At 72.3% G+C, this 56262-nt stretch carries 49 protein-coding genes and 3 pseudogenes (2 of these 52 only partly in view); 33 read left to right on the forward strand and 19 right to left on the reverse strand.

Annotation, left to right across the window (positions count from 1 at the left end; translation table 11 throughout):
* A protein-coding gene (locus ACIG87_RS14300; RefSeq protein ID WP_396850943.1) for an ATP-binding protein crosses the window boundary here: on the forward strand, positions 1 to 61 show its end. 1292 nt of this gene lie to the left of the window's left edge; the window shows 61 of its 1353 coding nt (coding positions 1293-1353); the start codon falls outside the window, past its left edge; it ends in the stop codon at positions 59 to 61.
* A 1-nt stretch (position 62) separates the two neighbouring features.
* Positions 63 to 1601 (forward strand): SpoIIE family protein phosphatase, encoded by a 1539-nt coding sequence (locus tag ACIG87_RS14305; protein WP_396850944.1) that lies wholly within the window; start codon positions 63 to 65, stop codon positions 1599 to 1601.
* Positions 1602 to 2121: 520 nt separating this feature from the next.
* Here ACIG87_RS14305 and ACIG87_RS14310 read toward each other — a convergent pair.
* Positions 2122 to 2934 carry a DUF6597 domain-containing transcriptional factor gene (locus ACIG87_RS14310; RefSeq protein ID WP_396850945.1) on the reverse strand — a complete coding sequence of 271 codons (813 nt, stop codon included), beginning with the start codon at positions 2932 to 2934 and terminating at the stop codon, positions 2122 to 2124.
* A 31-nt stretch (positions 2935 to 2965) separates the two neighbouring features.
* On the opposite strand from ACIG87_RS14310, the gene ACIG87_RS14315 reads away from it, so the two are divergent.
* Positions 2966 to 3535, forward strand: coding sequence for a TIGR03086 family metal-binding protein (locus ACIG87_RS14315; RefSeq protein WP_396850946.1), 570 nt, complete (start codon positions 2966 to 2968; stop codon positions 3533 to 3535).
* A 33-nt stretch (positions 3536 to 3568) separates the two neighbouring features.
* Here the strand turns inward: ACIG87_RS14315 and ACIG87_RS14320 are convergent, their stop codons facing one another.
* Positions 3569 to 3769, reverse strand: coding sequence for a hypothetical protein (locus ACIG87_RS14320; protein ID WP_396850947.1), 201 nt, complete (start codon positions 3767 to 3769; stop codon positions 3569 to 3571).
* Positions 3770 to 3780: 11 nt separating this feature from the next.
* A complete protein-coding gene (locus tag ACIG87_RS14325) occupies positions 3781 to 5877 on the reverse strand; it encodes a S9 family peptidase (protein WP_396850948.1) in 2097 nt (698 codons plus the stop codon).
* Between the two features lie 92 nt (positions 5878 to 5969).
* Here ACIG87_RS14325 and ACIG87_RS14330 point away from each other — a divergent pair, with 92 nt between their 5' ends.
* Positions 5970 to 7391, forward strand: coding sequence for an FAD-binding oxidoreductase (locus ACIG87_RS14330; protein ID WP_396850949.1), 1422 nt, complete (start codon positions 5970 to 5972; stop codon positions 7389 to 7391).
* Between the two features lie 129 nt (positions 7392 to 7520).
* On the opposite strand, the gene ACIG87_RS14335 is transcribed toward ACIG87_RS14330, so the two are convergent.
* On the reverse strand, positions 7521 to 9593 hold the full coding sequence (locus ACIG87_RS14335; protein ID WP_396850950.1) for a SpoIIE family protein phosphatase: 2073 nt from the start codon (positions 9591 to 9593) through the stop codon (positions 7521 to 7523).
* A gap of 279 nt (positions 9594 to 9872) precedes the next feature.
* On the opposite strand from ACIG87_RS14335, the gene ACIG87_RS14340 reads away from it, so the two are divergent.
* Positions 9873 to 14240, forward strand: coding sequence for a HAMP domain-containing protein (locus ACIG87_RS14340; protein ID WP_396850951.1), 4368 nt, complete (start codon positions 9873 to 9875; stop codon positions 14238 to 14240).
* Positions 14237 to 14794: a two-component system response regulator gene (locus ACIG87_RS14345; protein ID WP_396850952.1), complete on the forward strand. Its 558-nt coding sequence runs from the start codon at positions 14237 to 14239 to the stop codon at positions 14792 to 14794. Before ACIG87_RS14340 ends, ACIG87_RS14345 begins: the two co-directional genes overlap by 4 nt.
* Positions 14795 to 14840: 46 nt before the next feature.
* On the opposite strand, the gene ACIG87_RS14350 is transcribed toward ACIG87_RS14345, so the two are convergent.
* On the reverse strand, positions 14841 to 15362 hold the full coding sequence (locus ACIG87_RS14350) for a GbsR/MarR family transcriptional regulator (protein ID WP_396850953.1): 522 nt from the start codon (positions 15360 to 15362) through the stop codon (positions 14841 to 14843).
* A 94-nt stretch (positions 15363 to 15456) separates the two neighbouring features.
* Between ACIG87_RS14350 and ACIG87_RS14355 the strand changes: the two genes are divergently transcribed.
* Both ACIG87_RS14355 and ACIG87_RS14360 read left to right on the forward strand, forming a co-directional pair.
* Positions 15457 to 16407 (forward strand): ATP-binding cassette domain-containing protein, encoded by a 951-nt coding sequence (locus tag ACIG87_RS14355; RefSeq protein WP_396850954.1) that lies wholly within the window; start codon positions 15457 to 15459, stop codon positions 16405 to 16407.
* A complete protein-coding gene (locus ACIG87_RS14360; RefSeq protein ID WP_396850955.1) occupies positions 16407 to 17999 on the forward strand; it encodes an ABC transporter permease in 1593 nt (530 codons plus the stop codon). The genes ACIG87_RS14355 and ACIG87_RS14360 overlap by 1 nt, the downstream gene beginning before the upstream one ends.
* Before the next feature lie 7 nt (positions 18000 to 18006).
* Here ACIG87_RS14360 and ACIG87_RS14365 read toward each other — a convergent pair whose 3' ends face one another.
* Positions 18007 to 18342 (reverse strand): STAS domain-containing protein, encoded by a 336-nt coding sequence (locus tag ACIG87_RS14365; protein WP_396850956.1) that lies wholly within the window; start codon positions 18340 to 18342, stop codon positions 18007 to 18009.
* Between the two features lie 167 nt (positions 18343 to 18509).
* On the opposite strand from ACIG87_RS14365, the gene hemL reads away from it, so the two are divergent.
* The 7 genes and pseudogenes from hemL to ccsB form a co-directional block, all read left to right on the forward strand.
* Positions 18510 to 19868 carry a glutamate-1-semialdehyde 2,1-aminomutase gene (hemL, locus tag ACIG87_RS14370; RefSeq protein WP_396850957.1) on the forward strand — a complete coding sequence of 453 codons (1359 nt, stop codon included), beginning with the start codon at positions 18510 to 18512 and terminating at the stop codon, positions 19866 to 19868.
* Between the two features lie 45 nt (positions 19869 to 19913).
* Entirely contained in the window at positions 19914 to 20561 is a 648-nt protein-coding gene (locus ACIG87_RS14375) for a histidine phosphatase family protein (RefSeq protein WP_396850958.1), read from the forward strand.
* Position 20562: 1 nt separating this feature from the next.
* Positions 20563 to 21138: a TlpA family protein disulfide reductase gene (locus tag ACIG87_RS14380; RefSeq protein WP_396850959.1), complete on the forward strand. Its 576-nt coding sequence runs from the start codon at positions 20563 to 20565 to the stop codon at positions 21136 to 21138.
* Positions 21138 to 22049 (forward strand): cytochrome c biogenesis CcdA family protein, encoded by a 912-nt coding sequence (locus tag ACIG87_RS14385; protein WP_396850960.1) that lies wholly within the window; start codon positions 21138 to 21140, stop codon positions 22047 to 22049. The genes ACIG87_RS14380 and ACIG87_RS14385 overlap by 1 nt, the downstream gene beginning before the upstream one ends.
* Complete coding sequence (locus tag ACIG87_RS14390; protein ID WP_396850961.1) at positions 22049 to 23665, forward strand: cytochrome c biogenesis protein ResB; 1617 nt, start codon at positions 22049 to 22051, stop codon at positions 23663 to 23665. The genes ACIG87_RS14385 and ACIG87_RS14390 overlap by 1 nt, the downstream gene beginning before the upstream one ends.
* A pseudogene (locus tag ACIG87_RS14395) lies at positions 23665 to 23826 on the forward strand (c-type cytochrome biogenesis protein CcsB); the annotation flags it as partial. The gene ACIG87_RS14390 and the pseudogene ACIG87_RS14395, both read left to right, overlap by 1 nt.
* 93 nt (positions 23827 to 23919) lie before the next feature.
* Positions 23920 to 24690, forward strand: a pseudogene (gene ccsB, locus ACIG87_RS14400) (c-type cytochrome biogenesis protein CcsB); the annotation flags it as partial.
* Here ccsB and ACIG87_RS14405 read toward each other — a convergent pair.
* On the reverse strand, positions 24656 to 24877 hold the full coding sequence (locus tag ACIG87_RS14405) for a hypothetical protein (RefSeq protein WP_396850962.1): 222 nt from the start codon (positions 24875 to 24877) through the stop codon (positions 24656 to 24658). The pseudogene ccsB and the gene ACIG87_RS14405 overlap by 35 nt on opposite strands.
* Positions 24878 to 25556: 679 nt before the next feature.
* Here ACIG87_RS14405 and ACIG87_RS14410 point away from each other — a divergent pair.
* A complete protein-coding gene (locus ACIG87_RS14410) occupies positions 25557 to 27011 on the forward strand; it encodes a ricin-type beta-trefoil lectin domain protein (protein WP_396850963.1) in 1455 nt (484 codons plus the stop codon).
* A gap of 63 nt (positions 27012 to 27074) precedes the next feature.
* On the forward strand, positions 27075 to 28220 hold the full coding sequence (locus ACIG87_RS14415; RefSeq protein WP_396850964.1) for a LacI family DNA-binding transcriptional regulator: 1146 nt from the start codon (positions 27075 to 27077) through the stop codon (positions 28218 to 28220).
* A 106-nt stretch (positions 28221 to 28326) separates the two neighbouring features.
* Here the strand turns inward: ACIG87_RS14415 and ACIG87_RS14420 are convergent, their stop codons facing one another.
* Complete coding sequence (locus tag ACIG87_RS14420; RefSeq protein WP_396850965.1) at positions 28327 to 28803, reverse strand: MarR family winged helix-turn-helix transcriptional regulator; 477 nt, start codon at positions 28801 to 28803, stop codon at positions 28327 to 28329.
* A 63-nt stretch (positions 28804 to 28866) separates the two neighbouring features.
* Here ACIG87_RS14420 and ACIG87_RS14425 point away from each other — a divergent pair, with 63 nt between their 5' ends.
* Positions 28867 to 29427 carry a carboxymuconolactone decarboxylase family protein gene (locus ACIG87_RS14425; protein WP_396850966.1) on the forward strand — a complete coding sequence of 187 codons (561 nt, stop codon included), beginning with the start codon at positions 28867 to 28869 and terminating at the stop codon, positions 29425 to 29427.
* A 129-nt stretch (positions 29428 to 29556) separates the two neighbouring features.
* Here ACIG87_RS14425 and ACIG87_RS14430 read toward each other — a convergent pair whose 3' ends face one another.
* On the reverse strand, positions 29557 to 29823 hold the full coding sequence (locus ACIG87_RS14430; RefSeq protein ID WP_396850967.1) for a hypothetical protein: 267 nt from the start codon (positions 29821 to 29823) through the stop codon (positions 29557 to 29559).
* Positions 29824 to 30140: 317 nt separating this feature from the next.
* Here ACIG87_RS14430 and ACIG87_RS14435 point away from each other — a divergent pair, with 317 nt between their 5' ends.
* Positions 30141 to 30929 (forward strand): helix-turn-helix transcriptional regulator, encoded by a 789-nt coding sequence (locus ACIG87_RS14435; protein WP_396850968.1) that lies wholly within the window; start codon positions 30141 to 30143, stop codon positions 30927 to 30929.
* Positions 30920 to 31108, forward strand: a complete 189-nt coding sequence (locus ACIG87_RS14440) for a DUF397 domain-containing protein (protein WP_396850969.1) — start codon at positions 30920 to 30922, stop codon at positions 31106 to 31108. Before ACIG87_RS14435 ends, ACIG87_RS14440 begins: the two co-directional genes overlap by 10 nt.
* A gap of 101 nt (positions 31109 to 31209) precedes the next feature.
* Here ACIG87_RS14440 and ACIG87_RS14445 read toward each other — a convergent pair whose 3' ends face one another.
* Positions 31210 to 32082 (reverse strand): alpha/beta fold hydrolase, encoded by an 873-nt coding sequence (locus ACIG87_RS14445; RefSeq protein WP_396850970.1) that lies wholly within the window; start codon positions 32080 to 32082, stop codon positions 31210 to 31212.
* Between the two features lie 257 nt (positions 32083 to 32339).
* Here ACIG87_RS14445 and ACIG87_RS14450 point away from each other — a divergent pair, with 257 nt between their 5' ends.
* Together ACIG87_RS14450 and mqnP are read left to right on the forward strand one after the other, a co-directional pair.
* Entirely contained in the window at positions 32340 to 33800 is a 1461-nt protein-coding gene (locus ACIG87_RS14450) for a menaquinone biosynthesis decarboxylase (protein WP_396850971.1), read from the forward strand.
* Positions 33800 to 34711 carry a menaquinone biosynthesis prenyltransferase MqnP gene (mqnP, locus tag ACIG87_RS14455; RefSeq protein ID WP_396850972.1) on the forward strand — a complete coding sequence of 304 codons (912 nt, stop codon included), beginning with the start codon at positions 33800 to 33802 and terminating at the stop codon, positions 34709 to 34711. Before ACIG87_RS14450 ends, mqnP begins: the two co-directional genes overlap by 1 nt.
* 171 nt (positions 34712 to 34882) lie before the next feature.
* Here mqnP and ACIG87_RS14460 read toward each other — a convergent pair whose 3' ends face one another.
* On the reverse strand, positions 34883 to 35848 hold the full coding sequence (locus ACIG87_RS14460; RefSeq protein ID WP_396850973.1) for a terpene synthase: 966 nt from the start codon (positions 35846 to 35848) through the stop codon (positions 34883 to 34885).
* 212 nt (positions 35849 to 36060) lie between these two features.
* On the opposite strand from ACIG87_RS14460, the gene ACIG87_RS14465 reads away from it, so the two are divergent.
* On the forward strand, positions 36061 to 36687 hold the full coding sequence (locus ACIG87_RS14465; protein WP_396850974.1) for a UbiX family flavin prenyltransferase: 627 nt from the start codon (positions 36061 to 36063) through the stop codon (positions 36685 to 36687).
* A 68-nt stretch (positions 36688 to 36755) separates the two neighbouring features.
* Here the strand turns inward: ACIG87_RS14465 and ACIG87_RS14470 are convergent, their stop codons facing one another.
* On the reverse strand, positions 36756 to 37022 hold the full coding sequence (locus ACIG87_RS14470; protein ID WP_084261470.1) for a BldC family transcriptional regulator: 267 nt from the start codon (positions 37020 to 37022) through the stop codon (positions 36756 to 36758).
* Between the two features lie 268 nt (positions 37023 to 37290).
* Between ACIG87_RS14470 and ACIG87_RS14475 the strand changes: the two genes are divergently transcribed.
* Positions 37291 to 37749, forward strand: coding sequence for an Lrp/AsnC family transcriptional regulator (locus tag ACIG87_RS14475; protein ID WP_396850975.1), 459 nt, complete (start codon positions 37291 to 37293; stop codon positions 37747 to 37749).
* A 102-nt stretch (positions 37750 to 37851) separates the two neighbouring features.
* On the forward strand, positions 37852 to 38943 hold the full coding sequence (locus ACIG87_RS14480; RefSeq protein ID WP_396850976.1) for a PLP-dependent cysteine synthase family protein: 1092 nt from the start codon (positions 37852 to 37854) through the stop codon (positions 38941 to 38943).
* A gap of 158 nt (positions 38944 to 39101) precedes the next feature.
* Here ACIG87_RS14480 and ACIG87_RS14485 read toward each other — a convergent pair whose 3' ends face one another.
* From ACIG87_RS14485 to ACIG87_RS14495, 3 genes are all read right to left on the reverse strand, one after another.
* Entirely contained in the window at positions 39102 to 39722 is a 621-nt protein-coding gene (locus ACIG87_RS14485) for a putative glycolipid-binding domain-containing protein (protein ID WP_396850977.1), read from the reverse strand.
* A gap of 96 nt (positions 39723 to 39818) precedes the next feature.
* The gene (locus tag ACIG87_RS14490; protein ID WP_396850978.1) at positions 39819 to 41723 is read right to left on the reverse strand and encodes a DEAD/DEAH box helicase; all 1905 of its coding nucleotides are present in this window, start codon (positions 41721 to 41723) and stop codon (positions 39819 to 39821) included.
* 245 nt (positions 41724 to 41968) lie between these two features.
* Entirely contained in the window at positions 41969 to 42478 is a 510-nt protein-coding gene (locus tag ACIG87_RS14495) for a hypothetical protein (RefSeq protein WP_396850979.1), read from the reverse strand.
* Positions 42479 to 42539: 61 nt separating this feature from the next.
* Between ACIG87_RS14495 and ACIG87_RS14500 the strand changes: the two genes are divergently transcribed.
* Positions 42540 to 43544, forward strand: a complete 1005-nt coding sequence (locus ACIG87_RS14500) for a hypothetical protein (RefSeq protein WP_396850980.1) — start codon at positions 42540 to 42542, stop codon at positions 43542 to 43544.
* Positions 43545 to 43904: 360 nt separating this feature from the next.
* Here ACIG87_RS14500 and ACIG87_RS14505 read toward each other — a convergent pair whose 3' ends face one another.
* Positions 43905 to 45473, reverse strand: coding sequence for an NlpC/P60 family protein (locus ACIG87_RS14505; protein WP_396850981.1), 1569 nt, complete (start codon positions 45471 to 45473; stop codon positions 43905 to 43907).
* A gap of 243 nt (positions 45474 to 45716) precedes the next feature.
* On the opposite strand from ACIG87_RS14505, the gene mqnE reads away from it, so the two are divergent.
* From mqnE to ACIG87_RS14520, 3 genes are all read left to right on the forward strand, one after another.
* Positions 45717 to 46886, forward strand: coding sequence for an aminofutalosine synthase MqnE (mqnE, locus tag ACIG87_RS14510; protein WP_396850982.1), 1170 nt, complete (start codon positions 45717 to 45719; stop codon positions 46884 to 46886).
* A gap of 23 nt (positions 46887 to 46909) precedes the next feature.
* A complete protein-coding gene (locus tag ACIG87_RS14515; protein WP_396850983.1) occupies positions 46910 to 47350 on the forward strand; it encodes a hypothetical protein in 441 nt (146 codons plus the stop codon).
* A 164-nt stretch (positions 47351 to 47514) separates the two neighbouring features.
* Positions 47515 to 47805 (forward strand): DUF4229 domain-containing protein, encoded by a 291-nt coding sequence (locus ACIG87_RS14520; protein ID WP_396850984.1) that lies wholly within the window; start codon positions 47515 to 47517, stop codon positions 47803 to 47805.
* A gap of 267 nt (positions 47806 to 48072) precedes the next feature.
* Here ACIG87_RS14520 and ACIG87_RS14525 read toward each other — a convergent pair whose 3' ends face one another.
* Positions 48073 to 49431: a C39 family peptidase gene (locus ACIG87_RS14525; protein ID WP_396850985.1), complete on the reverse strand. Its 1359-nt coding sequence runs from the start codon at positions 49429 to 49431 to the stop codon at positions 48073 to 48075.
* A 204-nt stretch (positions 49432 to 49635) separates the two neighbouring features.
* Here ACIG87_RS14525 and ACIG87_RS14530 point away from each other — a divergent pair.
* The 4 genes and pseudogenes from ACIG87_RS14530 to ACIG87_RS14545 form a co-directional block, all read left to right on the forward strand.
* A pseudogene (locus tag ACIG87_RS14530) lies at positions 49636 to 50943 on the forward strand (M14 family metallopeptidase); the annotation flags it as partial.
* A gap of 360 nt (positions 50944 to 51303) precedes the next feature.
* Entirely contained in the window at positions 51304 to 52242 is a 939-nt protein-coding gene (locus ACIG87_RS14535; protein WP_396850986.1) for an ABC transporter substrate-binding protein, read from the forward strand.
* Between the two features lie 232 nt (positions 52243 to 52474).
* On the forward strand, positions 52475 to 53509 hold the full coding sequence (locus ACIG87_RS14540; RefSeq protein WP_396851101.1) for a FecCD family ABC transporter permease: 1035 nt from the start codon (positions 52475 to 52477) through the stop codon (positions 53507 to 53509).
* A gap of 173 nt (positions 53510 to 53682) precedes the next feature.
* Positions 53683 to 54495: an ABC transporter ATP-binding protein gene (locus ACIG87_RS14545; protein WP_396850987.1), complete on the forward strand. Its 813-nt coding sequence runs from the start codon at positions 53683 to 53685 to the stop codon at positions 54493 to 54495.
* A gap of 65 nt (positions 54496 to 54560) precedes the next feature.
* Here the strand turns inward: ACIG87_RS14545 and ACIG87_RS14550 are convergent, their stop codons facing one another.
* Together ACIG87_RS14550 and ACIG87_RS14555 are read right to left on the reverse strand one after the other, a co-directional pair.
* Positions 54561 to 55421 (reverse strand): VOC family protein, encoded by an 861-nt coding sequence (locus ACIG87_RS14550; RefSeq protein ID WP_396850988.1) that lies wholly within the window; start codon positions 55419 to 55421, stop codon positions 54561 to 54563.
* 259 nt (positions 55422 to 55680) lie between these two features.
* Positions 55681 to 56262, reverse strand: the end of a protein-coding gene (locus tag ACIG87_RS14555) for a HelD family protein (RefSeq protein WP_396850989.1). The gene runs 1470 nt beyond the window's last position; the window shows 582 of its 2052 coding nt (coding positions 1471-2052); its start codon lies off the right edge, out of view — the gene reads right to left on this strand; its stop codon occupies positions 55681 to 55683.

The raw sequence follows: 56262 nt of genomic DNA on the forward strand, positions 1-56262 counted from the left end.
GGCCAGCGAGCCGGGGCGGGGCAGCACCTTCACGGTCGACCTGCCCGTGGCGGGGGTGTGAGATGGTCGGCGGCCCGGCGACGATCCTGGTGGTCGACGACAGCCCCACCAAGCGTTACCTGCTGGTCAGCTGGTTGACCCGGGCGGGTTTCGCGGTCCGGGAGGCGGAGAGCGGCACCGAGGCGTTGGCCCGGGTCGGCGTAGACCCGATCGATCTGGTGGTCCTCGACGTACGGCTGCCGGACCTGAGCGGGTTCGAGGTCTGCGAACGGATCAAGGCGGACCACCCGGCGATTCCGGTGATCCACGTGTCCGCGCACGCGGTCGACGTGGTGGACCGTACCCAGGGGTTGACCCGGGGCGCGGACGCGTACCTGGCCGAGCCGATCGAGCCGGAGGAACTGGTCGCCACCGCGCACGCGGTGCTGCGCTACTACCATGCGCGGCAGCGGGCCGAGCTGCTCGCCGAGCGGCTCACCGGGCTGGCCGACACCACTGTGGCGGTGCATGCCGCGTCGACCTTCGTCCGCCTGTTGCAGGAGGCGGCGGCCGGTGCGGCACAGATCTTCCGGAGCCCGGCGGCGGTGGTCGCGGAGACCTTCGACGGGGAGTGCCTGGCCGGGATCTCCGCCGGCCCGGGTGCCGAGCCGGAGATCGTGCCGTGGGTGGTCGACGACACCGGCGTGCCGACCGGCGCGACGGTGCGGGTGGACGCTCCCGAGAGCTGGGGGCTGGTGCGGTGGCCGGCTGACGACACGGTGACCGTGGCCGCCGCCAAGCTGCGGGAGGACCGCGCCCCGCTCTACGTGGTGGTGCCCACCGCCACCCAGACCGCGCGGACGCCGGTGCTGGTGCAGCTCGCCCAGGCGGTCGCCTCGGCGGTGGAGGCACAGCGCTCCTTCGACGAGGAGCACCGGATCGCGGTCACCCTCCAGCGGAGCCTGCTGCCCCGACGGTTGCCCGAGGTGGCCGGTCTCGACCTGGCGGTGCGGTACGAGCCGGCCAGCGCGCAGACCGAGGTGGGCGGGGACTTCTACGAGCTGGTGATGCTCGACGGGCACCTGTTGGTGGCGATCGGCGACGTCGCCGGCCACTCGCTGCACGCGGCGACGGTGATGGCCGAACTGCGGCACGCCATGCGGGCGTACGCGGTGGAGGGGCACCAGCCCGGGGTGATCCTGGAGCGGCTCAACGTCCTGATGCGCACGTTGCTCCGCAACGAGTTGGCGACCCTGTGCATCCTGCTGCTGCACCCGCCGACCGGCCGGATCAGGCTGGCCAGCGCCGGGCACCTGCCGGCGCTGGTGACCGTGGACGGTCGGGTGGAGTTCGTCCGGCAGTCGGCCCCGCTGCTCGGGGTGCGCGCGGACCGGCCCGACGACCTGGAGTTCACCCTGCCGCCCGGGGCCACGCTGGTGCTCTACACCGACGGGCTGATCGAGCGCCGGGACACCACCATCGACGACGGCCTGGCCGCCCTGGCCGCCTGCGCGACAGTGGTGGACGACGACCTGGACGCCTTCTGCCAACGGCTGCTGGTCGAGCTGGCCCCGCCGGAGATCCACGACGACGTCGCGGTGGTGGCGGTCCGCCGCCGCTGAGCTGCGCTCCCTGGTTTCCGGCGTCCGAAGGTGCCGCACCGGGTGTCACCAGGGCCGGCGGTCGCCCCGCCACGCGGAGCGGCGTCCTCGTGCGCGGGGCCCGCCCCGGCCCGTCGAGGGTGGTGCCGGGTGGGTCGTCTGCCGGTTCGGAGACGTCGGCCGGGCACGGGCGGTCCACCTTCCCCACCGTTTCGGTAACGCTGAGTATTCGCGTTCAGAAGGGGCTCCCGATGTTGCTCACCGTGACCGTGGTCTCGCTACCGACCATTCCGCTCCGCATCCTTTGCTCTGCTGCCCTATCCGCGCCAGCTTATTGAGCTGTGTATCTGAGACTTCTCGGGAAGTGCGCCGCCTCCTATATCCACCACGGAGAGTAGCTGTTGCCTGGAGGGCAGCAGAGCAAAGGATGCGGGGGTGCGAGGTGGTAGGGCGGCTTCCATTACCCGCTGTTACGGCGGCGGGTGGGGTGGCTGGCTGCTTCTCCGGCGGCTGGAGAGGTCTGCGACGCGTGCGGGTGGGGTCAGCGCAGCGAGCGGGCATAGCCGGTGGGGGTGCGGCCGGTGACGGCGGTGAAGTCGCGGGCCAGGTGGGCCTGGTCGCTGTAGCCGAGGTCGGCGGCGAGGGCGGCCCAGTCGGGCAGCCCGGAGGCGACCTGTTCGATCGCCTCCAGGAGGCGGTACCGGCGGATCACCCACTTGGGGCCGACGCCGACGTGGTCCAGGAAGAGCCGCTGCAACCGCCGGACGGAGAGGCCGTGCCGGCGGGCGAGGTCGTCCACCCGCAGCACACTGCGGTCGGTGCGGATCGTCTCGGCCAGGGCGATCGCCTCGATCGCCGCCGGGTCGGGCTGCGGTGCCCAGGCGAGCAGGAAGGCGTCCAGCGCGTGGCGGCGCTCGTCGTCCGTACCCTCGCAGCGGGCCGGCGCGACGGCGGACCTGGCGGCGCGGGCGGCGGTCGGGTCGGTGCTGAGCGGGACGTGCCGGTCGGTGAGTTCGGCGACCGGGCGACGCCAGAACGGGCGGAAGCCGCCGGGGCGGAACTGGACGCCGCTGACCGTTCCGGTGCCGGTCAGGGTGACCGTGAAGAGCGTCCGACCGACCCCCGCCACCTCGGCGGTCTCCGGGCCGCCGGCATCCTGACGGAAGACCACGTTGACCGCCGGGTGCGGCACCACCTGCTGCCCGAACGGCGCGGTCAGCGCCCAGTCGACCAGCCAGTAGTGCTCCACCCAGGGGTGCAGCGCGGGGGCCGGCAGGTGCCGCCGGAACCGCAGCTCCCGGCGGAGCCGGGCCGGATCGAGGATGCCCCGGTCATCCCCGCGAGGCTGTCGCATTCGTTCAAGACCACCTTCATACGCTGGCCATATGGCAACGAAGACTAGTGAGCTGCTGGCCGTCGCCGCGCCGCGGACCGTCGCGTTGGTCCGGGCGATCGGCGACGACCAGCTCGACCTGCCCACGCCGTGCGCGGAATACACCGTCCGGGGGCTGCTCAACCACGTGTACGACGTGACGGTCAACTTCCAGCGTCTGGCCGCCGGGCAGGAGACGGACTGGTCCGTCAAGACCGATCACCTGGCCGAGCCGGGGTGGCGGGACCGGTTCGCGGCCGAGACCGAACGGCTCGTCACGGCCTGGGACGACCCGGCCAGCGAGGAGGGCGTCGCGCCCGGCATGGGGCTGCCCCGGTCGACGCTCGGGCTGATGGGGGTCGTGGACCTGGTGGTGCACGGCTGGGACCTGGCGCGGGTGACCGGCCACCCGTACGAGCCCGCGCCGGAGACCATCGCCGCGCTGCACGGCTTCATGGACGAGATGGGGCCGATGGGCCGGCAGATGGGCGCGTTCGGCCCGGAGGTGCCGGTCGGTGTCGACGCCACCGAACTGGACCGGTTGCTCGGTCGTACCGGCCGCGACCCGAGCTGGGCTGGCTGAGCAGTCGGGCCCCGACCTGGGCCGGCTGACCGGTCAGCGTAGGTGGAACAGGCCCGTCGACCAGGCCAGCGCCAGGCCGACCAGGGCGGAGCAGCAGCAGACCAGCAGGGCGGCGGCGACCACGCCGAGGATCAGCCAGGTCGGCCCCCGCCGGGCCGCCGAGGGTTCCGGCTCCGGTGGTACGTCGGGGCCGGGCGGCTCCTCGTCCGCCCGGCCGTCGTCGGTGCTGGTCATCGTGTCCAGGCTCAGGCCCGGCCCAGCCGGTCGAGGATCCAGGCGTTGATGAACGCCTCCTCGCGCCAGGCGTCGTACCGGCCGCTGGGGCCACCGTGGCCGGCGCCCATCTCGGTCTTGAGCAGGTAGTCGCCCTGCGGGGCCACCGCCCGCAGCCGGGCGATCCACTTGGCCGGCTCGTGATAGAGCACCCGGGTGTCGTTGAGGCTGGTCACCGCGAGGATCGCCGGGTAGTCGACGGCGGTGACGTTCTCGTACGGGGTGTACGACTTCATGTAGGCGTACACCTCGGGGTCGGCGAGCGGGTTGCCCCACTCCTCCCACTCGGTGACGGTCAGCGGCAGCGACGGGTCGAGGATCGAGGTGAGCGCGTCCACGAACGGCACCTGCGCGACGATCCCGCTGAACGCGTCCGGGGCGAGATTGGCGACCGCGCCCATCAGCAGGCCACCGGCCGAGGCACCCCGGGCGACCAGCCGGTCGCTGGCCGTCCAGCCGGCCTTGACCAGGTGCCGGGCGCAGGCCACGAAGTCGGTGAAGGTGTTCTTCTTGGCCAGCAGCTTGCCCTCGTCGTACCAGCGGCGGCCCAGTTCGCCGCCGCCCCGGATGTGCGCCACGGCGAAGACGACGCCCCGGTCGAGCAGGCTGAGCCGGGCGATGGAGAACCACGGGTCCATGCTGGCCTCGTACGAGCCGTACCCGTAGATGACCGCCGGGGCGGAGCCGTCGCGCGGGGTGCCCTTCCGGCAGACCAGCGAGATCGGCACCCGGGTGCCGTCGTCGGCGAGCGCCCACTCGCGGTGCTGCTCGTAGTCGGTCGGGTCGTACTCGCGGCCGTCCGGCCCGGGGAGCACCGGCTTGCTGCGGCGCAGCGTCATCTCCCGGGTGACCAGGTCGTAGTCGTAGACCGAGTCGGGGGTGACCAGCGAGGTGTACCGGAACCGGAGCTGCCGGGTGCGGTACTCCGGGTTGGCGTCCAACCCGACGCTGTGGATCGGCTCGGGGAACTCGATGTCGTGCCCGTCGCCGCCGCCGACGGGCAGCACCCGCAGGCCGGTCAGCCCGTTGCTGCGCAGCGAGACGACCAGGTGGTCGGCGAACGCGTCGACCGACTCCAGCCGGGTGCCGGGGGAGTGCTCGATCAGCGGCACCCAGTCGCCGGGGGCGTCCGCCGAGGTGTACGCCAGCGCAAAGTCCTCCGCGCCGTCGTTGTGCAGGATCAGGAAGCGGTGGCCGTGGTGCTCGACGCTGTACTCCACGCCCTGCCGGCGGCCGGCGATCACGGCCGGCTCGCCGGTCGGGTTGTCGGCCGGGATCACCCGTACCTCGCTGGTGACCTTGCTGGTGCTGTCGATGAGCACGAACCGCTCGGAGCGGGTCAGCTCGACGCCCACCCAGAACCGCTCGTCGTCCTCGACGTGCACCACCACGTCCTCGCCCGACGGGGTGCCGACGACGTGCCGCCACACCCGGTTCGGCCGCCACGCCTCGTCGACGGTGATGTAGAACAGCACGGTGGCGTCGGCCGACCAGGCGGTGCCGTAGAAGGTGTCGGGCACCTCGTCGCCGAGCAGCTCGCCGGTGCTCAGGTCCTTGATCTTCAGGGTGAAGCGCTCGTCGCCGGAGAAGTCCGTCGAGTAGGCCAGGAAGCGCCCGTCGGGGCTGACGTCGAACGCGCCGAGGGAAAAGAAGTCGTGCCCCTCGGCGAGCTGGTTGCCGTCGAGCAGCACCTCCTCGCCGTCGAGCGGGGCACCGTCCACGCTGACCGGTGGGGTGGTCTCGCCATCGTGGACGGCGCGGCGGCAGTGCACGCCGTACTGCTGGCCCTCGACGGTGCGGGTGTAGTACCAGTGGCCGCCCTTGCGGGTGGGCACCGAAAGGTCGGTCTCCTGGGTGCGCTGCCGGGTCTCGGCGAACAGCGTGCCGCGCAACGCTTCCAGGTGCGCGGTGCGCGCCTCGGTCCAGGCGTTCTCGGCGGTGAGGTGGGCGATGGTCGCCGGGTCGTCCTTGGCGGCCAACCAGGCGTACTCGTCGACGACGGTGTCGCCGTGGTAGGTGCGCTCCGCGCGGACCTGTCGGGCGACGGGCGGGGTGGTCTCGTTGGTCACGGCGCCACGTTACCGGCCCGTCGCGGTCCGCGGCGCGGCCTCCACGCCCGAACCGCCGACCGACCCTTTAGAACACGTGTACGATGACTGGTATGTCCACGGGAGCGGGTTCGACCGGTGCAGCGGAGATCACCCGGCGGTTGGCCGAGATCTGCGGTCCCTCCTTCGCCCGGTTCGCGGGCGCGGCCGACGAGGTCGCCGGCCGGCTCGCCCGGTGGGTGGCCGTCCCGGGCGGGCCGGCGGCGGCGGCCGACGTGCTGCGGCTCGCCGCCCGACACGATCTGACGGTGGTGCCCCGGGGCGCCGGCACGAAGATCGACTGGGGTGCCGCCCCGACGCGGGTCGACATCATGCTCGACACCGGCCGGCTCGCCGGGGTCGGCCACCAGCCGGCCGACTCCTCGGTGGTCGAGGTGGGCGCGGGCACGCCGTTGCGGTCCGTGCAGGCCACGTTGGCGCGCACCGGCCAGCGGCTGGCCCTCGATCCGCCGTCCCCCGGGGCCACCCTCGGTGGGGTGCTCGCCGCCGACGAGTCCGGTCCGCTGCGGCACCGCCACGGCACCACCTCCGCGCAGCTCGTCGGCCTGCGCTGGCTGGACGCCGACGGCGAGCTGGTCAGCGCCGGGCGCAGCGCGGCGCAGGGGACCGGGGTGGCCACACCGGTCGGCCTCGACCTGGGCCGGTTGCTCTGCGGCTCGCAGGGCGGGCTGGGCGTGCTCGTCTCGGCGACGCTGCGGGCGCAGGCCGTGCCGGCGAGCCGGGTCTGGGTGTCCCGGCCGGTGCGGACGCCGGCGGAGGCGGGCGATCTGGCCCGGGCGGTGCGCGACGCCGACCTCGCCCCGGCGGCCGTCGAACTGGACCTGCCAGACGCCGGGTTCCCGCCGCGTCCGGTCGGTTCCTCCTCGGCGGCGGGCACCACGTCGGGGCCGGTCGACCGGCAGATGTCCGCCGCCGAGGCGGCGGCCCGCGCCAACCATCCCGCGATGGCCGGCCGGCGGACCGATCCGCCGCCCGTCGGCGAGCTGGTGATCCTGCTGGAGGGCGGCCCGTCCGAGGTGGCCGAGCGGGCCGATCGCCTGCTGGCCCTGCTCGGCGGCGCGGTGAGCGTCGCCCATCGACCCCCGCCGTGGTGGCGGTGCTACCCGTTCGCCCCGGGCGACACCGCCCTGCGGGTCGAGGCCCCGGTCGACCACCTGCACGCCGCCCTGTACGCGCTGCGTGACGCCGCCGGTCCCCGCACCCCCCTGGCGGTGCGCGGCTCCGCCGGTCAGGGCGTGGTGCACGCCGCGCTGCCCGGGGCGCTCCCGGTCGACCGGGTGGCCGGCATCCTCGCCGCCGTCCGAGGGGTGCTGCTCGCCCGCCGGGGCCGGTGCGTGGTGGTCGCCGCGCCCCCGCCGGTGCGCCGGGCGGTCGACGTGTGGGGTGAGGCGGTGATCCCCCGGATGCGGGAGGCGAAGGACCGCTTCGACCCGCACCGCCGGCTCGCCCCCGGCCGGCTCCCCGGCGGGCTCTGAGCACTCCCGCCACCGTGCACTCCCGCCACCGTGCACTCCCGCCACCGTGCACTCCCGCCACCGTGCACCGACTGCGGGCGGCAGGGCAGGTCGGCCTGGGAGCGCCGCCCGGCTGCGGCCCGCCCAGGCTCAGAGGGCGTCGTTGCGCAGGACCAGGATGGCGATGTCGTCGCGGGGCGACTCGACGGAGAAGTTGATCGCGGTGGCCCGCAGCCGGGCCGCGATCACGTCGGCGGAGTAGCCAGCCAGGGGCGCGGCGGCCTCCCGGAGCCGCTCGGTGCCGAACAGTTCCCGGCCGCGCCGCCGCTCGGTCACCCCGTCGGTATAGAAGATCAGCGCATCGCCCGGCGCGAGCGGGATCTCCGCCGACGGCGAGGTGATCGAGTCGAGCAGACCGAGCGCCGTACCCCCGGTGCCGACGAAGTTCGCCCCACCGGCCCCGTGCAGCAGGACCGGTCGGTCGTGCCCGGCCAGGTGCAGCGAGACGTCGAGCCGGTCGCCGTCGCCCGGCCCCACCGCCGCCAGGGCCAGCGTGCAGTACCGTCCACCGCCCCGCTCGACCAGCGTGTCGTTGAGCCGGGCCAGCGCCTCGGGCAGCGGCTTGCCGTCCCCGACCAGCACCCGGATCACGTCCCGGACCAGCCCGGTCACCGCCGCCGCCTGCACCCCCTTGCCGGACACGTCGCCGACCACCACCAGCCAGCGCCCGTCCGGCAACGGCACCACGTCGTAGAAGTCGCCGCCGACCTCGGCCTCGTCGCCGGTCGGGACGTACTCGGCCCCGAAGCCGACGCCCTCGACGACCGGGAGCACGGGCGGCAGCAGCGACTGCTGGAGGGTCTGCGCCACCCGACGTCGTTCGGCGTGGATGCGGGCGTTCTCGATGGCGAGGCCGGCCCGCCGCGCCACGTCCTCCAGCACCGCCACCTCGTCCGGGTCGTGCCGGTGCCGCTGGTGCCGCCCCACGGCCAGGGTGCCGAGGCGTTGGCTGCGGGCGACCAGCGGAAGGGCGAAGCCCTCCATCGGCCCGCCGAGCGGCACCTGGGATCCGGTACGCGACGCCTCACGCAGTCGGGTCTGGACCGAGTCCGGCCCGGTCTCCTGGAGCACCTTGTGCAGTTGGGGCAGGACCGACTCGTCGGCGTGGCTGGACGCGGCCAGCTTGAGCCGGCCCCATTCGTCGGTGGTGTGCACCGCGCACCACTGGCCGAGTCGGGGTACCACCAGCTGCGGGATCAACGCCATGGTCAGGTCGACGTCGAGCGACTGGGCGAGCAGCTCGCTCGCCTCGGCGAGGAAGGTCAGCCAGGCCGAGCGGCGGACGTCAGCCCGCCGCAGCCGGTCGTTCTCCAGGTGCAGCGAGAGCCGTTCGGCGGCGAGCACGGCCAGCGGTCGGGCGTACGCCGAGGGTGCCGCATCCAGCTCCAGCTCCCCGGCGTACGGCCGGTGCACCGACAGCGGCACCCGTAACAGCTCGTTGCCGGGGCGTGGCTGACGGCCGTAGCGGGCCAGCGCCTGCGGGCCCTCTCCCTCGCCCCGGTCCAGCCGGATCACCCCGCCGGCCGCGCCCACCATCTCGGCGACCCGGGTGAGCAGATCGGCGGCGAACTCGGGCAGCGGTTCGTCGGCGTACGGGTCGGGTCTGGTCTGGGTCAGTTCGCTCATCGCGGCGGCGCTCGGGGCGGAGATCGCCGGTTCGCAGTCGCCCTGGCCGGGGTGCTGGTGCGGGGACGGTGGCCCGACGCCGTGGTCGCCGGGCCGGTCCAGCCGGAACCACACCCCCTTGCCGGTGGGCAGGTAGGTGGTGCCCCAGCGGCTGGCGAAGTGGTCGACCAGCAGCAGCCCGCGCCCCCGCGCGGAGACCTCGCCGATCTGGTCGGTGTCGTTGCGGATGCCGACCACCAGTTCGTCCACCGGCCCGACGGCGAAGTCGGAGACCGTGACGGTCAGGCCGATCCGGTCGGCGACGACCTCGATGTCCAGTTCGGTGCGCGCGTGCTCGACGGCGTTGGTGGAGAGTTCGGTGGTGAGCAGCAGCGCCTCGTTGAGCAGTTCGTCGAGGTCGGCCTCGGCGAGCACCGAGCGGACCACCGCGCGGGCGGCGGCCGGGGTACGCCGGTCGGCGGGCAGCCGGACGCGCCGGACGCGCCGGACGTGGTCGTCCCGCCCCCCGTCCGTCCCGGGCCCCGACTCCGCTGGCACCCTCGTATCCTCTACCGCCGCCGGCCGGGTGCCAAGCCGCACCGCACACCGTCACACCCGCCGCACCGGTCGACCCGCCGATGTCACACCCCGCCACCCGCGAGGGATGGGCCCCGGCCGGACGCTCGCCGGCGGGCGTGGCGGCGGGCGTGGCGGCGGGGCTGGGGATACGCCGCGTCGTCGCCGGGCACGTCGCCTCCGCGGCCTCGGCGGGGACGCGGGCACAATGAGGGGAAGCCGGCGTGTCGGCACGCCGGGAGCCCTCCGAGTGAGCGAGGAATGATGACCGCGAAACAGTCGGTGACGGCGGACGTGTCCGCTTCCGAGCATGACGCGCTCCTCGGTGAGCTGTCGGAGGCGCTGCGGCGGGTCGGGCGGGGAGACTTCAAGGTACGGCTGCCCCGGCGCGCGGGCGCGGCCGGTGAGGTGGCGGACGCCTTCAACGAGGTGGTGTCGCTCCAGGAGCGGCAGCACCTGGACCTGCGCCGGATCAGCCGGGTGGTGGGCCGGGACGGCCGGCTGACCGAGCGTCTCGACGAGGAGGGCCTGGACGGCTCCTGGGCGGAGGGCCAGCGGGCGGTCAACTCGCTCATCGACGACCTGGGCCGACCGACCACCGAGATCGCCCGGGTGATCATGGCGGTGGCCGACGGTGACCTCTCCCAGCACATGGCGTTGGAGATCGACGATCGCCCGTTGCGCGGTGAGTACCTGCGGATCGGCCGGACGGTCAACACGATGGTCGGCCAGCTGTCGTCGTTCTCCAACGAGGTGACCCGGGTGGCCCGTGAGGTGGGCACCGAGGGCAAGCTGGGCGGTCAGGCGGATGTCCGGGGTGTGGCCGGCACCTGGAAGGACCTCACCGACTCGGTGAACACCATGGCGTCGAACCTGACCGGCCAGGTGCGGTCGATCTCCCAGGTGGCGACGGCGGTGGCCCGGGGAGACCTGTCCCAGAAGATCACGGTCGGCGCACGCGGTGAGGTCGCCGAGCTGGCCGACACGATGAACTCGCTCACCGACACGCTGCGGCTCTTCGCCGAGCAGGTGACCCGGGTGGCCCGTGAGGTGGGCACCGAGGGCAAGCTCGGCGGGCAGGCCGAGGTGCCGAACGTCGCGGGCACCTGGAAGGACCTCACCGACAGCGTCAACTCGATGGCGTCCAACCTGACCTCTCAGGTGCGCAACATCGCGCAGGTCTCCACGGCGGTGGCCCGGGGCGACCTGAGCCAGAAGATCACCGTGGCGGCCCAGGGCGAGATCCTGGAGCTGAAGGACACCGTGAACACGATGGTGGACCAGCTCAGCTCGTTCGCCGACGAGGTGACCCGGGTTGCCCGTGAGGTGGGCATCGAGGGCAAGCTCGGCGGCCAGGCGCAGGTACGCGGCGTCTCCGGCACCTGGCGGGACCTGACGGAGAACGTCAACCAGCTCGCCGGCAACCTGACCAGTCAGGTCCGCAACATCTCCCAGGTCTCCACGGCGGTGGCGAAGGGTGACCTGTCGCAGAAGATCACGGTGGACGCGCAGGGCGAGATCCTGGAGCTGAAGAACACCGTGAACACGATGGTGGATCAGCTGTCGTCGTTCGCGGACGAGGTGACCCGGGTGGCCCGTGAGGTGGGCACCGAGGGGAAGTTGGGCGGTCAGGCGCAGGTCAAGGGTGTCTCCGGCACCTGGCGGGATCTGACCGACAACGTGAACTCGATGGCGTCGAACCTGACCTCTCAGGTGCGTAACATCGCCTCGGTGACCACGGCGGTGGCCAAGGGTGACCTGAGCCAGAAGATCACCGTCGACGCCCGGGGCGAGATCCTGGAGCTCAAGTCCACGGTCAACACGATGGTGGATCAGCTGTCGTCGTTCGCGGACGAGGTGACCCGGGTGGCCCGTGAGGTGGGCACCGAGGGCAAGCTCGGCGGGCAGGCCCAGGTGCGCGGGGTCGCCGGCACCTGGCGGGACCTGACCGACAACGTGAACTCGATGGCGTCGAACCTGACCTCTCAGGTGCGCAACATCGCGCAGGTCTCCACCGCGGTGGCCAAGGGTGACCTGAGCCAGAAGATCACCGTCGACGCGCAGGGCGAGATCCTGGAGCTGAAGAACACGGTCAACACGATGGTGGATCAGCTGTCGTCGTTCGCCGACGAGGTGACCCGGGTGGCCCGTGAGGTGGGCACCGAGGGCAAGTTGGGCGGTCAGGCGCAGGTCAAGGGCGTCAGCGGCACCTGGCGGGACCTGACCGACAACGTGAACTCGATGGCGTCCAACCTGACCAGTCAGGTGCGCAACATCGCCTCGGTGACCACGGCGGTGGCCAAGGGCGACCTCGGCCAGAAGATCACGGTGGACGCGCAGGGCGAGATCCTGGAGCTGAAGAACACTGTGAACACGATGGTGGATCAGCTGTCGTCGTTCGCCGACGAGGTGACCCGGGTGGGCCGCGAGGTCGGCATCGAGGGCAAGCTCGGCGGTCAGGCCCAGGTGAAGGGGGTCAGCGGCACCTGGCGGGACCTCACCGAGAACGTCAACCAGCTCGCCTCGACCCTGACCACCCAGCTTCGGGCGATCTCCCAGGTCTCCACCTCGGTGACCCGGGGCGACCTGACCCAGCGGATCGCGGTCAAGGCGCAGGGCGAGGTCGCCGAGCTGAAGGACAACATCAACCAGATGATCGTCACCCTCCGGGAGACGACCAAGAAGAACGCCGAGCAGGGCTGGTTGGACTCCAACCTGGCCCGGATCGGTGGCCTGCTCCAGGGCCAGCGGGACCTGGGCGAGGTCTGCCGCATGATCATGATGGAGGTGACCCCGCTGGTCGACGCGCAGCTCGGCGCGTTCTTCCTCGCGGACACCTCCGAGGGGGTGATGCGGCTGCGGCTGACCGCCTCGTACGGCTATGTGGCCCGGGGGCACGACGTCACCTTCGGGCCCGGCGAGGGGCTGGTCGGCCAGGCCGCGCTCTCCCGAAGGACGATCCGGCTCAACGCGCTGCCCGACGGGCGGATCACCCTGCGGTCGGGGCTGGCCGAGACGCTCCCGGCCGACCTGGTGGTGCTGCCGATCCTGTTCGAGGGCGAACTGCTCGGGGTGATCGAGTTCGCCAGCGTGGCCCGCTTCTCGGAGCTGCACCTGGCGTTCCTGGAGCGGCTGGTGCTCACCATCGGCGTCGCGGTCAACACCATCCAGGCCAACCGGCGTACGGAGGAACTGCTGGCCCAGTCGCAGCGGCTGGCGCTGGAGTTGCAGGACCAGTCGGCGGAGCTGCAGCGCACCAACGCCGAGTTGGAGGACAAGGCGAAGCTGCTGAGTGAGCAGAAGGGCAACATCGAGACGAAGAACCGGGAGATCGAGCTGGCCCGGCTCGGTCTGGAGGAGAAGGCGCAGCAGCTCACCCGGGCGTCGGCGTACAAGTCGGAGTTCCTGGCGAACATGAGCCACGAACTGCGGACACCGCTGAACTCGCTGCTGCTGCTGGCCCGGCTGCTGGTGGAGAACTCGGAGCGCAACCTCACCCCGAAGCAGATCGAGTTCGCCCGGACGATCCACGGCTCCGGCTCGGACCTGCTGCGCTTGATCGACGACATCCTGGACCTGTCCAAGATCGAGGCCGGCCGGATGGACGTCGAGCCGACCGAGATCCGGTTCGCCGAGATCCGCAGCTACGTGGAGCAGGCGTTCGCCCCGCAGGCCGAGGAGAAGAACCTGGACTTCCAGGTCCGGGTGGCCAAGGAGTTGCCCCCGGCGCTGGTGACCGACGCCCAACGGTTGCAGCAGATCCTGCGCAACATGCTCTCCAACGCGGTGAAGTTCACCGACAACGGCGCGGTCACCCTGCGGATCGCCCCGGCGGCGGAGAACGTGGTCTTCGACGTGCCGGCGTTGACCAACGCCCGGCAGGTGATCGCCTTCACCGTGATCGACACCGGAATCGGCATCTCGGACGACAAGCTGAGCATCATCTTCGAGGCGTTCCAGCAGGCCGACGGCACCACCAGCCGGCGCTACGGCGGCACCGGGCTGGGGCTGTCGATCAGTCGGGACCTGGCGCGGCTGATCGGCGGCACGATCACCGTGACCTCCGCGCCGGGGCAGGGCTCGACGTTCACCCTCTTCGTACCGGATGTGCTGGCGCCGGACGCGGTGGTGGCGCCGCAGTCGCCGTCGCCGCAGCGCGCGGGCCTGCCGGCGTCGCTGCTGATGCCGCCGATGGAGCTGCTGGCCACGCCGGAGGCCCCGGCCACCCGGCAGCTGGACGGTGCCACCGTGCTGATCGTGGACGACGACGTACGCAACGTGTTCGCGTTGACCAGCGCGTTGGAACTGCACGGGATGACCGTGCTGTACTCGGACAACGGCGCGGACGGCGTTCGCGTGCTGGCCGAGCATCCGGAGGTGGACATCGTGCTGATGGACGCCATGATGCCCGACCAGGACGGTTACGAGACGACCCGGCAGATCCGCCGTAACCACCGCTTCGCCGACCTGCCGATCGTCTTCCTCACCGCGAAGGCGATGCCGGGTGACCGGGAGTCGGCGCTGGCGGCCGGGGGTAGTGACTACATCACCAAGCCGGTGGACCTGGACGGGCTGATCGAGCGGATGGCGTCCTGGATCAGCGGCAGCCGAGACAAGGAGAATCCGTGACGCAGACTGCCAAGGCGCTGCTGGTCGACGACCGTCGGGAGAACCTGATGGCCCTGGAGGCGATCCTCCAGGGGCTCCCGGTGCAGTCGGTGGCCGTGGAGAGCGGTGAGGCGGCGCTGAAGCAACTGCTGGTCGACGATTTCGCGGTCATCCTGCTGGACGCCCAGATGCCGGACATGGACGGCTTCGAGACGGCCAGCCACATCAAGCGCCGGGAGCGGACCCGGCACGTGCCGATCATCTTCCTCACCGCCGCCGACAAGGATGCCCAGCTGGCGCTGCGCGGCTACGCGGTCGGGGCGGTGGACTACCTGACCAAGCCGTTCGACCCGTGGGTGCTGCGGGCGAAGGTGTCGGTGTTCGTGGAGCTGTGGGTGAAGACCCGGCAGTTGGCGGCGCAGTCCGACGTGGTGCGGGAGCGCGACGCCCAGTGGCGGGTGCTCACCGACGCGGTGGACGAGGCGACCACCCTGTTGCGCGCGGAGGACGACCAGGAGGCCCGGCGCCGCGCACTGGACATCCTGGAGCAGGCCCGCTGGGGCAACACCGCCTGACCGGCGGACACCTGGTTCGGCCGCGCCGGCCAGCCGGGAGTCGGCCTCAGCCGTGGTCGGCCTCAGCCGGCGGCGGGCCGGCGTGGCCGGTGGCGGCCCGGCGGAGCCGCCAGCGTTCGCCGAGCGAGTCGATCTCCTCCTGGACGAAGAGGAAGAAGTCCCGCATCTCGGCCACCCGCTCGCCGCCCGGGGTGGCCGGACCGCCCAGCGCGTCGAGGCCCGAGTCGGCGATGTCGATGAAGTTCTTGTAGAGGCCGGTCTTGGTGATGGTCCCCTCGTACCAGGGGTTGTCCGGCACCCGGTAGCGGTCCCGGCGGGAGCGGGGGACCGGCTCCCGGAGCAGCATGCCGAACTGGGTCAGGTAGCGCACCGCGCCGGAGACGGCTGCCGCGCTGACCCCCAACCGCTCGCCGATCTCGGCGGCGGTCAGCGGCCCGTCGGCGCTCATCACGGCGAACAGGACCCGGGCGGCCATCCGGGGGAAGCCGACGTCCGCGAAGGCCATCGCCATCCGTTCGACGAAGAGGTGGACCTCGTCGTCCTGGCTGGGGCGGTGGTCGTCAGGCATCGGTTCGCTGCTCCTCCGGGGTGTGGTTGCAGGCGATGGTGCCTCACCCGACACATGCTTCACAACTTCGTGAAACGAGTGTAGCTTCCGAAGTATGGAAACCCCGATTTCGGTGACCGGCCTGGTGAAGACCTTCGGCCGCACCCGGGCCCTCGACGGGCTCGACCTCACCGTCCGGGCCGGTGAGGTGCACGGCTTCCTCGGCCCGAACGGCTCCGGCAAGTCGACCACCATCCGGGTGCTGCTCGGGCTGCTGCGGGCGGACGCGGGGGCCGTCCGACTGCTCGACGGCGATCCGTGGCGCGATGCCGTCGCGCTGCACCGCCGCCTGGCGTACGTGCCGGGTGACGTCACGCTCTGGCCCCAGCTCTCCGGCGGCGAGGTGATCGACCTGCTCGGGCGGATGCGCGGCGGGCTCGACCCGGTGCGCCGGGCCGAGCTGCTGGAGTCGTTCGAGCTGGACCCCCGCAATAAGGGGCGCACCTACTCGAAGGGCAACCGGCAGAAAGTCGGTCTCGTCGCCGCGCTCGCCTCCGACGTCGAACTGCTCATCCTCGACGAACCCACCTCCGGGCTGGACCCGCTGATGGAGGAGGTGTTCCAGCACTGGGTCGGCCGGGCCAAGCGGGACGGCCGCACGGTCCTGCTCTCCAGCCACATCCTCGCCGAGGTGGAGGCGCTCTGCGACCGGGTGACGATCATCCGCAACGGCCGCGACGTCGAGACCGGCACCCTGACCGAGCTGCGCCACCTGCACCGCACCTCGATCGACGCCGAGCTGGCCGGTCCACTGGACGGCCTGGGCAGCCTGCCCGGCGTGCACGACCTGCGGGTCGACGGCGACCGGGTCCGCTTCGACGTCGACACCGCCGCGCTGGACGCCGCGCTGCGCCGGCTCACCGAGATCGGCGTACGCAGCCTGGTCAGCCAGCCGCCCACACTGGAGGAACTGTTCCTGCGCCACTACGAGTCGACCGCCGACCCGTCGACCGCCGCCGCGTCGCCCGGCCCGTCGACCGGCGACGTCCCGACCGGGGTGCGGTGATGAGCACCCTCACCGGCACCGGTCACCTGGCCCGGCTGATCCTGCGCCGGGACCGGGTCGTCCTCCCGATCTGGGTGCTGCTGCTGGCCGTCCTGCCGATGTCGTACGCGACCAGCTTCTTCGCGTTGTTCCCGACCGTCGCCGAGCGGGCCGCGTACGCCACCGGCACCGCCCGCAACCCGTCGATCGTGGCCCTGCTCGGCCCGGTCTACGGCGACAGCGTCGGCGCGCTCACCGCCCAGCGCGGCGGCTTCCTCCAGCTCATCGTCGGGCTGGCCGCCCTGCTCACCGTCATCCGGCACACCCGCACCGAGGAGGAGGCCGGCCGCCGGGAGTTGCTCGGCGCGACAGTCCTCGGCCGGTACGCCGGTCTCACCGCCGCGCTGCTGGTGACGTACGCCGCCAGCCTGCTGCTCGGCCTGCTCGCCGCCGCCGGGTTGGCGTCCACCGGGCTGCCGGTGGCCGGTTCGCTGGCGTACGGGCTCTCGGGGACGCTGGTGGGGGTGGTCTTCGCCACGGTGGGCGGGCTGGCCGCCCAGCTCACCGAGACCGCCGGTGGGGCGCGGGGGATCGCGCTCGGGGCGCTCGGGGTGGCCTTCGCGCTCCGGCTGGCCGGGGACACCGCCAGCAACGACTGGCCGAGCTGGCTCTCGCCGCTGGGCTGGGCGCCGCGCATCCGCGCCTACGAGGGAGAACGCTGGTGGGTGCTGGCCCTGCCGGTCGCGCTGACCGTGCTGCTCGCCGTGGTGGCGTACCCGGTCTCGGTGCGGCGGGATCTGGGTGCCGGCGTGCTGCCGTCCCGGCTGGGCCCGGTCCGGGCCGGGCGGGCGCTGTCCGGGCCGTTCGGGTTGGCCTGGCGGCTGCACCGGGGGCAACTGCTGGGCTGGTCGGTCGGCTTCGGCCTGCTCGGGTTGATCCTCGGCGGGGCGGCCGAGGCGGCGGGGCGGTCGGTCGCCGGCAACGCCACGCTGGAGCAGGTGATGGCCCGGTTGGGCGGCGCGTCCGGGCTGGCCGAGGCGTACCTGGGGGCGACGTTGAGCGTGGCCGGGCTCGCCGCCACCGGTTACGGCATCCAGGCGGCGCTGCGGATGCGGTCGGAGGAGGCCGCCGGGCGGGTCGAGCCGCTGCTGGCGACCGGGGTGCCCCGGTCGGTCTGGCTCGCCTCGCACCTGGTGTTCGCCCTGGTCGGGCCGGTGGTGGTGCTGGCGGTGATCGGCCTGGCGACCGGGCTGACCTACGGGCTCAGCGTCGACGACGTGCCCGGCCAACTGCCCCGGATGCTCGGTGCCGGCCTGGCGCAGGTGCCGGCGGCCTGGGTGTTGGCCGGCCTGGCGGTGCTGCTGCACGGGCTGCTGCCCCGGTACGCCTCGACGGCCTGGGCGGTGCTCGCGGTGGTAGTGCTGCTCGGCCAGCTCGGCGCGGTGCTGGAGCTGAACCAGTGGCTGCTGGACCTGTCGCCGTTCACGCACACCCCGCAGGTGTTGCGCCCCGGTTGGAGCGCCGTCCCGCTGCTGACCCTGACCGCTCTCGCCGGGCTGCTCTGCGTGGCCGGCCTCGCCACCTTCCGCCGCCGCGACGTGCCCTCGACCTGACCGCCGGTCAGGTGGAGGTGTTCTCGTTGCGGATCATGAGGGCGGAGCGGAGGCCGGTGATGTCGAGGACGCGGAGCAGGAAGTCGCCCACGTTGCTCAGGATCAGCAGGCACTGTGAGTGGCTGGCCTTGCGGCTGAGCACCACCAGGGTGCCCAGGCCCTGCGAGTCGCAGAAGGTCACCCCGGCCAGGTCGAGCACGATGCGCGGCGGAGGATCGGCGAGCACCTCGTTCACGACGGTCGACAGCTGGGCGGCGGTGAGCATGTCGATCTCACCGGCCAGGCGCAACACCACTTCGTCGCCCGTCCGGTGTACCGTGATGGACAGTTCGGCACGATCCACCCGGTCAGCCTATCGCGGTCTCGGCGACCCGGCCCGGTGAGGCGATCCGCCGTGCTGTCCGCCGCACCGACGACCGGCCCTCCGGCCCGGTGAGCGGGGTGAGCCGGCTAACCCTGCCCCGGGGTGCCTGCGGATTCCCCGTCCGGCGCTGACACAATGGCCGCATCGTGACCGATACCTTTTCCGCCGGGACCGGCCGCTACCCAGCCGACGCCCCGGCCTCCGAGGCCCTGTTCGACCGCGCCAAGGCCATCGTGCCCGGCGGGGTGAACTCCCCCGTGCGCGCGTTCCATGCCGTCGGTGGCACCCCGCGCTTCATGGTCCGGGGGGAGGGCCCCTGGATGTACGACGCCGACGGGCGGCGCTACGTCGACCTGGTCTGCTCCTGGGGGCCGCTGATCCTGGGGCACGCCCACCCCGAGGTGGTCGAGGCGGTCCGCGCCGCAGCCACCCTCGGCACCAGCTTCGGCACCCCCACCCCGGGTGAGGTGGAGCTGGCCGCCGAGATCGTCGACCGCACCCCGGTCGAGCAGGTCCGGCTGGTCAACTCGGGCACCGAGGCGACCATGTCGGCGATCCGGCTGGCCCGGGGCTTCACCGGTCGCTCCAAGATCATCAAGTTCGCCGGCTGCTACCACGGTCACTCCGACGGGCTGCTCGCCGCCGCCGGCTCCGGCGTCGCCACCCTCGGCCTGCCCGACTCGCCCGGCGTCACCGGCGCGGCGGCCGGCGACACCATCGTGCTGCCGTACAACGACCTCACCGCCGTCGAGGCGGCCTTCGCCGCGCAGGGGCCGCACATCGCGGCGATCATCACCGAGGCCGCCGCCGGCAACATGGGCGTGGTCGCCCCGCGCGACGGCTTCAACCAGCAGCTCGCGGCGATCGCCCACGCCCACGGCGCGTTGCTCATCGTCGACGAGGTGATGACCGGGTTCCGGGTCTCCCGGGCCGGCTGGCACGGGCTCGACCCGTCCGACGCCGACCTGTGGACGTACGGGAAGGTGATGGGTGGCGGGCTGCCCGCCGCGGCCTTCGGCGGGCGCGCGGAGATCATGACCCGGCTCGCCCCGGCCGGCCCGGTCTACCAGGCCGGCACCCTCTCCGGTAACCCGCTGGCCTGCGCCGCCGGTTTGGCCACCCTGCGGCTCGCCGACGACGCCCTCTACCGCCGGCTCGACGACACGGCCGCCGTCGTGGGCCGGCTGGTCACCGAGGCGCTTGCCGCCGCCGGGGTTCCACACCGACTGTCGTACGCGGGCAGCATGTTCTCGATCTTCTTCACCGACGCCGACGTGGTCGACTACGACAGTGCCCGCACCCAGCAGGTGCCCGCGTTCAAGGCGTTCTTCCACGCGATGCTCGCCGCCGGCGTCTACCTGCCGCCGAGCGCGTTCGAGTCGTGGTTCGTGTCGGCGGCGATCGACGACACCGCCCTGGAGCACATCGCCGCCGCCCTGCCGGCTGCGGCAACGGCAGCAGCAGCGGCAGGTCACGGGGGGGTAAACGGTGAGCGCGAGGAGTGAGCCGGGTTTGCGAGCCCCGCAGTCGCGAACGAAGGGGATGCTGGCGTGAGTAAGACCGTCGTCCACGTGCTGCGGCACGGCGAGGTGTACAACCCGGACCAGATCCTCTACGGCCGACTGCCCGGCTTCCGGCTCTCCGAGCTGGGCGTGCAGATGGCCAAGGCCGCCGCCCAGGCGGTCGCCGAGCGTGAGGTCGTGCACGTGGTGGCCAGCCCGCTGGAACGCGCCCAGCAGACCGCCGAGCCGATCGCCGGCCAGTTCGGGCTCCCGGTCGGGGTGGACGAGCGGCTGATCGAGAGCGCCAACTGGTTCGAGGGCAAGAAGGTCTCTCCCGGTGACGGCTCGTTCCGCGACCCGCGTAACTGGTGGGTGCTGCGCGACCCGGTGACCCCGAGCTGGGGTGAGGCGTACCGGGCCATCGCCGAGCGGATGTTCGCCGGGCTGCACGCCGCCCGGGTCGCCGCCGAGGGGCGCGAGGCGGTCATCGTCTCCCACCAGCTCCCCATCTGGACGCTGCGCCGTTACGTCGAGCGCAAGCGGCTGTGGCACGACCCGCGCCGCCGGCAGTGCGGGCTGGCCAGCCTCACCTCCTTCCACTTCGACGGGGCCAAGGTGGTCGGGATCGGCTACTCCGAGCCGGCCGCCCACCTGATCGCCATGTCGTCGACAGCCCGGACGGCCAAGGGGGCCTGACATGCGTCTCCGGAGGCCGATCGCCGTCCTGCTCGCCGCCGTCACCGCCGGGGCGGCGCTGGTCGGCTGCTCCTCCGGTACCGAGGAGAGTCGGTGCGCCAACAACGACGGCATCGTCGAGTGCGCTCCCGACCAACGCTCCGCCGCCCCGAAGATCGCCGGTGACCTGCTCACCGGCGGCCGGTACGACGTCTCCCAGGCCCGGGGACAGGTGGTGGTGCTCAACTTCTGGGGTTCCTGGTGCGCCCCCTGCCGTGCCGAGGCCGACGACCTGGAGGCCAGCTACCAGGCCACCAAGGGTTCCGGGGTGGCCTTCCTCGGCATCAACGTGCAGGACAGCCGGGACAAGGCGATCGCCTTCGAGGAGGGCCGGGTCACCTACCCGAGCCTGTTCGACCCGGCCAGCCGGCTCGCGCTGGCGCTGGACATCCCGCCGAACACCATCCCGGCCACCGTCGTGCTCGACCGGCAGGGCCGGATCGCCACCGTGATCCGGGCCGCCGTCACGCAGGAGGGGCTGCGGCCCATCGTCGAGCGGATCGCCGCCGAAGAGCCGGCGTCCAACGGTTCCCGCTGATGGGCGAGACGTTCCGCGAACTCGCCCAGTCCGGCCCGCTGCTGCTGGCCATCGGCGCGGCGGCGCTCGCCGGGCTGGTCAGCTTCCTCTCCCCGTGCGTGCTGCCGCTGATGCCCGGCTACCTGTCGTACGTGACCGGCCTGGCCGGCACCGACCTGGAAGGCCGCTCCCGGGCGGCGACCCCGACCGGCGGCGAGCCCGCCCCGACCGGCGGTGACCCGTCACGGCCCGGCGATGACCCGGCCCCGACCGGCGGCGACCCGGCACGGGTCGGGGGCGCGGACGGCGGGGTGGCGGTGGCGACCCGGGCGGCGGTCCGACCGGTGGCGGCGGTCAAGGGGCGGGTGCTGGCCGGGACGCTGCTCTTCATCGCCGGCTTCACCGTCGTCTTCACCGCCACCGCGATCCTCTTCGCCGGGTTCGGCCGGATCTTCTTCGAGTACGAGCGGACCTTCCAGGTCGTCATCGGCGCGTTGATCGTCCTGCTCGGCCTGAGCTACCTGGGCGTGATCCCCGGCATGCAGCGCGAACTGCGCATCCAGCGGCTGCCCGCCGCCGGCCTGCTCGGTGCGCCGGTGCTCGGTGCGGTGTTCGCGCTGAGCTGGATGCCGTGCACCGGCCCGACGCTCGGCGCGGTGCTCGGCATGGCCGCCACCGGCGGGCAGACCGACCGGGCCGTGGTGCTGGCGGTGGCGTACTGCCTCGGGTTGGGGTTGCCGTTCGTGGTCTTCGGGTTGGGCTTCCACCGCCTGCTCGGGGTGTTCCGCGCGGTCCGGCGCAACAGCCGCTGGGTCACCCGGATCGGCGGGGCGCTGCTGATCCTGATCGGCCTGGCGCTGGTCACCGGCGGCTGGCAGGACTTCGTGATCTGGTTGCAGACGACCGTGGGCCCCGGCGAGGTGAGCATCTGATGACGACCGTCGACGACCGGCCGGCGAGTCCGCCCGCCGAGGCTCCCCGCCGCCGGCCGCACCCGCTGCTCGCCCTGCTGCGCAACTCGTGGCGGCAGCTCACCAGCATGCGTACCGCGTTGATCCTGCTCTTCCTGCTCGCGGTCGCGGCCATCCCCGGCTCGGTGCTGCCGCAGCGCGGGGTCAACCCGGAGAACGTCGACAGGTACTTCGTCGAGCACCCCGAGCTGGCCCCGCAGCTCGACCGGATCGGTGCCTTCGAGGTCTTCGGCTCGGTCTGGTTCTCCGCCATCTACCTGCTGCTGTTCACCTCGTTGGTGGGCTGCATCCTGCCCCGGATGCGCGACCACGTGCGGGCGTTGCGGGCCCGTCCGCCGGCCGCCCCGAAGCGGTTGGAGCGGCTGCCGCAGCACACCGTGCTGGAGGCGCCGGCCGCCGCCGACCCGGCGGCGATCGCCGCCGTGCTGCGCCGCCGCCGCTGGCGGGTCGAGGTGCGCGGCAACGAGGTCTCCGCCGAGAAGGGCTACCTCAAGGAGACCGGCAACCTGCTGTTCCACACCTCGCTGGTCGCCGTCCTGCTCGGGGTCGCGCTCGGCTCCTGGTACGGCTGGCACGGCAACCGCCTGCTGGTCGCGGGCGAGGACTTCTGCAACACCCGCCAGCAGTACGCCGAGGCGAAGCTCGGCCCGCGCGTCGACAGCGCCGACCTGCCGCAGTTCTGCATCACCCTGGACGACTTCGACGCCCGGTTCCTGGCGTCCGGGCAGCCGGAGAGCTACCGCGCCACGGTGACCGTCGACCGGCCGGACGGCTCGGACCGGCGGACCGCCGAGTTCTCGGTCAACTCGCCGTTGCGGCTCGGCTCCGCCAACGTCTACCTGCTGGGTCACGGCTACGCCCCGATCCTGAAGTACACCGACCGGTACGGCCGTAGCCAGACCAGCACGGTGCCCTTCCTGACCAGCGGTGACGCCAACCTCACCAGCGAGGGGGTGGCCGCCTTCCCGGACGCCAACGTCGACCCGGCGACCGGCCGGCGGGACGCCGACCAGCAGGTCGCCTTCGAGGGCCTGTACCTGCCGACCGCCCCGGAGACCGGTCCGTTCGCGTCGTCGCAGTTCCCCGAGGAGCGCAACCCGGCGGTGGTGCTGGCCGCCTACCGGGGCAACCTGGGGCTGGACGCCGGCATCCCCGGCTCGGTCTACCAGCTCGACCAGCGCCAGGTGACCAACGGCAAGCTCAAGCAGATCGGCGACAAGAAGCTCGCCCCGGGCGAGACGTGGACCCTGGACGACGGCAGCAAGCTGGAGTTCCTCGGCACCAAGCGGTACATCACCCTCTCCGTCCGGCACGACCCGGGCGAGAAGCTGATGCTCGGGGCCTGCGTGGTGCTGCTGGTCGGGCTGATGGGCTCGCTGTTCGGTCGGCGGCGGCGGGTCTGGTTCCGGGTCATGCCCCCCGACTGTGGATCTCCGACGAGCGGTAGTAGTTTGGTGGCGGCCGGTGGGCTGCCGCGCACCGAGCATCCAGGGTTCGCCGACGAGTTCGCGCAGCTCGTCGCCGCGGTACGCGACGACGGGCGGCCCGGCGCGTGGGCGCGAGAGGGAGTCGAGTGATGTCCGCAGTCTCCGACCAGTTGGTGACGTTCGCGATCCTGGTGTACCTGATCGCGATGATCAGCCACGCCGTCGAGTACGCCCTGGGCAACGTCCGGGCGGTGGCGGCCCGGGTCGCCCCGGCCCGCGAGCTGGTCGGGGCGGGTGTCGGCGCGGCCGGCGTCCCCGCTGCCGGTGGCGCGGATGTCGTGAAGGCCGGTGGGCCGGTGCCGGGCGACGTCGCCGGGACCACGCCGCCGGCGGCCCGCCCGAGCCGGTCGGCCGGCCGGGCGAGGCTGGCCGGGCGGATCGCCGCCGGGCTCACCGTGCTCGCCGCCGCGCTGCACCTGGGCGCGCTGGTCACCCGGGGTCTCGCCGCCGACCGGATGCCCTGGGGCAACATGTACGAGTTCGTGCTGACGGTCACCTGGATCGGGACCGCCGCCTGGCTCGTGGTGCTCTGGAAGCGGCCGTCACTGCGCCGGCTCGGGCTCTTCCTCACCCTGGTCATGGTGTTGCTGCTGGCCTTCGCCGAGCTGAAGCTCTACGTCCAGGTGGTGCCGCTGATGCCGGCGCTCCAGTCGTACTGGTACATCGTCCACGTGTCGACGATCGTCTTCTCCTCCGGCATCTTCCTGCTGGGCGTGGTGCCGGCGGTGGCGTTCCTGCTCCGCAACGGGTACGAGCAGGGCCGGCGGAGCTTCCCGTACACGCTGGCCCGGCGGCTGCCCGGGGCGGCCGACCTGGAACGGCTGACCTTCGCGCTGCACGCCTTCTCGTTCCCGATCTTCACGTTCGCGGTGATCGCGGGCGCGATCTGGGCCGAGGCGGCCTGGGGCCGGGCCTGGGGCTGGGATCCGAAGGAGACCTGGGCGTTCATCTCCTGGGTGGTCTACGCCGGCTACCTGCACGCGCGTGCGACGCCCAGCGTCAGGCGCAACGTGGCGACCTGGATCGCGGTGCTCGGCTTCCTGACCGTGCTGATGAACCTGTTCGGGGTGAACTTCTTCTTCACCGGCCTGCACTCGTACGCCGGGGTGAACTGAACCGGCCGGTGAGCACCCGGTCGACGCCGAGGGTCACCTGGTAGGCGACCTCCGGCACGTCGGCCAGTTCGAGGCGCTCGGCACGTAGGGCGAGCTGGGCGTGCAGCTCGCGGGCCACCGCGTCGCGGATCTCCCGCAGCAGCGGGGAGAGGCCGTCGGGATCGCCCACCGTGTACGCGTCGTCCATGCGTCCCATCCTCTACCGGAGGACCAGGTGTGTCGATGCCCCTTGGCCTGCAGAACGTCTCCCCCTCCCGAAGCCGGTCAGCGGCACCGACCGCCAGCGGTAATTGGTGGTCGTGATGCCTTCGCATTGGCTGACACCTTGACGCCCCATAAGGCTGATGACATCATCGCCGAACGATGTTTGCGTAAACAATCTAAGGCTTAAATCGGACATCAGCTTCGACTGCGGCGTCCGGATGGGGTCGCGCCCGTTGTTGATGTTTACGTAAACATCGACAACGGTAACGTGGTCGACGTTGACGGCCGGCGGGGGAGACGCCTTGACCCCTGGCCCACCCGTCTGCGAGGAGAGACTCTCCATGAGAAAGCTGGACAAGCGCATCGCCTGGGTGCTCGTACCCCCTTGATAGCGATGCACCCTACGAGGACAACGACCAGTCGCTGGACACCAACTCGCCCGGCTGAAAGTTCCCTGAACTCCGCCGTACCGCCACCTGGTTACTCCCGACGCGGCGGACCCGGACGAGAACCTCGTTCCCCCGCTATTGGAGCCGCACATGTTCCCGAAGCAGACAGGCGTCAGATCCGGCGCCGCTCCGCTTTCCCGTCCCTTCCCCCTCCTTGTCCTGCTCCTGCTGCTCGCCCTGGTCGCGGCGGTCGGCACGGTCCTCCTCCCTACAGTGAGCGAGGCCATCACCCGCTCCTCGCAGACCATGTACACCCCGCCGTCCGGCACCCCCGCCCCCGGCACGCTCTACCCCAGGGGGATACGGCTGGAGCACAGCGGGTCGTCCAACGGCACCATGCTCGCCACCTTCGAGCAGTACACCACCGGCAAGCCCGTCTTCCCGATCTACCGCAGCACCGACACCGGCAACTCCTGGACCAAGATCTCGGAAGTCGCCGACACGCAGAACGGCTGGGGCATGCGCTGGCAACCACAGCTGTTCGAACTGCCCACCGCGATCGGCAACTTTCCCGCCGGGACCATCCTGGCCGCCGGCGACTCCGTCCCCAGTAACCGCTCCGGGTTCAAGATCGACATGTACGCCAGCACGAACCAAGGGCAGAGCTGGACCTTCGTCAAGAACATCGTCAACGGCGCGGGCAGACCGGTCTGGGAACCCTTCTTCCTGGTCAACGGCAACAAACTCATCGTCTACTACTCCGACGAGCGAGACAGCAGCCACAGCCAGAAGCTGGTGCACCAGGTCAGCACGGACGGCATCAACTGGGGCCCCGTCGTCGACGACGTGGCGACCTCCACCCAGAGCGACCGGCCCGGCATGTCGACAGTTGCGAAGCTGCCGAACGGTAACTACGTGATGACGTACGAGTACGGGGGCTCGCCGGCGGGAAACCTCGCGGTCTATTACAAGATCTCCTCCAACCCCGAGGCGTTCGGCTCAGTCACCGGCCAGGTCCTGAGGTCGACCGACGGCCACACCGCCTTCTGGAACCCGTACATCACCTGGCTTCCCACCGGCGGCTCCAACGGCACCCTCGTCGTCAGTGCGCAAAGCACAACCGACGTGTTCGTCAACACCCAGGGCGGTGCCGCGAACGCCTGGACCCGTGTCGATTCCAAGGTCGCCGGCGGCTACAGCCGCGGCATGGTTCCGCTGGCCGACGGCCACAGCCTGGTGGTGCTCAGCGGCGGCTACAACGGCAGCACCGTCAACTCCGTCACGTACAGCACCATCGACCTGGGCGGCGTCGTGCCGACAACACCGGTCCCGTCCACGGGGACGACGACGGCGAGGCTGATCGGCGCCCAGTCGGGTCGTTGCCTCGACGTGCCGAACAGCAACTCCGCAAACGGGACCAGGCCGGCGCTCTGGGACTGCCACACCGGGACCAACCAGCAGTGGACGTACAACGCCTCCACCCGCCAGTTGCAGTCGCTCGGCAAGTGCCTGGACGTCTCCGGTCAGAGCACGACGCCGGGCGCCACGGCGGTCCTCTGGGACTGCAGCAGCGGTGCCAACCAGCAGTGGACCCTCACCAACAACACCGTGGTGGGAGTCCAGTCCGGGCTGTGCCTGGACGTGGCCAACAACGCGACCGCGAACGGTTCAGCGGTGAACATGTGGACCTGCAACGGAGGCGCCAACCAGCGGTGGACCCGCGGCTGACACCAACCTGACGTGGGAGGGATCCGGAACGCCTGTTCCGGATCCCTCCCACGTCTCTCTCGGATGGCGTCAAGAACTGATAGCTGCTTTATCGTGTCGTTCAACAGCCCGCCGGGCTGCGAAAGGAGCACCGTAGCGATGATCCCAGCATCGCCGGACGGTGTGCCGCGGGCCCTCGCAGGATCGTCAGGCATCACCCGGCGCCACCGGCGCGTGTCGATGGCGGACGTGGCCCGAGCGGCCGGTGTCTCCGCGCAGACGGTATCCCGCGTCTCCACCGGCCATCCCGGGGTTGTCGCGTCCACCCGCCAACAGGTTCTTGCGGCGATGCAGCAGTTGGGCTACCGGCCCAACAGCGCGGCCCGGGCGCTGAAGAACGGCGAGTTCCGCACCATCGGCGTCATCATCTTCACGCTGTCCACCACGGGGAACAGCCGGCTGCTCGAGGCGATCGCCACCCACGCCAGCCGTGCTGGTTACGTGATCACGCTCATGCCCGTGGCGACACCCACCCAGCACGGCGTGCTGGGCGCGTTCACCCGACTGGGCGAGTTGGCGGTGGACGCCGTCATCGTGGTGATGGAGGTGCATCTGCTCGACGCCGCGATGTTCGTCCTCCCGCCAGGGGTGCATGTCGTGGTCGTCGACTCCGATGCCGGCGACCGTTACAGCGTGGTGGACACCGATCAGGCCGACGGCGCGCGGCAGGCCGTCCAACACCTGCTCGACCTCGGCCACCACACCGTCTGGCACGTCGCCGGGCCGCCGGAGTCCTTCGCCGCCGGGCGTCGGGCGACGGCGTGGCGCTGCGTGCTTGAAGGGGCGGGTCGGCCCGTACCGGCGATGTACCGCGGCGACTGGTCGGCCGAATCCGGCTACCGCGCCGGCCTCCTGCTGGCAGACGAGGCGTCGTGCACCGCGGTTTTCGCCGGCAACGACCAGATGGCCCTCGGCGTGCTGCGGGCGTTGCACGAGAAGCAACGGGTCGTTCCCCGCGACATCAGCGTGATCGGCTTCGACGACATCCCGGACAGCGCCTCGTTCATCCCACCGCTGACCACGATCCATCAGGACTTCGCCGAAGTAGGCCGCAGATGCGTCGAGACCGCGCTGCGACAGATCCGCAACCAGCCCGTCGAGCCCGGTACCAGCCTGGTGCCGAACCGGCTAGTGATACGGGCCAGCACGGCAGCACCGCGAACCGCCTGACCCAAACCGGGCTGCTCCTGCCGGTGCTTCCGCCCGCATCGTCGGTGCAGGAGTTGAAGCGTGCCGTGTCCCGCGCCCGGATCGTCGTTGCTTGGCTCTGGAGTGGTCAGGTGCCGAACCAGCCGGGGACGTCGAGGCGGAAGGAATCCGGCGGGGTGACCGCGCGCAGGTCGTCCTCCAGGGCGGCCACCCGCTCCGCTCCGAGTCGCGCCACCCAGCGCTCCCGCAACGCGTCGAAGAGCACCGCCGACCGGCGTAGCCCGTCGACACCCTTCTCCGTCATCCGGACCAGTTTGCGGCGGGCGTCGGCCGGGTCTTCGGCGCGTTCGAGGTAGCCGAGGGCGACCAGCCGGTCGACGGTCTTGCCGGCGGCCTGCTTCGAGACGCCCAGGCGGTGGCCCAGGTCGGACGCCGTGGTACCGGCGACGCCGACGGCCTGGAGGACGAAGCCGTGCGCCGGCCGCAGCTCCGGGTGACCCTGCCGGGCCAGCTCGGCGTGCAGCTCGTCGACGAGGCTACGGAAACCGGCGAGCAGCAGCAGCGGCAGCACGAAACCGGGGCGCTCGGGGTCAGCCGTCGACATCTTCGACAACCTGGTTTACTGTTTGGACAACCACGTTGACTATCGTACGTGAGGGGTGCCCCCATGTCCCGACCGACCTTCACCGTCCACACCCTCGACACCGCGCCCGACGCCGCCCGCCCGACCATGGCCGGCGTGCAGCGGAAGCTCGGCCACCTGCCCGGCGCGGTCGGGCTGATGGCCGAATCCCCCGAACTGCTCAAGGGCTTCCTGACCGCCTCCGCGACCTTCGAGGCCACCGACCTCGCACCTGTCGAGCGGGAGGTGGTGGTGCTGACGGTCGCCACCCGCAACCGGTGCCACCTCTGCGTGGCGATGCACACCGCCACCCTGACCCGACTGGGTGCCGCCGCCGAACTGATCGCCGCGCTGCGCGACGGCAGCGAACTGCCGGAACCCCGGCTGGCGGCGCTGCGCCGGTTCACCCTCGCCGTCCTCGACCACGCCGGTGACGTCCCGGACGACGAGCTGACCGCCTTCCTCGACGCCGGCTACCGGCCCCGGCACGCCCTGGACGTGGTGCTCGGGGTCGGGACGTACACCATCTCGACCCTCGCCAACCGGCTCACCCGCGCCCCGCTCGACCCGCCCCTGACCGGTTACGCCTGGAAGCCGGCGGCCTGATCGGAAAACGCGGTCCTGGGCAGGTTCGGCGGGGAAAGGACGCCTGCTGCCGGGTGCGCATGACTGAGTGTGGTTCTGCGCCACGGCTGACCGGAAGCCAGGTCATCGCCAGGTGCGGGCGGTGGTCGGCTACGGGCGCGGCCGGGTCCAACCGAGGAAGCGCTGGTACAGCGCTCCTGGTTTCGGGGCGTCCTGGGGGTGGAGCCGGTACAGATCCTCGACGGCGGTGTACAGCATCCCGGCCAGGTAGATCGACAGGGCGACCCGGCTGTTCCGGTAGTCGGCCGCGAGGGTCAGCCGGGCGGTGGCGCACGGCCACGGACCGCCGCAGGCCCGGCAGAGCCACAGCGGCCGGAGTGGGACGTGGAGCCGGGAGCGCTGCACAGGGCTGGTCATCGGGTGCTCCTCACCTCGCCGGTGGACCTGGGGTGGGTCGTGGCGTCGCCGCCGTGCCGGCACTCCCGGCGTGCAGACCGTCCGTCGTCGAGATGCCCGGCGACTGCCCCTGGAAGCGGGGCCGTCCGTCGCCGACGTGCCGGACGGCCCCGCCACGGTTCCACCCGTCCTTTCGGTCGGATCCGGGCGGTTCCGGGTGTGCACAGTCTGATCAGGACGGAATACGATCGGAAGGCGATCGGTCACCCTGTGTGTTCCCCGGCGGTGACGGTGAGGCCGGTGAGAAACGCGGGGCGCGACGGTGAGGAGACGTGCGGATGGACGAGCGCTTGCGGGTGCTGATCGAGGAGCTGCGGCACATGCGGGCCGCCCGGAAGATGACCCAGGAGGAGTTGGCCAAGGCGGTCAACTACTCGCCGTCCACCGTGGCCATGGTCGAGACCGGGGCGCGGAAGCCGCCGCCCGACTTCTGGGAGCGGGTCGACGTGGCGCTCGACACCGGGGGTGCGTTCGCCCGGATGCTGGCCCGCCTCGGATCGCCGCAGTGGATGCGGGAGTGGGAGGCCAACGAGCGGCAGGCCACCGTGCTCCGGTCATTCGAGAATGTGGTGGTGCCGGGGCTGCTCCAGACGGCGGCCTATGCCCGCGCGCTGTTCCGCAGCGTCGGCCTCTTCGACGAGCAGGAGGTGGAGCGGCGGGCCGAGGCGCGGTTGGCCCGGCAGGCGGTGCTGGCCGGCGAACGACCGCCGCAGCTCGTCGCGGTGCTCGACGAACACGTGTTACGCCGCCCGGTCGGTGGGCCGGTGGTGATGCGCGAGCAACTGTTGCGCCTGGTGAAGGTCGCCACCGAGCACACCCGGGTCCGGCTGCACATCGTGCCCGCCTCGGTCGGGGCATATCCAGGTGTCGCCGGGGCCTTCGTGCTGGCTACGCTGCCCACCGGGGAGGACGTCGTCTATCTGGACGATCAGCTCAAGGGTCAGGTGATCGACCACACCGAGGACGTGCTGGCGGTCCGGTCGGCCTGGGAGTCGATCCAGGGCGAGGCGCTGCCGCCCCGGCAGTCGATCGATCTGTTGACGGAGGTGGCGAAGTCATGGAGCTGACCGGCGCGCGGTGGCGCACCAGCACTCGGAGCAGCACCAACGGCGGCAACTGCGTCGAGGTGGCCGACAACCTGCCCGGCCTGGTCGCCGTCCGCGACAGCAAGGACCGCGACGGTGGAGTGCTGACCTTCACCCCGGCCGCCTGGCGGTCGTTCGTCGCGCTCGCCCGTACCCGCTGACCCGCCCGCCGACCCCGTGCCAGCCGGCACCGGTCCGCGCCTGCTGATCCGCGTCCACTGGCCCGCGCTCGCTGACTCGGCTGCCGGGCACAGGGCGGGTGTCAGCCGTGGAGGAAGGGGAGCAGCAGGGCGGTCAGCTCGGCCGGGCGCTCCTCGAACAGCCAGTGGCCGCTGTCGGCGACCACCTGGCCGTCGACCGTGCGGGCGTACCGGCGTACCTGGTCGGCGACCTGTCCGCCGAGGCTGGCCGCGGCACCGATGGCCAGCACCGGCATCGGCAAGGGGTTCCTCCGGTACGCGGCGTTGTCCGCGACGTCCTGCGCGAACGCCCGGAAGTAGCCGAAGCTCGCCCGCAGGTGGGCCGGGTCGCTCAGGTGCCGGGCGTACTCCTCGATGTCGTCCGGGCCGATGCTGCCCTTGTGCACCATGATCGAATCGGTGAAGCGGTCCACCCAGCGCGGCTCCCGGCCGGCGACCAGCTCCTCGGGCAGGCCGTTGGTGACGTTGAAGAAGCCGAAGTTCCACACCGCCGGCCCGGCGGCGGTCAGTGCGGGGAACGTGTAGATGCTCTCGTCCGGGATCGGCGCCTCGGTCAGCACCAGCCGGGACACCGCGTCGGGGTGGGCGGCGGCGTAGGCGTACGCGACCATGGTGCCCACGTCGTGGCCGACCAGCCGGATGTCGCCGGCCAGGCCCAGGCCGGTCAGCAGCCCGTGCAGGTCGGCGGCGACGGTCAACTTGTCGTACCCGTCGGGTGGGGCGTCGCTGTCGCCGAACCCGCGCAGGTCGGGGGCGATCACCTGGTACGTCGCGGCCAGTTCCGGCAGCAGCCCCCGCCACATCCGCCAACACTGCGGGTAGCCGTGCAGCAGCACCACGGTCGGCCCCTGACCGCCCCGGACATAGTTGATCGCCACGTCACCGACCTGGGCCCGTTGCTCGGTGAACCCCGTCGGAACCCGTCCGTCGCCCATCCCCGCCCCCGTCCGACGTCGACGGCCCGACCGGCCGACCCACCGTCACCCGTCCAACGAGCAGCCGTCGGCCGGAGAGACGCACCTGCCCGTGCGGAGAGACGCTCGCCGAGATCTTGGCAGGAAGTGGCCCCTGTGAGGGCCGTTTCTTTCCAAGATCTCTGACCAAGGCCGCCATCGGTCCGGGTGGGGAGGCGCACACCGCTGGGGCGGACCCGGCGTGGGCGGTGCCGGCGGTGGTGCGGGAGACTGGCCGTATGGCGGCTCGTGGCTTCCCGTACACCGATCTCAAGGACTTCCTCGCGGCGCTGGAGCGCGCGGGCGAGCTGCGGCGGGTGACCGTCCCGGTGGACCCCACGCTGGAGATCAGCGAGGTGGTCACCCGGACGGTCCGGGCCGGCGGGCCGGCGCTGCTCTTCGAGCGGCCCACCCGGGGCGAGATGCCGGTGGCGATCAACCTGTTCGGCACCGAGAAGCGGATGGCGATGGCGCTCGGCGTCGAGTCGCTGGACGAGATCGGCGACCGGATCGGCGCGTTGATCAAGCCGGAGCTGCCGGTCGGCTGGTCCGGCATCCGCGAGGGCCTGGGCAAGGTCATGCAGCTCAAGTCGGTGCCGCCGCGCAAGGTGAAGACCGCTCCCTGCCAGGAGCTGGTCTACTCCGGCGACGACGTCGACCTGAACAAGCTGCCCGGCCTCCAGGTCTGGCCCGACGACGGCGGGATCTTCCACAACTACGGGCTGACCCACACCAAGCACCCGGAGACCGGCAAGCGCAACCTCGGGCTCTACCGGCTCCAGCAGCACTCCCGCAACACCCTCGGCATGCACTGGCAGATCCACAAGGACTCCACCGCCCACCACGCGGTCGCCGAGCGGCTCGGCCAGCGGCTGCCCGTCGCCATCGCCATCGGCTGCGACCCGGTGGTCAGCTACGCCGCCTCCGCGCCGCTGCCCGGCGACATCGACGAATACCTGTTCGCCGGGTTCCTGCGCGGCGAACGGGTCGAGATGGTCGACTGCCTCACCGTCCCGTTGCAGGTGCCGGCGCACGCGCAGATCGTGCTGGAGGGCTACCTGGAGCCCGGCGAGCGGCTGCCCGAGGGGCCGTTCGGTGACCACACCGGCTTCTACACCCCGGTCGAGCCCTTCCCGGTGCTGCACGTCGAGACGATGACCATGCAGCGTGCGCCGGTCTACCACTCGATCGTCACCTCCAAGCCGCCGCAGGAGGACCACGGCCTCGGCAAGGCCACCGAGCGGATCTTCCAACCGCTGCTCAAGCTGATGATCCCGGACATCGTCGACTACGATCTGCCGGCCGCCGGGGTGTTCCACAACTGCGCGATCGTGTCGATCCGCAAGCGCTACCCGAAGCACGCGCAGAAGGTGATGAACGCGATCTGGGGCGCGCACCTGATGTCGCTGACCAAGCTGATCGTGATCGTCGACGAGGACTGCGACGTGCACGACTACGCCGAGGTCGCCTTCCGGGCCTTCGGCAACGTCGACTACGCCCGCGACCTGCTGCTCACCGAGGGGCCGGTGGACCACCTCGACCACTCGTCCTACCAGCAGTTCTGGGGCGGCAAGGTGGGTGTCGACGCGACCCGCAAGCTGCCCACCGAGGGCTACACCCGGGGCTGGCCGGAAGAGATGACCATGTCGCCGGAGGTCACCTCCCTGGTCGACAAGCGCTGGAAGGAGTACGGCATCTGATGGCCACCGCCGTCGCACCGCCCGCCCGGCCGGGCCGGGTCAAGTCCTTCCTCAGGCTCGTCGCGATCGAGCACTCCGTCTTCGCGCTGCCGTTCGCGTACCTGTCGGCGCTGACCGCGATGCAGGTCAACGGCGGGCGGGTGCGCTGGTGGGACCTGCTGCTGATCACCGTGGCGATGGTCGGGGCACGGACGTTCGCGATGGCGGCCAACCGGATCCTCGACCGGCGGATCGACGCCCGGAACCCGCGTACGGCTGGCCGGGAACTGGTCACCGGGGCGGTGAGCGTGCGGACGGCCTGGACCGGCGCGGCCGTCGCCCTGGTGGTCTTCCTCGCCGCCGCCGCCCTGCTCAACCCGCTCTGCCTGGTGCTCGCCCCGCTCGCCGTGATCCCGCTGGTGGTCTACCCGTACGGCAAGCGGTTCACCGACTGGCCGCACGCCATCCTGGCGATCGCCCAGGCGGTCGGGCCGGTCGGCGCGTGGCTGGCGGTCACCGGCACCTTCGCCGGCTCCTGGCCGGCCTGGCTGCTCGGCGCGGCCGTCGGCCTGTGGATCGGCGGCTTCGACCTGATCTACGCCTGCCAGGACGACGAGGTCGACCGCCGGATCGGGGTACGCAGCGTCCCCGCCCGCTACGGCCGCCGCTTCGCGCTGCACGCCTCCACCGTCGCGCACGTGATCACCTTCGCGCTGTTCATCTGGTTCGGTGCGCTGGTCGGCTACGGCTGGCCCTGGTGGATCGGCCTGGCCCTCACCGCAATCGCCTTCGGCTACCAGCACCTGGTGGTAACCCCCACCGACCTGAGCAAGGTCAACCGGGCGTTCTTCACCGCCAACGGTTTCGTCGGCATCGCCCTGTTCGCCTTCGCCCTCCTAGACCTACTAATCCGCCTAAACCTGCACCCGTAACCCCCCACCCCCACCCCCACCCCCACCCCCACCCCCCTCGGCCCCGCCCTCGCCCTCGCCCCGCCCCGGTGATCAAGAAGTTTGCGTCAATCTGAAGATCGAACGTGACGTAAACCTCTTGATCACCGGGCCGGGAGCGAGGGGGGTGGGGAGGGGGGTGGGGGGTGGGGGTCAGGGGTGGGTGTTTGCTGGGTAGCGGGCGCTTTCCAGGGTCCAGTCGATGGTGCCTCGGACGGCGTTCGCGAGGCCGTCGAGGTGGACGGTTACGGACTCGTCCAGGGCCGGGCCGAACGACGGCACCGCCGCGCGTTGCGCCTCGAAGCGGGCCATCGTGTCCCGCCACCGGTCGGCGACCAGCTCCACCGCCTCCGATACCGGCACGTCCCGCTCGGCGGCCAGGGCCAGCACCAGGTTGTGCCCGCCCGAGGTGACCCGGTCCCGTTCCATCGAGGCGATGTCGTTGTACCAGGAGAGCAGGTCGTTGCCGAGTTCGCCGATCCGACGCAGCAGCGGATGGTGGTAGACCGCGTCGGGCAGCGCCCGGCCCCCGACGAACTCGATCAGCGGATACGACACGTACGCCGCCGAGGTGGCCCGGCGCAGCGCGACGTACTCGGCCACCCCGGGCACCTGTCCGCTCTCCTTCGCCACCGCCTCCCGCCAACTGCCGTCCAGGTGGTCGGCGACCGCGTCGGCGAAGCGCAGCCGCCAGCGTGCCGGCATCCGGCGGCGGGGCGTCCGCCACGCCTCCACCAGCAGCCGCCGCAGCGGCCCGCCGAAACCCGGATGCCGCCGTCGGGGGCCGTCGTGCAGCAGGGTCAGCGTCCCCGTCCGCAGCGCCCGGATCTGCTCCGGGGCCAGCCGGCCCGGCCCGTCGCAGGCGTCGTCCACCAGGAAGAACCAGGTGAACATGGTGGCCACGGTACGCAGATCCGGCTCGCTCGCGTCCGGATAGAGGCGGCCGGCGTACCGGGCGAAGCCGGCCCGGTCGAGCCGGCGCAACGCCTCGGCGTCCAACGGGAGACCCAGCCGGGGCAGTCGGTCCAACAGCCACTCCTGCACCCTGTCGGCGTGCGGGGAGAGCCGGGGTGGGATCGGGCACGCCGACCGTAACGACCAGAGGACCTCGTCGACCATCAACCGATGCCTCCCCCGTGCGGTGTGGATCAACAGACGGCAGCATCGCAGGTCGGTCACCGACGCGCCGCCCGGCCCGCGTGCCCCTCGAGTGGATCAGGGAGTTCGTGACCCCCACCGGCCGGGGCGGTGACCGGGCCGGGACGGACGGTCGAAGGGCGATGTCCGGGGGTGGGCGTCGACGGCCGGTGTGCACCAGGCAGGCTGGGCGTATGCGCGAACCATGGGTGGTGGGGGTCTCCGGGGCGTCCGGCACCCCGTACGCGGCGGCCGTCGTCCGGGGGCTGCTCGACGCCGGGGAGCCGGTGGACCTGATCGTCTCCCGGGCCGCCCGACTGACCGTCCTCGACGAGACCGGCCGGCCGTTCCGGGACGGTCACTGGGCCGAGGATCTCGCCGGCTGGCTGGGCCGGGACCTCACCGACGACGACGTACGGCACTGGCCGGCGGGCGACATCGCGGCCGGGCCGAGCAGCGGTTCCTACCGGGTACGGGGGATGGCGGTGGTGCCGGCCAGCACGGCAGCCTGCGCCGGCATCGCCATCGGGCTGTCGAAGGATCTGCTGCAACGCGCCGCCGAGGTCAACCTCAAGGAACGGCGGCCGGTGGTGCTGGTGCCCCGGGAGACCCCGGTGACCCGCAGTCACCTGGAGCACCTGATCGCGCTGCACGACGCGGGCGCGGTGGTGCTGCCGGCCAGCCCCGGCTTCTACGGCGCGGGGGCGTCCGCCACCGCCCAGCAACTGGTCGACTTCGTCGCCGGCAAGGTGCTGGACGCCCTCGGCGTGCCGCACACCCTGTTCCGCCGCTGGTCGGGGCAGTTGGCCGCCGAGCGCTGACGAGCCACTCGACCCGGCCGGAGGCGGGCCGGACCTTTCGGCCGGCCCGCGCGCCCGTCTCGCACCATTCAGTACATCCCGGCATTGGCCGGACCCGGCCCGGTCGAGGCGGCGGGGCCCACATTGCGTGGCTTGCCCATGTCATCCGCCTCGTCCAACATGCCCTCCCCTTCCAGCAGGGCCCGCACCTCGGATTCCCGAAACCGGCGATGCCCGCCTGGAGTCCGGATGCTGCCTATCCGGCCGGCCGCCGCCCAACGCGTCACAGTCTTCGGGTCTACCCGAAACAGCGCGGCGACCTCACCCGGTGTCAGCAGGCGATCTCCAGTGTCCACAGCCCCCTCCTCGCGTCGACGAAGCCCTCGGCTGAACACACTGCCCCCGGCCGGTGCGAGCCCAGAGCCGTCATGAGGGACGTATGGCAATTACAGCACCAGCGAACTGGCCTGTCCGCCAAACGCGAAAAACGCACGGAGTGGGAAGTTAGTAAATGGTACCGGCGCGGGACTCCCTTGACCGTCGGTCTGCGAACTGTCACCTGCTGTCATATCCAACGGATGCCGGTCGCCGGACGTTACGCCCCAACGGATAGGCTCACACTCCGTGGACGCGATCGACCGGAGCCTCGTCGAACTGCTGCGCGGCAACGCCCGCCTGTCGTACGCCGAACTGGCCCGGCAGGTCGGCCTCTCCGCGCCGGCCGTGCACGAACGGGTCGGCAAACTGGAATCCAGTGGCGTCATCCGGGCATACCGGGCCGAGGTGGAGCCGGAGTCGATCGGGCTCGGGGTGACCGCGCTGATCGGCATCGTCGAGGACTCCGGCGGGGACACCGACGACGTGCTGGAGACGTTCCGGCAGATGCCCGAGATCGAGTCCTGCTACTTCATGGCCGGCGTCGAGTCCTTCCTGCTCAAGGCGCGGGTGGGCACCATCGCCGAGCTGGAGCAGTTGATCGTCAGGTTGAGCCGTACCCCCGGGGTGGCCTCCACCCGCACCGGCATCGCGCTGTCGACCAAGTGGGAGAACCGGCCCCAGCCGATCGAGCCGCCGACCTCCTGACCGGCCGGCCTGCTCGGCGGTCGTCCCGGGCGCCGGACGTCCCCGCCGAGCGACGTCGGGTCGACCCGAACGCGAGCTGAACTCGCTTGTAACGTTGCCGACATGACTCATCTGGACCGGTGCGACGAGGCCAGCCGGGTGTGGGTGACCGAGGCCATCGCCTCGGTGGAGGCCGACGCCAACCGGTCCGCCGACACCCACCTGCTGCCGTTTCCGCTGCCCCGGCAGTGGGGGATCGACCTCTACCTCAAGGACGAGTCGGTGCACCCCACCGGTTCGCTCAAGCACCGGTTGGCCCGCTCGCTCTTCCTCTACGGGCTCTGCAACGGCTGGATCGGGCCGTCGACCACGGTGATCGAGGCGTCCTCCGGCTCGACGGCGGTCTCCGAGGCGTACTTCGCCCGGATGCTCGGGCTGCCGTTCGTCGCGGTGATGCCCGCCTCCACGTCACCGGAGAAGATCGCTCAGATCGAGTTCCACGGCGGGCGCTGCCACCTGGTCGCCGACCCGGCCAAGGTGGTGGTCGAGGCGCGCTGGCTCGCCGAGGACACCGGCGGGCACTTCATGGACCAGTTCACCTATGCCGAGCGGGCCACCGACTGGCGGGGCAACAACAACATCGCCGAGTCGATCTACGCGCAGCTCTCCCTGGAACGGCACCCCGTGCCGGCCTGGATCGTGGTCGGCGCGGGCACCGGCGGCACCAGCGCCACCATCGGCCGGTACGCCCGCTTCCAGCGGCTGCCCACCAAGCTCTGCGTGGTCGACCCGGAAAACTCGGCGTTCTACCCGGCCTGGCAGGCCGCCGACTGGTCGGTACGCACCGGCCGGGGATCCCGGATCGAGGGGATCGGCCGACCCACCGTCGAGGCATCCTTCCTCCCCTCGGTGGTGGACCGGATGACCCAGGTGCCGGACGCCGCCTCGCTGGCCGCCATGCGCGCCGGCTCGGCGGTGCTCGGTCGGCGGGTCGGCGGCTCCACCGGCACCAACCTGTGGGGGGCGTTCGGGCTGATCGCGGAGTTGCTCGCGCAGGGCCGGACCGGCTCGGTGGTCACCCTGATCTGCGACGCCGGAGAGCGGTACGCCGACACCTACTACGACGACGACTGGGTGGCCGGGCAGGGCCTCGACCTCGCCCCGCACCTGGCCACCATCGAACGGTTCCTCACCACCGGCACCTGGCCGGCCTGACCCCCGGCCGGTCAGTGCAGCGGTGCCGGTCGCAGTGGTGCCGGCCCGGTGTGCGGCCGGCCCGGTGTGCGGTGCCGGCCCGGTGGGGATCAGGTTGCGGGCCGCCGCGTGCGGGTGGGGTGCAGCGGCCTGTGGAGCTGATGACGTCGACGACTCAGTCAGCCCAGATCGGCCCGGTCGGCCAACCCGGGGTAGTGCCGGACCAGCCCCGCGCCGTCCACCTCCAGCTCGGCGCGGAAGGTGTCGCTGGTGAAGCCCACCCGGCCCGGCCCGAGCGCCGTGTAGACCTGCTCGCCGGCCACCACCTCCAGGCTCGGCACCAGCACCCAGGCCACGGTGATCCGGTGCTCGGTGCTGGACGTCGCGCCGGCCAACCCCAGTCGGCGGATCGGCAGGCTGTTGAACAGCGCCGAACCGCCCAGGTCGACGTCGAGCGCGTCGTGCAACCGGTCGGTGTCCTCGATGCCGGGCAGCCCCGCCGGTGGCCGACCGGCCGCCCGTAGCGCCGCGTCCAGGTCGCCCTGCTCGCCGGTGGTCACCCGCCAGCCCGCTGCCCCGCGTTCCAGCCGTACCGCCCGCGACCAGCCCGCTCCCTCGGCCTCCACGGCGAGCGAGACGGTGGCCCCGTCCGCGCCGGTCGCCAGCCGGTATCGGCAGGTGTAGGGGACCGGGTCGACCGCCAGTTGGGTGCCGTGCGCGGTGAACCCGGACCCGTCGTCGAGGACGACGTGCTCGGCCCCGGCGGTGTCCGTCCGACTCCAGAAGAGTGACCTCGGCATGGTCCGGACGTTACGCCAGCCGGCCGCCGACGGCAGCGCATGCGGAAACGCCGCCCCGGAGCGTGGGCTCCGGGGCGGCGTCGAGAATCCGTCGAATCAGTGGGTACGCGCCGGCGGTCGGCCGCCGAAGCCCCGCCGGTCGTCGCGCGGCCGGTCGTCGCGGACCAGTCCCTCGGTACGGAACCCGCCCCGGCGGTCGCCGCCACGCGGCTCACCGCTGCCGAACCGGCGCTCCCCGGAACGCTGCTCGCTCCGGACGTCCCGGTCGCCGAAGCGCTGCTCGCCCCGGTCGCCGAAGCGCCGGTCGGTGCGGTCGCCGTAACCCCGGTCGGCCTGGGCGCGATCACCGTAGCCACGCTCACCGGTGGGTCGGTCGCGGTAACTGCGCTCACCGGTGGGGCGGGCGCTGTAGCTGCGGTCGCCGTAGCCGCGGTCCCCGGTGGGGCGGTCGCCCCGTGCGTCAGGCCGTCGCCCGGCGCGGTCGCCGAAGGACCGGTCAGCGAAGCGTCGCTCCCCGGTCGGCCGGTCGGTGCCGGACCGCTCCCCGAAGCGGGAACCCTGGTCACCGCCCCGGTCGCCGTAGCTGCGGTCCCCGGTCGGTCGATCGCCGCCGTAGCTCCGGTCCCCGCTGTGACCCCGGCTGTCCCGGCTGCCGCCGTAGCTCCGGGAGTCCCGGTCGCCGAAGCGGCGCGGCCGGTCGCCGTGCCGACGCGGCTCGGGCTCCTCGCGTACCGGAACCGGGACGCCGCTGGGCTCGCGGGCACCGGTCAGCTCGGTCAGCACCGCGTCACCGACCCGCACCCGGGTCTCGGCCGGCGCCACGCCGGCCTTCTCCAGCATCGCCAGCGTGGTCCGCCGCTGCTTGGGCAGCACCAGCGTGGCCACCGCGCCCGACTCGCCGGCCCGAGCGGTACGGCCCGCCCGGTGCAGGTAGTCCTTCGGATCCTTCGGAGGATCGATGTGCAGCACCAGGGAGACCCCGTCGACGTGGATGCCCCGGGCCGCCACGTCGGTGGCGACCAGCACGTCCATCCGTCCCTCACGGAACTCGGCGAGGGTCTTGGTACGCATCCGCTGGGTCTTGCCGCCGTGCAGCCCACCGGCCCGTACGCCCACCGCGCCGAGCTGCTCCACCAGCCGGTCGACGCCGAGCTGGGTACGGGCGAAGAGCATGGTCCGGCCGGGGCGGGCCGCGATCGACGCCGCCACGGCGAACTTGTCGTGCGGCGGGATCAGCAGCAGGTGGTGGTCCATGGTGGACACCGACGCGGTCGACGGGGCGGTGGAGTGCGTCACCGGGTCGGTCATGAACCGCCTGACCAGCGTGTCGACGTCACCGTCCAGAGTGGCCGAGAAGAGCAGCCGCTGGGCGTTCGCCGGGGTCTTGGAGAGTAGTTCGGTGACCTCGGGAAGGAAGCCCATGTCGGCCATCTGGTCAGCCTCGTCGAGGACGGTCACCTCGACGTCGTCCAGGATGCAGACGCCCCGGTTGATCAGGTCGCCGAGCCGGCCCGGGGTGGCCACGACGATCTCGACGCCCCGACGCAGCGCGTCGATCTGCCGGTCGTACGGGACGCCGCCGACGGCGGTCTTGAGGAAGATCCCGACGGCCTTGCCGAGCGGCAGCAGCGCGTCGTTGACCTGCATCGCCAGTTCGCGGGTGGGGACCAGGACCAGGGCGCGGGGGTGCAGCGGCCGGGCCCGGTTGCGCTCGGCGAGCCGGGCGATGATCGGCAGGCCGAAGGCCAGGGTCTTGCCGGAGCCGGTCTGGCCCCGGCCGAGCACGTCCCGGCCGGCGATGGCGTCGGGCAGGGTGGCCCGCTGGATCTCGAACGGGGTGGTGATGCCCTGCCGGGCGAGGGTGTCGACCAACTGCCGGGGCAGCCCCAGGTCGGCGAAGCCGACGACGGGGGTGGCCTGGGCCGGGTCTGTGCCGGTGACGTCACCGGTCGGGAGGTCTTGGGCGGACGGAATGCTGCCGGGTTCAACGGAGGTGGTCAAGAAATGCCTTTCGAGCGGGGCGCATCTTCGCGATGGCCCGCCGCAGCATGAGGTACGCCGCCGAATCGCCCGCAAGATCGCCCAGGGGCACGCCACGCGCGCCGGGTCAGTGATCCCGACAAGTGTACGGCGATCCGGCGATGTCGCCAGTGCACCCCGAGCCGGTAGTGGGCGGACTCACCCCGCCCCGGTCGGCCTCACCTGCCCGGCAGGCCGCCCCACCAGCATGTCCCGGTCGGCCGGCTTCACTGGGACAGCATGTTGCCGACCAGCCCGTCCATCACGTCGTTGGCCAGCAGGACGACCAGCACACTGATCGCCACCAGCAGCCCCAGCGAGGCGGCGAGCACGACCACCACCCGGGTGGTCCTGCTTCGTGAGGGCGGCGTGTCGGACCAGCCCTGGGCCAGGATGTGCCCGGTCAGCGAGCCGGAGTTCTCCACCGGATTGGCTGCCGGAAAAGCGACAGTCGAGTGCCCCGGCCCGTCGGTGCCGCCGCCGTAGCCGACGCTCGCCAGGTCCGGGCCGCCCCGGTAGGACGTACCGGTGGAGGGGCGGGCGGAACCGGCGACCGTCCCGCGTGGGCCGGATGCGGACGGGGGCAGCGCGGGGGCCGGCACCACCGGCAGCGTCGACGTGGCGCCCTCGGCCGACAGGTCCCGTACGACCGGGGCCCGGAACGTCGGCAGAGCCGCACCGGCAGCCCCGGCACCAGCCGAAGCCGTCGAGGTCGGAGCCGCCGAGGTCGGAGGCACCGGGACCGACCCTGCCGAGACCGCAGGGCTGAAGGCCGGGGGTGTCGAGGTCGGCGGGGTGATGACGGAGGGTGTCGGGGCCGGGGGTGTCGATGTCGGGGTCGTGGGAACGAAGGCCGGGGGTGCCGAGACGGGCGGGGTGGCGGTGCCACCGGTGGTGGGGACGGCAGCGGAGGCGCTCGCCCGGAAAGCCGGTGCCGGGGTCGACCGGTCGGGCATGGCCGGTGGCGGGGGAAACGGAGGTGCCGGCATCGGGCCGGGCGGCGGCGGAGGCGGCGGTACCGCCGGACCCGGGGGCGGCACCGGCGGCCCGGGTACGGGCGGGACCGGGCCGGGTGGGACCGGTCCGGTCCCCGGCGGCGGTCCGGGCAGCGGCGGGACCGGCGCGGGGAACGGCTTCGGTGCCGGTGGTTCGGGGGTGAACGGCGACGGGCTCGGGGCCGGTGGTTCGGGAGTGAACGGCGACGGGCTCGGGGCCGGTGGTTCGGGAGTGAACGGCGACGGGCTCGGCGTCGGCGGTTCGGGGGTGAACGGCGACGGGCTCGGGGCCGGCTCGGGCGTCGGGGCCGGTGACGGTTCCGGGGTGGGCTCCGGTTCCGGGGTCGGTGGGGTGGGCGGCTGGACCGGCTCCGGGGGCTGCGCCGGCTCGGGCGGCTCCGGGTTGACCGGTGCCGACCGGTACACCCCGGGGGCCGCGTCGCCGGACCGGGTTCCCGCGCCGGCTGCCGCACCTTCGGCCTCGGCGGCGGAGATCCGGCTGAGCCCGGGGACGGAGACGCTGGCCCGTGCGGTGCCGCCGTCCGATCCGCCGCGCTGCCCGAAAACGACCGCCGGGGCAGCCGGGTCGTCTGCGGGGCTGTCGGGTCGGGTGGAAACGGAACCGGGCACGTCAGCCGCGACGGGTACCGGGTCCGACGTCCGGCTCGCCGGCCCGGCGGTTCTGGTGGTGGGGCCGTCCGGGTTGGCGGTTCTGGTGGCCAGGCCGTCCGGGTTGGCGGTTCTGGTGGTGGGGACGGTGACCGGGGTGGACGGGCCGGCGGAGGGTGCCGGGCCGCCTGTTCGGTAGGTGGTGGCGGTGGCCGGGCCGTCGGGCAGTTTCCTGTTCTCGGGCGGCGCGGTCACGGTGCTCACGCTGGCCGTGGCGCGGGCCGGCCGGTCAGCGGCTCCGGCGGATACCCCCCGCGGGTCGGCGGCTCCGCCGGGGGTTTTGGTGACGCCGGTGGGCTGGCCCGGGATGTCGGCGGCCGGGTCGGGCACGGTCCCCTGGTCGACGCGCTCCACCGGAACCTCTTGCTCGCCCATGATCGCCCTCCGCGCACCCTCGCACCCGCGTCCCGTGAACAGTGACCGGATGTGCCTCGTGTCACCGTGCCACATCTCGTCCTGTCGGCACAGCCGGAGTATCGACGGGGACGGTCGCGGTCGGTCAGCTCCCCGTGCTCGCCGACGCCGAGGCGGACGCCGACCGGCTGCTCTCCGGGGTGCCGGTGCTGGCGACCGTGGTCGGCGTGGCGCTACTGGTCTCCGGGGTCGGCGTACCGGAGCCGGAGATGCTCGGCGTCGGTTCCGCGCTCTCGGTCGGCGTGGGCGTCGGCGTCGCGGAGCTGTTCGACGGCTTCGGGGTCGGCGGCTTGGTCGGCGGCTTCGTCGACCCTCCGGTCGGCCGAGGCGTGGGCGTGGTGGGTTTCGGTGACGCGGTGGTGGGCTTCGGCGACGGGGTGGTGGGCTTCGGGGTCGGCGTCGGGGCCTGGGTGACCGGGGCGCCAGGGGTGGTCACCGCCCCGACGACCCGGGTGGAGGCATAGAGGCCGGACCACCGGACCTGGGAGATCTTGACCACGTCCCCGCTGCGCGGCGCCTGCACCATCCGCCCGCCACCGATGTACATCGCGACGTGGTGGATGGTCGTCCAGCTGCTGCCCGAGGCGAAGAAGAGCAGGTCACCGGGGAGCAGGGCGCTCTGCGCGACCGCCCGGCTGCGGGTGGCGTAGTACTGGTCGCGGGCGACCCGGGGCAGGTCGTAGTACCCGGCCGACCGGTAGGCGGCCCACATCAGGCCCGAGCAGTCGAACCGGTCCGGGCCCTCGGCCGCCCAGAGGTAGGGATCGCCGAGTTGGGCCAGCGCGTACCGCACGGCGGCGAGCGCCTGCGGGCTGGCATTCAGCCCGGTGCTGCTCTGCCCCTCGACGTACGCCGCGCCCAACTGCTGCTCGGCGGCTTCCTGCTGCTTCTCCAGCGCGATGAGCTGGGCCTGGTTGTCGGCCCGCAGCCTGGTGAGCTTGGCGTCGTTCTCGCGCAGCGCCTTCTGCACCGCGGCGAACTGCTCCTCGGCCCGGCGGACCCGGTCCTCGGCGGCGGTGACCGCCTGGGTGGCGACCTGCTCGGCCGTCCGGGCCCGGGACAGTTCGCCGGCCGCCGCGGTGGTCTCGTCGTCGGCCTGCTCGCCCCGGGAGACCCGCTGGAGGACGCTCAGCCCGCGCAGGTCCCGGGCGAGTTCGCCGGGTGGCAGGGCGGCGGCGGCCTTGAAGGCGTTCGCGGCGACGGCGTTGGCCTGCTGCTCGGCCACGGTCAGCGCGCCCCGGGCCCGGGTCAGCTCGCCCTGGACACCGGTGAGCTGGCTGCGTGCGTCGTCGCGCTGCTTCTGCAGCTGGAGGAGTTGGTCGGCGAGCTGGCCGTTCTGCGCGGTCAGGGCGTCGATCTGGGACAGCAGCGGGTTGGTCGGGAGCCCGCCGACCGGGAGGGTGGTGCTGCCGGACTGGCCGGTGGGATAGCCGGGGTTCGCCGCGCCGGGCAGTTGCAGCCCGCCCGTCGCCACCGGCCGGGAACCGGTGTCGGGGACGGTGTTGGGCAGCGCGGGATCGGCGTAGACCGGGGTGGCCAGGACCATCGCGGCGACCGCGCCGAGCAGGGCCGACCAGAGCGCCGGACGCAGCACCGGGGAGATCACCGGGCTTCTGCGTCGTCGCTGCCGTCGCCCGTGCCCGCTGTCAACCATTCCGCTCCCTGTGCCGCGTGATGGCACCGCGCGGGGTGGGCGCGGTGACCGGGACGCCACCGGCGTGCGTCGCGTCCCACCCTGTCTTACCGCACCATGACAACGATGTCGATCCGTGGCCGCCTTGGAGAAGGCTGTGAGTACGGGTGAACTGCGTCGCTGCCGGTGCCCGTCCTGCCGACTCGTCGGTGGTCCGACGTAGGCTCGACCGGGACCGCAGGTGTGAAGGGACGTGGCTTTTCGATGGACGCCGGACTCAAGCGTGAGCTCGAAGCGAAGGTGTACGCGGGGGAGCGACTGACCCGCGCCGACGGGATCGCCCTGTACGAGAGCGACGACCTGACCTGGTTGGGCCGGCTGGCCCACCACCGGCGTACGGAGTTGAACGGCGAGCGGGTGATGTTCAACGTCAACCGCCACCTCAACCTGACCAACGTCTGTTCCGCCTCCTGCGCGTACTGCTCTTTCCAGCGCAAGCCGGGCGAGAAGGACGCATACACGATGCGCATCGACGAGGCGGTCCGCAAGGCCAAGGAGATGGAGGACGAGCAGCTCACCGAGCTGCACATCGTCAACGGCCTGCACCCCACGCTGCCCTGGCGCTACTACCCGAAGGTGCTGCGCGAGCTGAAGGCGGCGCTGCCGAACGTCAAGCTCAAGTGCTTCACCGCGACCGAGGTGCAGTGGTTCGAGAAGATCAGCGGCCTGTCCGCCGACGAGATCCTCGACGAGCTGATGGACGCCGGCCTGGAGTCGCTGACCGGCGGCGGCGCGGAGATCTTCGACTGGGAGGTCCGCCAGCACATCGTCGACCACGCCTGCCACTGGGAGGACTGGTCGCGGATCCACGCGCTGGCCCACGCCAAGGGCATGAAGACCCCGGCGACGATGCTCTACGGCCACATCGAGGAGCCCCGGCACCGGGTCGACCACGTGTTGCGGCTGCGCGAGTTGCAGGATGAGACGGGCGGTTTCGCGGTCTTCATCCCGCTGCGCTACCAGCACGACTTCGTCGACTCGGCGGACGGCAAGATCCGTAACCGGATCCAGGCGCGCACCACGATGGCCTCGCCGGCCGAGTCCCTGAAGACCTTCGCGGTCTCCCGGCTGCTCTTCGACAACGTCCCGCACCTGAAGAACTTCTGGGTGATGCACGGCCTGTCGGTGGCCCAGCTCTCGCTCAACTTCGGCGTGGACGACCTGGACGGCTCGGTCGTCGAATACAAGATCACCCACGACGCCGACTCGTACGGCACCCCGAACACCATGCACCGGGACGACCTGCTGCACCTGATCTGGGACGCCGGCTTCCAGCCGGTCGAGCGGGACACCCGTTACAACGTGGTCCGCGAGTACGACCGGGCGCCGTCGCTGGCGTCTCGGCGTTCCGAGCCGCAGCAGGTGTGGGCCTGACCCAGCCGTATGCTCGTCACACCATGACCGGACAGCAGCCGACGACCGAGCAGCGGAGCGGGTTTCCCCGCCGGGACGCCGAGGGGCGCATCCTGACCCTGGGCGACCTGCTCGGGGTGAGCCTGGCCGGCTGGGTGATCGGCCTGCTGGCGTTGGTGCTCTTCGAGTGGGCGTTCGCGACGGCCGGCGCGGGGGACTTCGGTCGTACCAATGGCTGGCTCGCGGTGATCCTGCCGGCCTGGCTGTTCTGGGACGACTTCCGGGCCTGGGGCTTCGGCGCGGCCCGGGTGGTCGCCGCGCTGGTCGGTGCGGTCGTCGCGGTGGTCGCCGGGCTGCTGGTGGCGGGCCTGGCGAGCGGGCTGGCTCCGCTGTTCACCGGCGCGCTGGCCGCGCTCGCGTTTACCGTCGGGTACGCGGTGCTCTGGTTCCAGGGCGTGCACTGGCTGGCCCGGCGGACGGGCTGAACCACCGGCGACGGGGCGTCCCGACGCATCACAAAGGAGTGGGTACGTGAGCGCGAGGAGTGAGCGGGGTGTGCGAGCCCCGCAGTCGCGAACCGAGGTGGGCGTGTGAGCGCGAGGAGTGAGCGGGGTGTGCGAGCCCCGCAGTCGCGAACCGAGGTGAACCCGTGAGCGCGGCGGTCAAGTACACGTTGGCCCGGATCGGGCTCTTCCTGGTGGTCGTGGCGGCGCTGTGGCCGGTCGGGATGAACCTCTTCCTGAAGCTGATGGTGGCCTTGATCTTCTCCGCCGCCGCGTCGTTCTTCCTGCTCCGGGGCTGGCGGGACCAGATGGCGGAGGAGGTGGCCGCCGCCGCCGAGCGCCGCCGGGCGGAGAAAGAGCGCCTCCGTTCCGCCCTGGCCGGCGACGACCAGCCCACCGCCGCCGACCAGCCCACCGAGGGCGACCGACGCCCCTGACCCCGCGCCCCTGACCCCGCGCCCCTGACCCCGCGCCCCTGACCCCGCGCCCCTGACCCCGCCTCTGGCCTCGCGCCTCCTGGTCCCGCGGCCCTGGCCCGTGCCGCGCCGGCCTCGTGTCGTGGTCCCGCGCCGGCCTCGTGTCCCGCTCCGGGCCCGCGCGGGTCGTTCCCGGCGGCATGATCCACACAATGGTGGCCCGGTGGCGGTATCGGGAGGGCGGGATACCGCTACCTCGGCCCACGGGAGTGGATCATGTCGGTCGGGTCACCAGTTGGTGGAGCCTGGGACCACCGGCCATGGGCGGTCGGCCGGCTTGATCAGGTACGCGATGCCGCCCGAACCGCCGGCCACGGTGCCGTCGGCCCGGTGGCGCTTGGTACGCAGCCAGACCTGCTCGAACTGGTCCTGCCGGTAGACGTTGCGCACTTCGGCGTCGGACGCCGATGCCGGGTCGTTGACGATCACGTCGCCGTTCGCGGTGAAGCCGACGATCACGAACAGGTGCCCGGAGGTGCCGTAGTTCGAACCGTCCAGCTCGGTGTCGAGAAAGGACTGCGAGGTGATCACGGGAATGCCGGCCCGGATGAACCGTTCCGCCTCGTCGAGTGAGTGCAGCCGGGTCACCCGCGCGTCGATGCCGGTGAAGGTGGCCGCGTACGCGGTGTTGAACGGCCAGTTGCCGGCGCCGTCGTACTCGTTGTCCCAGGTCATCCGAGCGGCGTGCACGACCTGCGGGTCGGGGTGGTCGGGGCTGATCCAGGACATGTCCGCGGCGGACGGCAGCCGGCCGTAGTACTCCAGCACCATCGTGGTGGACGTCGGGCTGCACCAGACCTGGCCGCCGCCGCCCCACTCGGGGTAGCTGCCCCGGTGGATCATCTGGGAGCGGGCCGGCACGGGCAGTTCGGTGCCCCAGGCGATGCCGCCCCGGCTGGGGGTGACGGTGAACCGGTCCGGCACGTGGGAGCTCATCGCGCCGAGCATCCGGACCCGGGGTGAGGCGGTCTGTCCGGGCGCGCGGTAGAGGGTGAGCCGCAGCTGGTACGACCGCAGCAGCACCCCGGCGGTGGCGTCGTCGATGGCGAGGGTGTCGGTCCAGACGCTGGACCAGGGGTCGCCCTGATCGTCCAGGGTGGCCCGTTTGAGGTCCTGGTCCCCGGCGGCCCAGCGGGCCATGACGTACCACGGGGTGTGGTCGCCGGTGGTGTAGGTGCCCTGGAGTTCGACCTGGAGCCAGGTGCCGGCGGGGGTGTCGGCGTTCCAGGAGGCGACCAGTTCGGTGGCGTCGAAGCCGATCGTGGTCCGTGGCGAGGTCCAGGTGGCGTACTCCCAGGTGCGGGTGGTGCCGGTGTGCTCGTCGGTGAACTCGGTGGTGCCGGCGGGTCGACCGATGGTCAGGCCGGCCTGCCGACCGGGTACGGCGTGGGTGCCCCGGTGGGTGCCGGCCCGCCAGTCGGGATACCGGGACCACTCCTGGAAGGTGATCTGTTCGTCGTGCCCGTTCGCGGGCGGCCGGTCCCCGGCGGGCGGGTGGCCGCCGGCTCGGACGGGAGCGGTGCTGGCGAGCAGGGTGAGGGTGGCGACGCCGACGACGGCGGCGGCGCGCAGGGCTCTGCTGGACATGGCAGCTCCGCAGGGTGGGGAATCGTTGCCCTCAACTGTCCTGCCCGGCAGGAAGTTTCGCCAGAGGTTGAGGCATGGAAAGTCATTGCCGGCGTGACGATCCGATCGGGATGGGCAGAGATAGTCACGGATATTGATATGACCATGTGACTCCTGGTGGAGTGTGCGCACAACGGGATACCCCGTACCCCGAGGAGGATGTTCATGGCCTTCCGCACCTCCCCCTTCCGGCGTCGCCTGGCGCTCGCCGTCGTCGCCGGCCTCGGCCTCACCGCCGTCGCCACCGGCCCGGTCTCCGCGCGCCCGGCCCCGGAGCCCGAGCCCGCCGCCGTCGGCTACCGGGTGCTCGGCCCCCGCACCCTCGCCGACCGCAACGCCGTCGCCCGCACCGGTGCGGCCATCGACTCCGCCGAGCACGGAGTGCTGTACGTCTCGGCCACCCGGTCCGAGGCCGCCGCCATCACCCGGCTCGGCTTCCGGCTCGAGCAGGAGGCCGAGCCGGCCCCCGCGGACGGTGCCGGCACCTACGCCTTCCCGCCGGCCGACTCGAACTACCACGACTACGCCGAGCTGACCACCGTGGTCAACCAGGTGGTCGCCGACCACCCGGCCATCGCCCGCAAGACCAGCATCGGCAAGTCGTACGAGGGCCGCGACCTGATGGCGGTGAAGATCTCCGACAACGTCGGCACCGACGAGGCCGAGCCGGAGATCCTGTTCAACTCCCAGCAGCACGCCCGCGAGCACCTGACCGTCGAGATGGCGATCTACCTGCTCAACCTCTTCACCGACAGCTACGGCACCGACTCGCGGATCACCAACATCGTCAACTCCCGGGAGATCTGGATCGTCCCGACGGTCAACCCGGACGGCAGCGAGTACGACATCGCCACCGGCTCCTATCGCTCCTGGCGTAAGAACCGGCAGCCCAACAGCGGCGCTGCGGCGGTCGGCACCGACCTGAACCGCAACTGGGGCTACAACTGGGGCTGCTGCGGCGGCTCGTCCGGCACGCCGTCGTCGACCACCTACCGTGGGCCGTCCGCCTTCTCCTCCCCGGAGACCAAGGCGATGCGCGACTTCGTCAACAGCCGGGTCGTCGGCGGGGTGCAGCAGATCAAGGCCAACATCGACTGGCACACGTACTCGCAGCTGGTGCTCTGGCCGTTCGGCTACACCACGGCCAACACCGCCACCGGGATGACGGCCGACCAGTACAACACCTTCGCCACCCTCGGGCAGCAGATGGCGGCCACCAACGGGTACACCCCCGAGCAGTCCAGCGACCTCTACATCACCGACGGCGACAGCCTCGACTGGATGTGGGGGACGCACAAGATCTGGGCGTACACCTTCGAGATGTACCCCGGGCCGTCCGGGGCCGGCGGCGGCTTCTACCCGCCCGACGAGGTGATCCCCGCCCAGACCTCCCGGAACAAGGAGGCGGTGCTGCTCCTGTCGGAGTACGCCGACTGCCCGTACCGGGTGATCAACAAGCAGAGCACCTACTGCTGACCCTACAGTCGTGACTCCGGGTGGGGTCCTGTAAGCCCCCGACGGGACCCCACCCACCCCTCCCATCCGGACGATCTCCGCTGGTCGTGCGCTACCGTGGCACCCGATCGACCCGCAGCGAAGCCGGTGCGAAACCGGCGCTGTCCCGCAACTGTGATGCCCTACCGTGGTTCCCGGCCCCGCCGGGGGCCGCTCCGGCGCCCGGCCCGAGTGGCCGGCGTCGCCGTGTGTGGGGACGAGCCAGGTCGCCTGCGGTCGGTCGCGACACGCGCTCTCGAGGAAGGGCGCCTCGCGGACGGGTACGCCAAGCGGCCCCTGTCGGCGAAGCACCACGCTCCTCGACCGACAGGAGGACCGATGTCCCGACGTACCCCCCGGCTGTTCGCCGCGACCCTCGCGGTGGCCGCCCTCGCCCTCGGCGCGTGCGCCGAGAAGACCTCCAGCGACACCCCCGCCGCCGGCAGCAGCTCCACCGCCGCCGCGTTCCCGGCCACCGTCGGCAATCTCACCCTGGACAAGCGGCCCGAGAAGATCGTCTCGCTGTCGCCCACCGCGACCGAGATGCTCTTCGCCATCGGTGCCGGCAAGCAGGTCACCGCCGTCGACGACCAGTCGAACTTTCCGGCCGACGCGCCCAAGAGCGAGCTGTCCGGCTTCCAGCCCAACGCCGAGGCGATCGCCGGCAAGAACCCCGACCTGGTGGTGCTCGCCAACGACACCAACAAGATCGTCGCCCAGCTCACCGCGCTGAAGGTCCCGGTGCTGCTCACCCCGGCGGCGGCCACCCTCGACGACTCGTACCGCCAGCTCACCGACCTGGGCACGCTCACCGGCCACCCGACCGAGGCGGCCGACGTCACCGCCCGGATGAAGGACGAGATCGGCAAGCTCACCAAGGATCTGCCGCAGCGGTCGACGAAGCTGACCTACTACCACGAGCTGGGGCCGGAGCTGTACAGCGCGACCAGCAAGACCTTCATCGGCTCGATCTACACGCTGGCCGGCCTGGAGAACATCGCCGACGCCTCCGACGCCGACGGCAAGAACGGCGGCTACCCGCAGCTCTCCCAGGAGGTCATCGTCAAGGCGAACCCGGACTTCGTCTTCCTGGCCGACGTCAAGTGCTGCCAGCAGAGCGCCGACACGGTCAAGGCACGCAGCGGCTGGGCGGGCGTCACCGCCGTCAAGAACAACCAGGTCGTCGCCCTCGACGACGACATCGCCTCGCGCTGGGGGCCGCGCGTGGTCGACCTGCTCCGGTCGATCGTCGACGCCACCGCCAAGGTGCCGGCGTGACGGTCCACCACCGGTGACCGTACGGTCCACTGACCCCGGGTCGGCCGGGACGCCTGACGCGTCCCGGCCGACCGACGCGCCCGTGCCCGGCCCGACCGCTGCCGCACCCCCGGCCGGCTCCGGGTCGGCCGGGTCTGCGCCGGCCGGGTCCGCGTCCGGTCCGGGTCCGCGGTCCGCCGCCGGGCCGGACCGCGCCCCGGGCGTCGCCGCCGGTACGCCCCGACCGGCCGGGCTGCGCAAGCGCTGGCTCGCCACCGGGGTGCTCGCCGTGCTGGTTGCCCTGGTCGCCGGGGTGTCCCTCGGCCCGGTCGGCCTGCCGCCCGGCAGCGTCGCGGCCGAACTGCTCAACCTGCTGCCCGGGGTACGCCTGGACAGCGGGCTGACCGAGCGCGAGATCGCCATCGTCACCGAGCTGCGGCTGCCCCGGGTGGTCCTCGGCCTGCTCGTCGGCGGTCTGCTCGCCCTGGCCGGCGGCTGCTACCAGGGCGTGTTCCGCAACCCGTTGGCCGACCCGTACCTGCTGGGGGTGGCGGCCGGCGCGGGGTTGGCGGTGACCGCGGTGATCACGCTGGGCGGCGTCGGGGCGGGCGGGGCGCTGACCGGGATGCCGGTCACCATTCCGCTCGCCGCGTTCGTCGGCTCGCTCGGGGCGGTCGCCCTGACGTACCTGCTCGGGGCGGCCGGTGGGCGGGACCGCTCCCCGGCCACCCTGATCCTGGCCGGGGTGGCGGTGTCGGCGTTCCTCGCCGCCGGGCAGACGTACCTGCTGCAACGGCACTCCGACAGCATCCAGCAGGTCTACTCCTGGCTGCTCGGGCGGCTGGGCACCGCAGGCTGGGGCGACGTGCGGCTGATCCTGCCGTACTTCGTGCTTACCGCCGTGGTGGTGCTGCTGCACCGGCGGGAACTCGACGTGCTGTCCGTCGGCGACGACGAGGCGGCCAGCCTCGGCCTGCACCCGCAGCGCTCCCGCTACCTGCTGATCGCCGCCGCCTCGCTCGGCACCGCCGCCGCCGTCTCCGCCTCCGGCCTGATCGGCTTCGTCGGGATCATCGTGCCGCACACCGTGCGCCTGCTGGCCGGGTCGAGCTACCGGGTGATCCTGCCGCTGTCGATGCTCTTCGGCGGGGCGTTCCTGGCGCTGACCGACGTGGTCGCCCGGACCGCCGCCGCCCCCGCCGAGATCCCGATCGGCGTGGTGACCGCCCTGCTCGGCGGCCCGTTCTTCGTCCTGGTCCTGCGCACCGCCCGCCGGGTGTTCCCGTGAGCGCGAGGAGTGAGCCGGGTTTGCGAGCCCCGCAGTCGCGAGCAGAGGTGGTTCCGTGAGCGCGAGGAGTGAGCCGGGTTTGCGAGCCCCGCAGTCGCGAGCAGAGGTGGTTCCGTGAGCGCGAGGAGTGCGCCGGGTTTGCGAGCCCCGCAGTCGCGAGCAGAGGTGGTTCCGTGAGCGCGAGGAGTGCGCCGGGTGAGCCGGCGGTCGAGGTGCGGGGGCTGCACGTGCGGTTGGGCGGGGCGGTGATCCTGGCCGGCGTCGACCTGACGGTCGCCCCGGGCGAGTGGGTCACCGTGATCGGGCCGAACGGCGCCGGCAAGTCCACGCTGCTGCGCGCCGTCGGCGGCCTGCTGCCCGCCCCGGGCGCGGTCTCGCTGTTCGGTACGCCGTCCGGCGCGCTGCGTCGTCGGGACCGGGCCCGGGTGGTGGCGACGGTGGCGCAGTCCCCGGTGGTGCCGGCGGGCATGTCGGTGTTCGACTACGTCCTGTTGGGGCGGACCCCGTACATCGCGCCGCTGGGTCGGGAGTCGGCCGCCGACCTGGCCGCCGTGCACGACGTACTCGACCGGTTGGATCTGACCGGGTTCCACCGGCGCGAGCTGGCCACCCTCTCCGGTGGGGAGCGGCAGCGGGTCTTCCTGGCCAGGGCACTCGCCCAGGGGGCCACCCTGCTGCTGCTGGACGAGCCGACCAGCGCGCTGGACATCGGCCACCAGCAGGAGGTGCTGGAACTGGTCGACCAGCTCCGTCGGGCGCACGGCCTCACGGTGCTGGCCACCATGCACGACCTCTCCGTCGCCGGTGAATACGCCGACCGGATGGTGCTGCTCGCCGACGGTCGGGTCGTCGCGGCGGGCCCACCCGACCAGGTCCTCACCGAGGAACTGCTGTCCCGCCACTACCGGGCCCGGGTCCGGGTCATCCCCGGCCACCACGGCCCCCTGGTGGTCCCCACCCGCCCGCACCCGGCGGGATACCGGTGACCAGCTCGGTCTCGCCCGGGTAGCGGTGTCCGCCCCGCTCCGGCACCGCGTCGTCGGTGACGTCGCTAGTGGGGTGGGGTGAGGAGGTCGAAGGTGGCGCCGGTGGGGTCGCGCAGGGTGGTCAGGCGGCCCTGGGGGGTGGTACGCGGCGGGACGAGGATGGTGGCGCCGAGAGTGGTGGCGCGGGCGGCGGTGGCATCCACGTCGGTGACCGCGAAGTAGACCGACCAGTACGCCGGCAGGTCGACCGGGTCGGGCCGGGCAGGTGGATCGGGCCCGGCGGCCGGGTCCGGTGGGGCCGTCGGATCCGCCGGGGCGACCGCGTCCGCTGGGGTGGCCGGGCCACGGACGCCGAGTGGCGGCAGTGGCCGCATACCGGCCACGATCCGGGCCCCGCACCGCCAGCCGGTGTAGGCGTACCCACCCGCTGGCTGCTCCTCCGGGTGCCAGCCGAAGACCAGCTCGTAGAAGGCCTTCGCGCCCTCCGGGTCCGGGCTGACCAGCTCGTTCCAGCACATCGCCCCGGGGGCGTCGAGCAGTTCCGCCCCGGGCATCCGCATCGGCTGCCAGACGCTGAACACCGCGCCGGCCGGGTCGGCGAAGACCGCCATCCGACCGGCGTCGAGGACGTCGAACGGGGAGACCAGGACCTGCCCGCCGGCCGCCTCGACCCGGGTGGTGACCAGATCGGCGTCGTCGGTGGCCACGTACATCGACCAGACCGGCACCTGGTCCGGGGCGGCCGGTGGGCCGGCGCCCGCCACCGCCCGGCCGTCCTTGCGGAAGATGGTGTAGCCGGCCGCCTCGGGTTCCGGAGCGATCCGGCCGGTCCAGCCGAACAGCTCCGGGTAGAACCGCCGGGCGACGTCCAGATCGGGGGTGGCCAGGTCGGTCCAGCAGGGCGTGCCCGCTGCGACGGTGCTCACGTCGGCCCCTCTCGGCTGCTGGCGGCGAACCGGGATTCCCGAGGACCTGCGTGCCCCGACACCCCCACCGGGGGCGGACGCCCCTGCCGGCATCGTGGCACCGGCCGGCGCTCACCGGGCCGAACCGGCGAAAGGTCAACTGAACCGGCGACCCTCGTCCCGCCGGTGCGCCCAGCCGGAGACCGTGGCGAACAGCACGATCCAGACGCAGCCGCACCGGCGGAGACCCCGGTCGGGCGGGTGTCGGTGTCGGCCGGGGTCAGGCCGTCGCGGGCTCGGCGAGCGGCTCGGGCAGCGGCGCGGCGTGCAGCACCGACAGCCCGGAGACGGCCCGGGTCAGCGCCACGTAGAGGCGGTGCAGCCCACGCGGCTCGGCGGCCACGATCGCGGCCGGCTCGACGACCACGACGTGGTCGTACTCCAGGCCCTTGACCAGCGTCGCGGGGACCACGGTGACCCGCGCCGAGGCGGCGACGTCGTCGGCGGTCGCGGTCGGCACGTCGGCGGCGGCGAGCGCCGCGCGCAGCCCGTCCACCGCGTCGTCGGCGGCGATCACCCCGATCGAGCCGTCGTGCCCGAGCGCCGCGCGCACCTCGGCCACCGTCGCCGCCGCCAGGTCGGTCACGGTACGCACCTCCAGCGCGCCGTCGCGGCGCAGCGACACCGCCGGGGGTACGTCGACGGCGAGCGCCGGCAGCAGCCGGTTGGCGAACGCGACCACCACGGCGGGCACCCGGAAGCCGATGCTCAGCGGCACCACCACCGCGTCCGGCTTGCCCAGGTGGGCCAGGGACTCGCGCCAGTCGGTGGCCGCCCACGGGGCGGTGCCCTGGGCCAGGTC

This window comes from Micromonospora sp. NPDC051925 (assembly GCF_044548625.1).
Taxonomy (GTDB): Bacteria; Actinomycetota; Actinomycetes; order Mycobacteriales; family Micromonosporaceae; genus Micromonospora.

Excerpts from the sequence above, each read along its gene's own strand:
- ACIG87_RS14435 (WP_396850968.1), top strand. The coding sequence starts at position 30,141 with ATGGACGAGCGCTTGCGGGTGCTGATCGAGGAGCTGCGGCACATGCGG.
- ACIG87_RS14320 (WP_396850947.1), bottom strand. The coding sequence starts at position 3,769 with ATGACCAGCACCGACGACGGCCGGGCGGACGAGGAGCCGCCCGGCCCC.
- ACIG87_RS14535 (WP_396850986.1), top strand. The coding sequence starts at position 51,304 with ATGTCCCGACGTACCCCCCGGCTGTTCGCCGCGACCCTCGCGGTGGCC.
- ACIG87_RS14380 (WP_396850959.1), top strand. The coding sequence starts at position 20,563 with ATGCGTCTCCGGAGGCCGATCGCCGTCCTGCTCGCCGCCGTCACCGCC.
- ACIG87_RS14515 (WP_396850983.1), top strand. The coding sequence starts at position 46,910 with ATGACCGGACAGCAGCCGACGACCGAGCAGCGGAGCGGGTTTCCCCGC.
- ACIG87_RS14480 (WP_396850976.1), top strand. The coding sequence starts at position 37,852 with ATGACTCATCTGGACCGGTGCGACGAGGCCAGCCGGGTGTGGGTGACC.
- ACIG87_RS14315 (WP_396850946.1), top strand. The coding sequence starts at position 2,966 with ATGGCAACGAAGACTAGTGAGCTGCTGGCCGTCGCCGCGCCGCGGACC.
- ACIG87_RS14355 (WP_396850954.1), top strand. The coding sequence starts at position 15,457 with ATGGAAACCCCGATTTCGGTGACCGGCCTGGTGAAGACCTTCGGCCGC.
- ACIG87_RS14390 (WP_396850961.1), top strand. The coding sequence starts at position 22,049 with ATGACGACCGTCGACGACCGGCCGGCGAGTCCGCCCGCCGAGGCTCCC.
- ACIG87_RS14360 (WP_396850955.1), top strand. The coding sequence starts at position 16,407 with ATGAGCACCCTCACCGGCACCGGTCACCTGGCCCGGCTGATCCTGCGC.
- ACIG87_RS14485 (WP_396850977.1), bottom strand. The coding sequence starts at position 39,722 with ATGCCGAGGTCACTCTTCTGGAGTCGGACGGACACCGCCGGGGCCGAG.
- ACIG87_RS14405 (WP_396850962.1), bottom strand. The coding sequence starts at position 24,877 with ATGGACGACGCGTACACGGTGGGCGATCCCGACGGCCTCTCCCCGCTG.
- ACIG87_RS14385 (WP_396850960.1), top strand. The coding sequence starts at position 21,138 with ATGGGCGAGACGTTCCGCGAACTCGCCCAGTCCGGCCCGCTGCTGCTG.
- ACIG87_RS14460 (WP_396850973.1), bottom strand. The coding sequence starts at position 35,848 with ATGGTCGACGAGGTCCTCTGGTCGTTACGGTCGGCGTGCCCGATCCCA.
- ACIG87_RS14340 (WP_396850951.1), top strand. The coding sequence starts at position 9,873 with ATGATGACCGCGAAACAGTCGGTGACGGCGGACGTGTCCGCTTCCGAG.
- ACIG87_RS14415 (WP_396850964.1), top strand. The coding sequence starts at position 27,075 with ATGGCGTCAAGAACTGATAGCTGCTTTATCGTGTCGTTCAACAGCCCG.
- ACIG87_RS14425 (WP_396850966.1), top strand. The coding sequence starts at position 28,867 with ATGTCCCGACCGACCTTCACCGTCCACACCCTCGACACCGCGCCCGAC.
- ACIG87_RS14500 (WP_396850980.1), top strand. The coding sequence starts at position 42,540 with ATGACGGAGGGTGTCGGGGCCGGGGGTGTCGATGTCGGGGTCGTGGGA.
- mqnE (WP_396850982.1), top strand. The coding sequence starts at position 45,717 with ATGGACGCCGGACTCAAGCGTGAGCTCGAAGCGAAGGTGTACGCGGGG.
- ACIG87_RS14350 (WP_396850953.1), bottom strand. The coding sequence starts at position 15,362 with ATGCCTGACGACCACCGCCCCAGCCAGGACGACGAGGTCCACCTCTTC.
- ACIG87_RS14430 (WP_396850967.1), bottom strand. The coding sequence starts at position 29,823 with ATGACCAGCCCTGTGCAGCGCTCCCGGCTCCACGTCCCACTCCGGCCG.
- ACIG87_RS14420 (WP_396850965.1), bottom strand. The coding sequence starts at position 28,803 with ATGTCGACGGCTGACCCCGAGCGCCCCGGTTTCGTGCTGCCGCTGCTG.
- ACIG87_RS14330 (WP_396850949.1), top strand. The coding sequence starts at position 5,970 with ATGTCCACGGGAGCGGGTTCGACCGGTGCAGCGGAGATCACCCGGCGG.
- ACIG87_RS14440 (WP_396850969.1), top strand. The coding sequence starts at position 30,920 with ATGGAGCTGACCGGCGCGCGGTGGCGCACCAGCACTCGGAGCAGCACC.
- ACIG87_RS14465 (WP_396850974.1), top strand. The coding sequence starts at position 36,061 with ATGCGCGAACCATGGGTGGTGGGGGTCTCCGGGGCGTCCGGCACCCCG.
- ACIG87_RS14310 (WP_396850945.1), bottom strand. The coding sequence starts at position 2,934 with ATGCGACAGCCTCGCGGGGATGACCGGGGCATCCTCGATCCGGCCCGG.
- ACIG87_RS14505 (WP_396850981.1), bottom strand. The coding sequence starts at position 45,473 with ATGGTTGACAGCGGGCACGGGCGACGGCAGCGACGACGCAGAAGCCCG.
- ACIG87_RS14525 (WP_396850985.1), bottom strand. The coding sequence starts at position 49,431 with ATGTCCAGCAGAGCCCTGCGCGCCGCCGCCGTCGTCGGCGTCGCCACC.
- mqnP (WP_396850972.1), top strand. The coding sequence starts at position 33,800 with ATGGCCACCGCCGTCGCACCGCCCGCCCGGCCGGGCCGGGTCAAGTCC.
- ACIG87_RS14305 (WP_396850944.1), top strand. The coding sequence starts at position 63 with ATGGTCGGCGGCCCGGCGACGATCCTGGTGGTCGACGACAGCCCCACC.
- ACIG87_RS14450 (WP_396850971.1), top strand. The coding sequence starts at position 32,340 with ATGGCGGCTCGTGGCTTCCCGTACACCGATCTCAAGGACTTCCTCGCG.
- ACIG87_RS14445 (WP_396850970.1), bottom strand. The coding sequence starts at position 32,082 with ATGGGCGACGGACGGGTTCCGACGGGGTTCACCGAGCAACGGGCCCAG.